This is a genomic window from Telluria sp. LT2P34, from assembly GCF_059685915.1.
Map to the genome: position 1 here is coordinate 1 of NZ_JCASIN010000001.1, position 57,671 is coordinate 57,671.

Annotated in this window: 45 protein-coding genes and 2 rRNA genes (1 of these 47 running past the window's edge); 19 read left to right on the plus strand and 28 right to left on the minus strand. The window is 66.1% G+C overall.

Annotation, left to right across the window (positions count from 1 at the left end; all coding sequences use genetic code 11):
* The 4 genes from AC56KZ_RS00005 to lldD all read left to right on the plus strand — a co-directional run.
* A 23S ribosomal RNA gene (locus AC56KZ_RS00005) occupies positions 1-1,152 on the plus strand; the annotation flags it as partial.
* A gap of 123 nt (positions 1,153-1,275) precedes the next feature.
* Positions 1,276-1,388, plus strand: a 5S ribosomal RNA gene (rrf, locus tag AC56KZ_RS00010).
* Between the two features lie 187 nt (positions 1,389-1,575).
* On the plus strand, positions 1,576-2,022 hold the full coding sequence (locus AC56KZ_RS00015; RefSeq protein ID WP_497160081.1) for an SRPBCC family protein: 447 nt from the start codon (positions 1,576-1,578) through the stop codon (positions 2,020-2,022).
* A 103-nt stretch (positions 2,023-2,125) separates the two neighbouring features.
* Positions 2,126-3,259 (plus strand): FMN-dependent L-lactate dehydrogenase LldD, encoded by a 1,134-nt coding sequence (gene lldD, locus AC56KZ_RS00020; RefSeq protein ID WP_497160082.1) that lies wholly within the window; start codon positions 2,126-2,128, stop codon positions 3,257-3,259.
* An 87-nt stretch (positions 3,260-3,346) separates the two neighbouring features.
* Here the strand turns inward: lldD and AC56KZ_RS00025 are convergent, their stop codons facing one another.
* From AC56KZ_RS00025 to AC56KZ_RS00040, 4 genes are all read right to left on the minus strand, one after another.
* The gene (locus AC56KZ_RS00025; protein ID WP_497160083.1) at positions 3,347-4,042 is read right to left on the minus strand and encodes a trimeric intracellular cation channel family protein; all 696 of its coding nucleotides are present in this window, start codon (positions 4,040-4,042) and stop codon (positions 3,347-3,349) included.
* Between the two features lie 96 nt (positions 4,043-4,138).
* Positions 4,139-5,644 carry a tripartite tricarboxylate transporter permease gene (locus AC56KZ_RS00030; RefSeq protein WP_497160084.1) on the minus strand — a complete coding sequence of 502 codons (1,506 nt, stop codon included), beginning with the start codon at positions 5,642-5,644 and terminating at the stop codon, positions 4,139-4,141.
* 6 nt (positions 5,645-5,650) lie between these two features.
* A complete protein-coding gene (locus AC56KZ_RS00035; RefSeq protein WP_497160085.1) occupies positions 5,651-6,115 on the minus strand; it encodes a tripartite tricarboxylate transporter TctB family protein in 465 nt (154 codons plus the stop codon).
* Positions 6,116-6,261: 146 nt separating this feature from the next.
* Entirely contained in the window at positions 6,262-7,236 is a 975-nt protein-coding gene (locus AC56KZ_RS00040) for a tripartite tricarboxylate transporter substrate binding protein BugD (RefSeq protein ID WP_497160086.1), read from the minus strand.
* A 216-nt stretch (positions 7,237-7,452) separates the two neighbouring features.
* Between AC56KZ_RS00040 and AC56KZ_RS00045 the strand changes: the two genes are divergently transcribed.
* A complete protein-coding gene (locus AC56KZ_RS00045) occupies positions 7,453-8,112 on the plus strand; it encodes a hypothetical protein (protein WP_497160087.1) in 660 nt (219 codons plus the stop codon).
* 18 nt (positions 8,113-8,130) lie between these two features.
* On the opposite strand, the gene AC56KZ_RS00050 is transcribed toward AC56KZ_RS00045, so the two are convergent.
* From AC56KZ_RS00050 to kdgD, 9 genes are all read right to left on the minus strand, one after another.
* Positions 8,131-8,859, minus strand: coding sequence for a hypothetical protein (locus AC56KZ_RS00050; protein ID WP_497160088.1), 729 nt, complete (start codon positions 8,857-8,859; stop codon positions 8,131-8,133).
* Complete coding sequence (locus AC56KZ_RS00055; protein ID WP_497160089.1) at positions 8,850-10,202, minus strand: MBL fold metallo-hydrolase; 1,353 nt, start codon at positions 10,200-10,202, stop codon at positions 8,850-8,852. The genes AC56KZ_RS00050 and AC56KZ_RS00055 overlap by 10 nt, the downstream gene beginning before the upstream one ends.
* A gap of 68 nt (positions 10,203-10,270) precedes the next feature.
* Positions 10,271-10,933 (minus strand): DUF2076 domain-containing protein, encoded by a 663-nt coding sequence (locus AC56KZ_RS00060; RefSeq protein WP_497160090.1) that lies wholly within the window; start codon positions 10,931-10,933, stop codon positions 10,271-10,273.
* A 52-nt stretch (positions 10,934-10,985) separates the two neighbouring features.
* Positions 10,986-14,234 carry an EAL domain-containing protein gene (locus AC56KZ_RS00065; RefSeq protein WP_497160091.1) on the minus strand — a complete coding sequence of 1,083 codons (3,249 nt, stop codon included), beginning with the start codon at positions 14,232-14,234 and terminating at the stop codon, positions 10,986-10,988.
* Between the two features lie 318 nt (positions 14,235-14,552).
* A complete protein-coding gene (locus tag AC56KZ_RS00070) occupies positions 14,553-15,143 on the minus strand; it encodes an SAM-dependent methyltransferase (RefSeq protein ID WP_497160092.1) in 591 nt (196 codons plus the stop codon).
* 47 nt (positions 15,144-15,190) lie between these two features.
* Positions 15,191-16,582 (minus strand): APC family permease, encoded by a 1,392-nt coding sequence (locus AC56KZ_RS00075; protein ID WP_497160093.1) that lies wholly within the window; start codon positions 16,580-16,582, stop codon positions 15,191-15,193.
* Between the two features lie 119 nt (positions 16,583-16,701).
* Complete coding sequence (locus AC56KZ_RS00080; protein WP_497160094.1) at positions 16,702-18,333, minus strand: glycoside hydrolase family 43 protein; 1,632 nt, start codon at positions 18,331-18,333, stop codon at positions 16,702-16,704.
* A 20-nt stretch (positions 18,334-18,353) separates the two neighbouring features.
* Positions 18,354-19,937, minus strand: coding sequence for an aldehyde dehydrogenase (NADP(+)) (locus AC56KZ_RS00085; RefSeq protein WP_497160095.1), 1,584 nt, complete (start codon positions 19,935-19,937; stop codon positions 18,354-18,356).
* Between the two features lie 15 nt (positions 19,938-19,952).
* Positions 19,953-20,867: a 5-dehydro-4-deoxyglucarate dehydratase gene (gene kdgD / locus AC56KZ_RS00090; RefSeq protein ID WP_497160096.1), complete on the minus strand. Its 915-nt coding sequence runs from the start codon at positions 20,865-20,867 to the stop codon at positions 19,953-19,955.
* Positions 20,868-21,014: 147 nt separating this feature from the next.
* On the opposite strand from kdgD, the gene AC56KZ_RS00095 reads away from it, so the two are divergent.
* On the plus strand, positions 21,015-21,956 hold the full coding sequence (locus AC56KZ_RS00095; protein WP_497160097.1) for a phosphate acetyltransferase: 942 nt from the start codon (positions 21,015-21,017) through the stop codon (positions 21,954-21,956).
* A gap of 3 nt (positions 21,957-21,959) precedes the next feature.
* Positions 21,960-23,150, plus strand: coding sequence for an acetate/propionate family kinase (locus AC56KZ_RS00100; protein WP_497160098.1), 1,191 nt, complete (start codon positions 21,960-21,962; stop codon positions 23,148-23,150).
* Between the two features lie 13 nt (positions 23,151-23,163).
* On the opposite strand, the gene AC56KZ_RS00105 is transcribed toward AC56KZ_RS00100, so the two are convergent.
* On the minus strand, positions 23,164-25,008 hold the full coding sequence (locus AC56KZ_RS00105; protein ID WP_497160099.1) for a glycoside hydrolase family 28 protein: 1,845 nt from the start codon (positions 25,006-25,008) through the stop codon (positions 23,164-23,166).
* Positions 25,009-25,298: 290 nt separating this feature from the next.
* Between AC56KZ_RS00105 and garD the strand changes: the two genes are divergently transcribed.
* From garD to AC56KZ_RS00120, 3 genes are all read left to right on the plus strand, one after another.
* Positions 25,299-26,816: a galactarate dehydratase gene (gene garD, locus AC56KZ_RS00110; protein WP_497161187.1), complete on the plus strand. Its 1,518-nt coding sequence runs from the start codon at positions 25,299-25,301 to the stop codon at positions 26,814-26,816.
* Between the two features lie 104 nt (positions 26,817-26,920).
* Entirely contained in the window at positions 26,921-28,351 is a 1,431-nt protein-coding gene (locus AC56KZ_RS00115) for an MFS transporter (RefSeq protein WP_497160100.1), read from the plus strand.
* Between the two features lie 2 nt (positions 28,352-28,353).
* The gene (locus tag AC56KZ_RS00120) at positions 28,354-29,238 is read left to right on the plus strand and encodes an SMP-30/gluconolactonase/LRE family protein (RefSeq protein ID WP_497160101.1); all 885 of its coding nucleotides are present in this window, start codon (positions 28,354-28,356) and stop codon (positions 29,236-29,238) included.
* 19 nt (positions 29,239-29,257) lie between these two features.
* Here the strand turns inward: AC56KZ_RS00120 and AC56KZ_RS00125 are convergent, their stop codons facing one another.
* Positions 29,258-29,485: a helix-turn-helix transcriptional regulator gene (locus AC56KZ_RS00125; RefSeq protein ID WP_497160102.1), complete on the minus strand. Its 228-nt coding sequence runs from the start codon at positions 29,483-29,485 to the stop codon at positions 29,258-29,260.
* On the minus strand, positions 29,482-30,081 hold the full coding sequence (locus AC56KZ_RS00130) for a hypothetical protein (protein ID WP_497160103.1): 600 nt from the start codon (positions 30,079-30,081) through the stop codon (positions 29,482-29,484). Before AC56KZ_RS00130 ends, AC56KZ_RS00125 begins: the two co-directional genes overlap by 4 nt.
* 184 nt (positions 30,082-30,265) lie before the next feature.
* Here AC56KZ_RS00130 and AC56KZ_RS00135 point away from each other — a divergent pair, with 184 nt between their 5' ends.
* Positions 30,266-30,973 (plus strand): GlcG/HbpS family heme-binding protein, encoded by a 708-nt coding sequence (locus AC56KZ_RS00135; RefSeq protein ID WP_497160104.1) that lies wholly within the window; start codon positions 30,266-30,268, stop codon positions 30,971-30,973.
* Positions 30,974-30,997: 24 nt separating this feature from the next.
* Here the strand turns inward: AC56KZ_RS00135 and AC56KZ_RS00140 are convergent, their stop codons facing one another.
* Both AC56KZ_RS00140 and AC56KZ_RS00145 read right to left on the minus strand, forming a co-directional pair.
* Complete coding sequence (locus tag AC56KZ_RS00140; RefSeq protein WP_497160105.1) at positions 30,998-32,212, minus strand: BT3233 family polysaccharide utilization protein; 1,215 nt, start codon at positions 32,210-32,212, stop codon at positions 30,998-31,000.
* 12 nt (positions 32,213-32,224) lie between these two features.
* The gene (locus AC56KZ_RS00145) at positions 32,225-33,643 is read right to left on the minus strand and encodes a glycoside hydrolase family 88/105 protein (RefSeq protein ID WP_497160106.1); all 1,419 of its coding nucleotides are present in this window, start codon (positions 33,641-33,643) and stop codon (positions 32,225-32,227) included.
* Between the two features lie 158 nt (positions 33,644-33,801).
* Between AC56KZ_RS00145 and AC56KZ_RS00150 the strand changes: the two genes are divergently transcribed.
* The 3 genes from AC56KZ_RS00150 to AC56KZ_RS00160 are packed head-to-tail and all read left to right on the plus strand — an operon-like array spanning position 33,802 to position 36,537.
* On the plus strand, positions 33,802-34,623 hold the full coding sequence (locus AC56KZ_RS00150) for an NAD-dependent epimerase/dehydratase family protein (RefSeq protein ID WP_497160107.1): 822 nt from the start codon (positions 33,802-33,804) through the stop codon (positions 34,621-34,623).
* Between the two features lie 8 nt (positions 34,624-34,631).
* Positions 34,632-35,516 carry an aldose 1-epimerase gene (locus AC56KZ_RS00155; RefSeq protein ID WP_497160108.1) on the plus strand — a complete coding sequence of 295 codons (885 nt, stop codon included), beginning with the start codon at positions 34,632-34,634 and terminating at the stop codon, positions 35,514-35,516.
* Between the two features lie 13 nt (positions 35,517-35,529).
* The gene (locus AC56KZ_RS00160; protein ID WP_497160109.1) at positions 35,530-36,537 is read left to right on the plus strand and encodes an alpha/beta hydrolase fold domain-containing protein; all 1,008 of its coding nucleotides are present in this window, start codon (positions 35,530-35,532) and stop codon (positions 36,535-36,537) included.
* On the opposite strand, the gene AC56KZ_RS00165 is transcribed toward AC56KZ_RS00160, so the two are convergent.
* The 7 genes from AC56KZ_RS00165 to AC56KZ_RS00195 all read right to left on the minus strand — a co-directional run bounded on the left by AC56KZ_RS00165 (position 36,494) and on the right by AC56KZ_RS00195 (position 48,419).
* The gene (locus AC56KZ_RS00165) at positions 36,494-40,009 is read right to left on the minus strand and encodes a pectinesterase family protein (protein ID WP_497160110.1); all 3,516 of its coding nucleotides are present in this window, start codon (positions 40,007-40,009) and stop codon (positions 36,494-36,496) included. The two genes, AC56KZ_RS00160 and AC56KZ_RS00165, sit on opposite strands and share 44 nt — an antisense overlap.
* Positions 40,006-40,785, minus strand: coding sequence for a rhamnogalacturonan acetylesterase (locus tag AC56KZ_RS00170; RefSeq protein ID WP_497160111.1), 780 nt, complete (start codon positions 40,783-40,785; stop codon positions 40,006-40,008). The genes AC56KZ_RS00165 and AC56KZ_RS00170 overlap by 4 nt, the downstream gene beginning before the upstream one ends.
* Positions 40,786-40,816: 31 nt before the next feature.
* On the minus strand, positions 40,817-43,657 hold the full coding sequence (locus tag AC56KZ_RS00175; RefSeq protein WP_497160112.1) for a TonB-dependent receptor plug domain-containing protein: 2,841 nt from the start codon (positions 43,655-43,657) through the stop codon (positions 40,817-40,819).
* A 331-nt stretch (positions 43,658-43,988) separates the two neighbouring features.
* Positions 43,989-44,408, minus strand: a complete 420-nt coding sequence (locus AC56KZ_RS00180) for a hypothetical protein (protein ID WP_497160113.1) — start codon at positions 44,406-44,408, stop codon at positions 43,989-43,991.
* Positions 44,409-44,566: 158 nt separating this feature from the next.
* Positions 44,567-45,265 (minus strand): FadR/GntR family transcriptional regulator, encoded by a 699-nt coding sequence (locus tag AC56KZ_RS00185; protein WP_497160114.1) that lies wholly within the window; start codon positions 45,263-45,265, stop codon positions 44,567-44,569.
* 104 nt (positions 45,266-45,369) lie between these two features.
* Positions 45,370-46,128 (minus strand): FadR/GntR family transcriptional regulator, encoded by a 759-nt coding sequence (locus AC56KZ_RS00190; RefSeq protein WP_497160115.1) that lies wholly within the window; start codon positions 46,126-46,128, stop codon positions 45,370-45,372.
* 77 nt (positions 46,129-46,205) lie between these two features.
* Complete coding sequence (locus AC56KZ_RS00195) at positions 46,206-48,419, minus strand: S8 family serine peptidase (RefSeq protein ID WP_497160116.1); 2,214 nt, start codon at positions 48,417-48,419, stop codon at positions 46,206-46,208.
* Between the two features lie 312 nt (positions 48,420-48,731).
* On the opposite strand from AC56KZ_RS00195, the gene AC56KZ_RS00200 reads away from it, so the two are divergent.
* The 5 genes from AC56KZ_RS00200 (at position 48,732) to AC56KZ_RS00220 (ending at position 55,669) form a co-directional block, all read left to right on the plus strand.
* Entirely contained in the window at positions 48,732-50,822 is a 2,091-nt protein-coding gene (locus AC56KZ_RS00200; protein ID WP_497160117.1) for a catalase, read from the plus strand.
* A 69-nt stretch (positions 50,823-50,891) separates the two neighbouring features.
* The gene (locus AC56KZ_RS00205) at positions 50,892-53,294 is read left to right on the plus strand and encodes a DNA polymerase II (protein WP_497160118.1); all 2,403 of its coding nucleotides are present in this window, start codon (positions 50,892-50,894) and stop codon (positions 53,292-53,294) included.
* Between the two features lie 55 nt (positions 53,295-53,349).
* Positions 53,350-54,201, plus strand: a complete 852-nt coding sequence (locus AC56KZ_RS00210) for a ferritin-like domain-containing protein (RefSeq protein WP_497160119.1) — start codon at positions 53,350-53,352, stop codon at positions 54,199-54,201.
* 36 nt (positions 54,202-54,237) lie between these two features.
* The gene (locus tag AC56KZ_RS00215; protein WP_497160120.1) at positions 54,238-54,825 is read left to right on the plus strand and encodes a flavin reductase family protein; all 588 of its coding nucleotides are present in this window, start codon (positions 54,238-54,240) and stop codon (positions 54,823-54,825) included.
* Between the two features lie 142 nt (positions 54,826-54,967).
* Positions 54,968-55,669: a pirin family protein gene (locus AC56KZ_RS00220; RefSeq protein ID WP_497160121.1), complete on the plus strand. Its 702-nt coding sequence runs from the start codon at positions 54,968-54,970 to the stop codon at positions 55,667-55,669.
* 10 nt (positions 55,670-55,679) lie between these two features.
* Here the strand turns inward: AC56KZ_RS00220 and AC56KZ_RS00225 are convergent, their stop codons facing one another.
* The 3 genes in view from AC56KZ_RS00225 to AC56KZ_RS00235 are tightly spaced (at most 16 nt apart) and all read right to left on the minus strand, a layout consistent with a single transcriptional unit that may run on beyond the window.
* Positions 55,680-56,597 (minus strand): LysR substrate-binding domain-containing protein, encoded by a 918-nt coding sequence (locus AC56KZ_RS00225; protein ID WP_497160122.1) that lies wholly within the window; start codon positions 56,595-56,597, stop codon positions 55,680-55,682.
* 16 nt (positions 56,598-56,613) lie between these two features.
* Complete coding sequence (locus tag AC56KZ_RS00230) at positions 56,614-57,222, minus strand: outer membrane beta-barrel protein (protein WP_497160123.1); 609 nt, start codon at positions 57,220-57,222, stop codon at positions 56,614-56,616.
* 2 nt (positions 57,223-57,224) lie between these two features.
* Positions 57,225-57,671, minus strand: the final stretch of a protein-coding gene (locus AC56KZ_RS00235; protein ID WP_497160124.1) for a branched-chain amino acid aminotransferase. Its footprint extends 651 nt past the window's final position; the window shows 447 of its 1,098 coding nt (coding positions 652-1,098); its start codon lies off the right edge, out of view — the gene reads right to left on this strand; the stop codon is at positions 57,225-57,227.

The window sequence follows — 57,671 nt, forward strand, 5'->3', positions numbered from 1 at the left end:
TGAACGGGTTGCAATAAACTGGTGGCTGCGACTGTTTAATAAAAACACAGCACTCTGCAAACACGAAAGTGGACGTATAGGGTGTGACGCCTGCCCGGTGCTGGAAGATTAAATGATGGGGTGCAAGCTCTTGATTGAAGTCCCAGTAAACGGCGGCCGTAACTATAACGGTCCTAAGGTAGCGAAATTCCTTGTCGGGTAAGTTCCGACCTGCACGAATGGCGTAACGATGGCCACACTGTCTCCTCCCGAGACTCAGCGAAGTTGAAATGTTTGTGATGATGCAATCTACCCGCGGCTAGACGGAAAGACCCCATGAACCTTTACTGTAGCTTTGCATTGGACTTTGAACCAATCTGTGTAGGATAGGTGGGAGGCTTTGAAGCGGACACGCCAGTGTTCGTGGAGCCATCCTTGAAATACCACCCTGGTTTGTTTGAGGTTCTAACCTTGGTCCGTTATCCGGATCGGGGACAGTGCATGGTAGGCAGTTTGACTGGGGCGGTCTCCTCCTAAAGCGTAACGGAGGAGTTCGAAGGTACGCTAATTACGGTCGGACATCGTGATGATAGTGCAATGGCATAAGCGTGCTTAACTGCGAGACCGACAAGTCGAGCAGGTACGAAAGTAGGACATAGTGATCCGGTGGTTCTGTATGGAAGGGCCATCGCTCAACGGATAAAAGGTACTCTGGGGATAACAGGCTGATTCCTCCCAAGAGTTCATATCGACGGGGGAGTTTGGCACCTCGATGTCGGCTCATCACATCCTGGGGCTGTAGCCGGTCCCAAGGGTATGGCTGTTCGCCATTTAAAGTGGTACGTGAGCTGGGTTTAAAACGTCGTGAGACAGTTTGGTCCCTATCTGCCGTGGGCGTTGGAAATTTGAAGGGGGCTGCTCCTAGTACGAGAGGACCGGAGTGGACGAACCTCTGGTGTACCGGTTGTCACGCCAGTGGCATTGCCGGGTAGCTAAGTTCGGAAGAGATAACCGCTGAAAGCATCTAAGCGGGAAACTTGCCTTGAGATGAGATTTCCCGGAGCCTTGAGCTCCTTGAAGGGTCGTTCGAGACCAGGACGTTGATAGGCTGGGTGTGGAAGTGCAGTAATGCATTAAGCTAACCAGTACTAATTGCCCGTACGGCTTGTCCCTATAACCTTAGCAGGTATGGTTCAAGATTACAGTGTGCTGTTTGTTGATCACACTACCCAAAAAACTTACTTCTTCCAGATTCTGAGCTGCTGTCCATGTGGACAGCAGCTCGTACAAGTCAAGCCTGATGACCATAGCAAGTCGGTCCCACCCCTTCCCATCCCGAACAGGACCGTGAAACGACTTTGCGCCGATGATAGTGCTGCAACCAGTGTGAAAGTAGGTTATCGTCAGGCTAGTTATACGTAGTAGGAAAGAACCCCCACCCGCGATCGTGCAGGTGGGGTTTTTTTTCGTCCGGTGGTTTTTAGCCGTGTCCTTCTGCCAGATGCGATAGTGGTTATGATGGTTCGGTCGCAGGAATCCGGCGCCGGTTCTCATCCCATTGTCGCGCACACCATTGTCGAAAAGGAGGAAATCATCATGTCGACCAACACCGTCGAGCTGCACCGCGTCCTGAAATCCACGCCCGAGCGCGTGTATCGCGCCTTCGTCACGCCTGCGGCCTGGGCGAAATGGCTGCCGCCGCATGGCTTCATCGGCACCGTCCACGAGATGGACGGCCGCGCCGGCGGGCGGTATCGCATGTCGTTCACCAATTTCACCACCGGCCATAACCAGTCCTTCAGCGGCGAATACCTGGAACTCGATCCAGGAAAGCGCCTGCGCTATACGGCCGAGTTCGATGCGCCTGGCTTGCCTGGCAGTATGCAGACCACGGTGACCCTGCGCGAGGTCTTTTGTGGCGTCGAAATCAATATCCGGCAAGAGGGCATTCCTTCACTCATTCCGGCTGAGGCCTGCTATCTAGGCTCGCAGGAATCGCTCGAGCTGCTGACAAAACTGGTCGAGGCGGAAATCGCTGGCTAGGCCCTTGCGCCAGTCTGCGGCGTGAAGATTTCCTTGTCGAGTGTTCACTTTCCGGTGCGTTGATGTCAACATGGGCCTGATCCATAAAAGGGCCCGCTACTCCATGATCATTTCGTCCGCCACAGACTTCCGCGAAGCCGCCCGGCGCAGGCTGCCGCCTTTCCTGTTCCACTATCTCGATGGCGGCGCCGGGGCCGAGCAGACGCTGCGCAGCAATGTCGACGACCTGCAGGCGGTCAAGCTGCGCCAGCGCGTGCTCCGCGGCGCCGAACAGCTCGACCTGGGGGTGGAGTTGTTCGGAGAGCGCTATGCGCTGCCGATCGCCCTGGCGCCGATCGGGCTAGCGGGCATGTATGCGCGCCGCGGCGAGGTGCAGGCCGTGCGCGCGGCTTGCCACCGCAACATTCCTTTTATCCAGTCCACCGTATCGGTCTGCCCGCTGGCGGAAGTGGCGGCCCAGGCTTCGCATCCGGTCTGGTTTCAGCTGTATGTGCTGAAAGACCGCGCCTTCATGCGCGACGTGATGCGGCGCGCCTGGGAACTGGGTTCGACCACGCTGGTGTTCACCGTCGACATGCCTGTGCCTGGAGCACGCTACCGCGATGCGCACGCCGGCATGAGCGGGCCGAACGCCCCGATGCGGCGGATGTTCCAGGCGTTGATGCACCCACGCTGGGCCTGGGACGTGGGCGTGCACGGACGGCCCCACGACCTGGGCAACATCTCGGCCTACCGCGGCGGCGCCACCGGGCTGGCCGATTACATGGGCTGGCTGGGCGAAAATTTCGACCCCGGCATCGCCTGGCCGGACCTGCAATGGATCCGCGACGAGTGGCGTGGAAAGCTGGTGATCAAGGGCATCCTCGACGCGGACGACGCGAGGGATGCGCTCGCCTTCGGGGCAGACGGCATCGTGGTCTCCAACCATGGCGGCCGCCAGCTCGACGGCGCGCTGTCGACGGCGCAGGCGCTGCCGTCGATCGCCGAGGCGGTCAAGGGAAAGATGACGATTTTTGCCGATGGCGGCGTGCGTACCGGTACCGACGTGTTTCGCATGCTGGCCCTCGGCGCCGACAGCGTGCTGATCGGGCGCGCCTTTGTGTATGCGCTGGCCACCTCGGGCCAGGCGGGCGTCGAGCGCTTGCTGGCGATCATGGAAAAGGATATCCGTACCAACATGGTCCTCACCGGCGTGCAGTCGGTGCGCGAGATCGGGCCGCATTTGCTGGCCAGGTGAATGGCCGCCTGACGCCGGCAGAGGCGCGGCGCTTGCCTGTCTCTTGCCCGGCGCCAGGCAGTGACCTGGCGCTTGTCCTGTGATCGCTCAGCGGTTATCGTCCCGTTCATCCGCCTCGCGCTGGCCGTCCCCATGCTCCGGCGTGCGTGCCCGCGGCAGGTGCCAGTCATAGCGCACGGCAGCCATGCGCAAGCCGAAGCACAGCGTCGCCCCGGCAAGGGCGCTGGCCGTGGTGGGCAATTGCAGGGCGTCGCCGGCCACCACCACCGAAGCGCCCGCGAGCGCCGCGATGGCGTAGATGTCGGAGCGAAATACTGCCGGCACGTTCGACAGCAGCACGTCGCGCGCGATGCCGCCGCCGATTCCGGTCAGCATGCCCAGCAGGGCGGCCATGGGCGGCTCCAGGCCGAACACCAGCGCCTTTTGCGCGCCGGCGACGCAAAACAGCGCCAGTCCCACGCTGTCGAAAAACAGCACCGGACTGGTCAGGCGGTTGATGGTCGGGTACCAGAAAAAGATCACGATGCCGGCCAGCAGCGACACTGCGAGGTAGCGCCAGTCGCTGATCGCGGCCGGCGGCGTAGCGCCGATCAGCAGGTCGCGCACGATGCCGCCGGAGTTGGCCGCGACGAAGGATAGCACCAGCACCCCGAAGATATCGAGGCGGCGGCGCGCGCCGGCAGTGGCGCCGCTCAGCGCGAAAACGAAGGTGCCGACCAGGTCGAGCGTGAGCACGAGGGTCTTCATGGCGGCCCCCATGTCGAGGGAGAGAACGGCAAACACGTGAGTACTTTCTGGAAATGGGGCCGAATGGCAGCCATATAAAAAAGAAAGCAGGCCACTGGCCTGCTTCCCGGTCTTGTAAGCCTCTTGAAGCGCTTAATCCTCTTCGTGGAAGGCTTCTTCGCGCTTCTTCCTCAGCGATGGCAGCAACACCACCACCATCGCCGCCACTGCCAGGCCCAGCATCGTGGCGCTGATCGGGCGCTCGATGAAGACCATCGGGTCGCTGCGCGAGAGCAGCAGGGCGCGGCGCAGGTATTCTTCCATCATCGGGCCGATTATGAAGCCCAGCAGCATCGGCGCCGGCTCCGCGCCCAGTTTCGCGCAGATGTAGCCGAACAGGCCGAACAGGGCCATCAGCCAGACGTCGAATTCGCTGTTGTTGAGGCTGAAGACGCCGATCGAGCAGAACATCAGGATCGCCGGATACAGGCGGTGGTAGGGCACCGAAATCATCTTGACCCAGAGGCCGATCATCGGCAGGTTCAGCAGCACCAGGAACAGGTTACCGAACCACATCGACACGATCAGTCCCCAGAACAGCGCCGGCTGCTCGGTCATCACTGCCGGGCCCGGCTGTATGCCCTGGATGATCATCGCGCCGATCATCAGCGCCATCACCGGGTTGGACGGAATGCCGAGCGTGAGCATCGGGATGAAGGAAGTCTGGGCGCCGGCGTTGTTGGCCGCCTCCGGTGCGGCCACGCCCTCGATGGCGCCCTTGCCGAAATTGGCCGAGTTCTTCGATACCTTTTTCTCGATCGAATACGACGCGAACGAGGCCAGCATGGCGCCGCCGCCCGGCAGGATGCCGAGGGCGGAACCGAGGGCGGTGCCGCGCAAGACCGGCGCGATGATGCGCTTGAAGTCTTCCTTGCTGAGCATCAGCCCGGACACTTTCTTCGTCAGCAGGTCGCGCGACTCGTCATGCTCGAGGTTGCGGATGATCTCGCCGATGCCGAACATGCCCATGGCGACGATGACGAAGTTGATGCCGTCGGCAATCTGCGGGAAGTCGAAGGTGTAGCGCGCCTGGCCGGAATTGACGTCGGTGCCGATCAGGCCGAGCAGCAGGCCCAGGATCACCATGCCGATCGCGTTGAGCAGCGAGCCGCTGGCCAGCACCACCGAGGCCACCAGGCCCAGCACCATCAGCGAGAAGTACTCGGCAGGGCCGAACTTGAGCGCCATTTCGGCGAGCGGCGGAGCGAACAGGGCCAGCAGGACGGTGGCGACGGTGCCGGCGAAGAAGGACGCGAGCGCGGCCGTGGCGAGCGCCTTGCCGGCCTGGCCGTTGCGGGCCATGATGTGGCCGTCGATGGCGGTCACCACCGAGGATGACTCTCCCGGCAGGTTGACCAGGATCGCCGTGGTCGAGCCCCCGTACTGGGCGCCGTAATAAATACCCGACAGCATGATCAGCGAAGCGACCGGCGGCAGGCCGAAGGTGGCCGGCAGCAGCATGGCGATGGTGGCGATCGGGCCCAGGCCCGGCAGCACGCCGACGGCGGTGCCGACGAACACGCCGATCAGGCAGTACATCAGGTTGGTGAGGGTAAAGGCCGTTTCCAGGCCCAATCCGAGGTTAGCGAAGATTTCCATGTTTTTTTACTCGACTCCGAACCAGGGACCGAAGATGGCGATCGGCAAGCCCAGCAGCTTGACGAAGAGCACCACGGCGAAGAGGGCCAGACCGACTGCCAGCAGCAGGGTGGCGCCCCAGGTGAATTTTGGACTGGCGTAGGCGCTCATGACGATCAGGACGATGGCGGCGGGCACCAGGCCGGCGCCACGCATCAGGAAGCCGAACAGCAGGACGGCGACGAGGATGAGCGCGAGATTCTTGAGGTGGAACTTGCCGATCGGCTCGCCGGGGCGCAGGAAGGAGCGCACCACGCCGATCAGCCCGACGATCGCGAGCAGCCCGCCGAGGACGCTCGGGAAGTAAGCCGGGCCCATGCGCCCGGCCGTGCCCATCGAATAGTCGAGGCCGACAATGACGGCGGAAAGTCCGAAAAACAGGAAGATGATGCCGATCCAAAAATCTTTTGGATTGCGGATGAATGAAGGCACAGCATGTCCCCTTTGCGGCGGATGTTCTTGTTCATTACGCGCGCCCGCAAACGAGCCGGGCGGCGGAAACTGTAGAGCGACAATAGCAAAGAACGGCGCGACAGCGCGCGCCGTTCGCTCAGGCACTAGTGCCGGTGAGGCACCACTTAGTCGGCGTAGACGCCGGCCTTGGTGATGATCGGCGCCCAGCGCGCGATTTCCGCATCGACGTGTGCCTTCAGCGCGGCCGGGTTGGCGCGGTTAGGCGCGACCGGCTCGGTGCCGAGGTCGGCGAAGCGCTGTACGACCGCCGGATCCTTGAGTGCCACCTGGAGGGCGGAGGCGAGCGTGTCGACCACGGCCTTCGGCGTGCCTTTCGGCGCGTACATGCCGTGCCAGACCGCCACTTCGAAGTTAGGCAGGCCCGATTCGGCCAGGGTCGGCAGGTTCGGCATCGACTTCAGGCGCGTCTTGGTGGTGACGGCATAGGCCTTGATCTTGCCGCCCTTGATCTGGCTGGTGGTGTTGGTGGTCTGGTCGCACATGAAGTCCACCTGGCCGCCGAGCAGGTCGTTCATGGCCGGGCCGGTGCCCTTGTACGGCACGGTGGTCAGGTCGGTGCCGATGGCGGTCATGAACAGCATGCCGCACAGGTGCGAAGCCGAACCGACGCCGGCATTGGCGTAGGTGACCTTGTCCTTGTTGGCTTTCACGTAGGCCAGCAGTTCCTTGACGTCCTTGGCCGGGAAATCGCCACGGGCGACGATGGTCATCGGCACGTCGGTGATCAGGCCGATCGGCTCGAAGGCCTCTTTCGCGTTGTAGGGGAGCTTGCGGTACAGCGAGGGCGCCGTGGCGTGGCCGATGTGGTGCAGGAACAGCGTGTAGCCGTCCGGCGCCGCTTTGGCGACGCGGGCCGCGCCGATGGTGCCGCCGGCGCCGCCGACGTTTTCGATGATGATCTGCTGCTTGAGCTTGGTGCCCATCGATTGCGCCACGAGGCGGGCGACGGTATCGGTCGGGCCGCCGGCGGCGAAAGGCACGATCATGGTGATCGTCTTGGTCGGGTACGACTGGGCGTGGGCGGTAGCGCTGCCGAACAAGGCGAGGCAGGCGGCTGCGCAGGTGAGGGTGAATTTCATGGGTGTCTCCTGTAGATTCTGGTTTTAGGTAGCAGCGGGGTCATGCGATCGGATGGCCGGCCGGCTGTATGCAGCCGGCTGTTCCTGATGCGTTATCCGATATGTACGCAAGAGCGGTTGTACCAGTAAATGGTATGATTTGCAACTAAGGGAAAACCACGATTGTCGGCACCTTGTTCCCGTGCTGTTCCGCTACTTCAGACTGCGTTGCGGCCTGTGAAGTTCGTCCCGAGGCGGCATTCAATCAACCAGAAGGAGGCCGGTATCAACGCCAGCACTCAGCTCATCAATCAACTGACCCACGGCGACATCGACGTCGGCATCAAACTGGCCGATGCCCTCGTGCGCCAGGCCGGCGTGCACCAGGGCGCCCCGATCGCCTATGCCGACCTGCTCACGCTGACGCGCCTGCTGCATCCGAAGGACGCGGCGGTCGACCGCGCGGTGCCGGTCGGGCTCGGCATGAAATTGCGCTTCATCCAGGACTTTTGCCGTGCCACCGGGTTTCCCAACCTGTCCTGCCTGGCGGTCAATCCGGCGAGCATGCGGCCTGGCAAACACTACGAGGGAGACCCTGATGCGGACTTGCGCGCCGTGGCGGCCTTCGACTGGGCCGGCGTCCAGGTCCGGGAGCGCATGGCGGCGTGGGCGCTGGACGCGCGCGCGGCGCTGCCGGCACGCTTCAAGCCGCGCAAGGAAAGGCCGGCCGACGTGACCTGGTATGCCTGGTTTACCGGGCACCGCGAGGCCTGCAAGAGCGTGACGGGCGAGGACAAGAAAGAGATCATCAACCTCCTGATGTCGGGCCTCGACCCGGAAAGCGCGCTGCGCCGCGTCCTGGCGGCGAAAGTCGAATTCGCCGGCACGGCCGTGTAGAACCTCGGCCTTGGCCAGCTATTTGCCCAGCAAACGCAGGCTCTGCTCCCACTTCTCGAGCCAGGGGGACAGGAAATCGTGCGCGCCGAAGGCCCTGGTCAGGCGCCCCAGCGGCACCCGGTAGACCTCGTTCAGACCGAGGGCCAGCGTCACCGGATTCCACAGCGCCTTGTTCTTCGACTGCCTGGCGCTGCCCTTGACCCTTGCGCCGTCGTCGCCAAAAATGCCGCCGCCGCCCGCCAGCGCCGCTTCCAGGTCGATTTTCGCCATGCCGGCAAAGGCGGCCAGGACCTGCTGGCGGTCGATGCCGTGTTTCGACTCGGCCGCGGGCGGTGGCGGCGGCGCAGGTTCGGCCGCGCGCGCCAGCTTTGCCGGCAGGCGCTCGACCTCTTTTTTCAGGAAGCGCAGCTCGTGCAGCGCGCGCCGGAAGCCCGGCGCCGGCAGCGTCGCCGGCAAGCGGTACACGTCTTTCGTGATCGTGATGAGGACGTCCTCGCTGCCGGCGGCAAGCCGCGCGATGTCGCCCTCAAAAAAGATCGGCGCCGCATAGCCGCCGTTGGCCTCGCCGAACAGGTCGGGGTGTGCCGCATCGTAATCGAGCCAGACATACGGGGTCAGGCCCGCTTCAAGCAGGCGCGCCAGCGTCCAGGGGGTGCCGGTTTGCGCCGCCAGCCAGGCGCAGGCCTGCTCGCTGGTGGCGCGGAATGGGAGCTCTGCGGGCGTAGCACCGCTGTTCGTCACTGACATGTCCGTTCTTTCAGCCGGCGCAGTTGCGCGGCCTGGTAAGCGCCAAAGGCATCGTTGAAGAGGCAGCGGATCAGGGGATCGTCGACCAGTTCGCTCGACGCCAGGTCGTGTTCGGTGTCGGGGTCGAAGCGCGTATCGTTGATGCGCATGTACATCGAGGTCAGCGACTCGCCCAGTTCGAGCGCCGCGTACAGTTTGGCCAGCGGCAGTTCGGTGGTCCAGGACAGCGGGCCCGCATCCAAGGCAAGCGCCTCGATGGTATCGCCTTCGATCCGATAGCGGTAGTGCTCGGCCGCGCCGGTGTGGTCGTACACCGTCAACTGCCAGGTGCGCGGCTGCTCGAAATAGCTGTCCTCGGGCAGCTCCATGGCGCGGTATTTCTCGAGCAGGCCGCTTGCGAGGTAGTCGCGTACGCGCGCCGCCTGCGCGCCGCCCAGGGATGGAAAGCGGCGCGCAATCTCGGCCGTCGCGGGCGGCACGGCCTGCGGGTCGTAGCAATAATCGACATCCTGCTCGCCAACCGGCAGCACCCAGGGCAGCGGCTCCCCGCGGCGCAGGCCGGCGCGCTCCAGCGCCACCGACACCCCGGGATTCATGCGTACCACCTCGACCCCCGGCAGCGCCGCCTCGACCTGGCGGCCGAACTGCGCGTAGCTGACCGGGAAAAAGGCCTGGTTGTACCACGACCACGGCTCCTGCAGGAACTGGCAGGAGCTGGGCACGACGTAGCGCGGCTGGAGGAGCGCCAGTTGTTCGATCCAGTCGGCGGGCAGTTCGCCTGGCGCGGGCGTGGCGCGCGAAGGCGAGAGCACCTCGATTTCGCGCATCGTCTGGAAGGGCCACAGCACCATGTCCCAGGGCGCGTGCCGGGCCAGCAGCTCGAGGCCTTCCGGGTCGATCCAGGAATCGACGACGTTGAGCACGTTCAGGCCCGCGGCCGCGACCTGGAACATCGAATCGACGTCAGCGTCGAGCGCCGCGCGCGGCGTGACCACGAACGGTCCTACGGCCACCGGCAGGCCGGTTGCCAGGGAATGGACGTTCACAAAACCGAGTTCGCGCACCATGGCGAACAGTTCCTCGAACAGGCAGTAGATGTGGATCGGCGTCTGCCGGTCGAGCAGGTCGAGGCTCTCGAGCGAGCAATGATCGTCGTGGAAATGCGAAATGAAGACGGCGTCGAAGCGCAACCGCCGGATCTGCGCGTGGTCGAAGCGCACCTCCGGGAAGGCGTGGCAATTGCAGCTGAACGGGTTTTCGAAGATCGGATCGAAGGCGATGCGCGCGTCGCCGCAGGCGAAGACGTAACCGGCGTGGAGGATCCGGGAAATGTGCAGGGTCATGTGTCGGGGGTCCAGTACAGGAGCGGATTATCCCATACTGTTCCCCTGTAGCCGGACTGCGCCAACACTCAGCCCAGCATGCTGTCGTCGCCGCCGCTGTCGAAGCCGTCCCCGCCCAGGCTGTCGCCGCCGCCGTCGCCCGAGAAATCGTGCTCGCTGGCGCTGCTGTCGGCCAGTCCGTTCGCCGTATCGGCTCCCGCATTGTCGCCGCCCAGATTGTCGAGCGGTTCGGTCAGCGAGGAAAAGGCGTTGTCGTTGCCGAGGAAGCCGTTGCCGTCCCGGTTGCCGCCCAACAGGTTGCCGAGGCCCTGGAACAGGAAGGCGCCCGCCGCCACCCCTGCCGCGGTCGAGGCGATGCTGCCTAGCGCACCGCCCATGCCGCCGCTGCGCCCGCCGAAGAAGCCGCTGCGGGCCGGCTGCGCCGGCGCGGACGGGTAGTGCCCCGACGGCTGGTAGCCGCTGCCATTTCCCCAGGCGTTCGGATCGAGAAATTGCGAGGCTGGCCGGCCGGCGCCGCGCATCTGCTGCTTCAAGGCGGCAATCTCGGCCTGGGCATTGTTCAGCGCCTGCTGTTGCAGCAGGGCGCGCTGCACCAGCAGGTAGGCGGCGTCTGGCTGCTGCGCCGCCGCCCTGGCGATCATCGCCTCGGCCTCGGGGTCTTTCGGCACATCGCGGGCCTGGACCAGCTGGTTCAGGAAATCCTGCAGAAGCATGGAATCTTGTGGGCTCATGAAAACCTCCGAATGCTGTTCAAAACAGCATTTTGCACCTTTTGCGGCGCGTTCAGTGCACCAGTTGGGCTTCGAGACGTTCTTCGAAGGCGGCGCGGGTGAGGGCGGGCGCGCAGTGGTAGCTCTGGATGTAGTCGCAGCCGAAAGAGGCCAGCATGTCGCGCTGGGCGGCGGTTTCGACGCCCTCGGCGATGGCCTCGATGCCGAGGCGGTGGGCCAGGTCGATGATGCCTTCGGTCAGCGCCTTGTCGCTGCCGTTGTCGGTCAGGTGGTTGATGAAGGACTTGTCGATCTTCAGGTAGTCGACGTCGAAGTCCTTCAGGTAGGACAGCGACGAGAAACCGGTGCCGAAGTCGTCGATCGAGACCCTGGCGCCGGCATTGTGCACGGCGTCGAGACAGCTCTTGACCTGCTCGGCATCGCTCACCAGCAGGCCTTCGGTGATTTCGATGGTCAGGCTGCCCGGCGGCAGGCCGGCGTTGACCAGTCGATCGAGCCAGGGCAGGGCCCCGCGCCTGTCGAACTGGAGCGGCGACACGTTCACGCTGAGCTCCACCACATAGCCGTAGGCACGGCGCCAGCGCTCGATGCTGGCGATGGCCTCCATCACCACCCACTCGCCGATCTCGTCGATCAGGCCCGCTTCCTCGGCCAGCGGAATGAAGCGCGCCGGGCTGATCATGCCGTGTTCAGGGTGGTCCCAGCGCAGCAGGGCTTCGGCCTTGCGGATCGGGCCTCCGAGCAGGTCGACGATCGGCTGGTAATGCACGTGCAGCTGGCCGCGCCGCAGGGCGGCGCGCAGGTCGTTGGTGAGCGTGAGCTTGCTGCGCGCGCGCGTTTGCAGCGCCGGCGTGAAATACTGGAAGCGCCCGCGCCCCTCGCTTTTCGCGAGATACACGGCGGCTTCGGCATTGCGCACCAGGTCGGCGGCGCTGGCGCCATCGTCCGGATGGACGCTGATGCCGACGCTGGCCGAGACATGGGCCGCGTCGCCCGCGCCGAGGGCGAGCGGGGCGCCGATCGCGCCGATCAGGGCTTCGGCCGTGGTGTCGAGAATGGTGCGCCCGTCGACTTCGGCGACGATCAGGGCGAACATGTTGCTGCCCAGGCGGCCGATGGTCGTGCCGTCGGGCGCGCATCTTTCGATGCGGCGCGCCAGTTCGACCAGCGCGGCGTCGCCTTTGGCGTGGCCAAAGCTGTCGTTGACTTCCTTGAAGCGGTCGAGGTCGAGCAGAAGCACGCCCAGGCCGCGGCCGCCCTCGGCGCCGTGCGCCTTCCTGAGCTCCTGTTCGAGCCGGTCGACGAACAGGCGGCGGTTCGGCAGGCCGGTGAGGGCGTCGAAATTCGTCTGGCGCCAGATCTGCTCGTCCTTGTCCTTTTGTTCGCTGATGTCCTGGAACTGGATGACGTGGCGGTAGATGCGCCGGTCGGGGTGCCGGATCGTGCGCATGTTGACGTACTTGGCGGTGAAGGAGGCGTCGCGGTTGCGGTCCAGGATCTCGCCCTCCCAGTGGTCGTTCGCCTGCAACTCCCGCCAGATGCGCTCGTAGAACCCGGCGTCGTGCATGCTCGACGCAAACAGCGCGGGCCGCGTGCCGAGCACGTCCGGCAGGGCATAACCGGTCTGGCTGGTGAAGGCAGGGTTGGCGTCGACGATCCGGTTGGCCTCGTCGGTGACGACGATCGCTTCCAGGCTGGTCTGGTAGATCAGGTTCGCCATGCGCATCGATTCCTCGAGGTCGCGGCGCTGCGTCACGTCCTGTACGGTGCCGCGCAGCTTGGCCACCTGGCCGCCGCCACTGATCATCTCGAGTTCGACGTCGAAGGCTTCGCCGCGCTGGCGGGCGGCGTCGAGGCTGCGCTGGATCAGGGCGATGTCGCCGGCGCCGTAGCAGCGGGTGCAGGCTTCGGGGGTGAGCGGCTGGCCCGGCGGGATGTCATAGATGCGCGCCAGCTCCGCCGTCCAGTGGAACACCCCTGTACCCAGGTCGATCTCCCAGGCGCCGATCTGGGCCAGCGTGCTCATTTCCGCAAGCAATCGTTCCTGTTCGCGGATGGTCTGCTCCTGCTGGCGCCGTTCGGTAATGTCGCGGGCGACGCCGAGCACGCCGATCACGGTGCCGTCGGCCTGGGTGAGCGGGGTCTTGATGGTTTCGAACACGTAGATGCCCGGGGCGCCGGGCATCTCCTCGGTTTCCTCGAAGGTGACCGCATGTTCGGCGCGCAGCGTGGCCGCGTCGTCGAGCCTGTAGCGCAGCGCCACGGTGGGATCGAACAGGTCTTCGTCGGTGCGCCCGATAACCTCGGACGGCGGCTTGCCGAACAGCGAGGCGGCGCGCGCGTTGCAGGCCAGGTAGACCCCTTGGCGGTCTTTCAGCCAGACCAGGTCAGGACTGTTTTCCAGCAGCGAATGCAGCTGGGCGCGCTCGCGTTCGAGTTCGACCGTGCGCGTGCGCGTGGCCCTCCTGACCGATACCAGCCAGGCGCCGAGCAGCAGCACCAGGCAGCCCAGCACCACCAGCGCCTGCACAAGATGCCGGGCATAGCGGGTAAACACCAGTGGACGCCCCATCCAGCGTTCCTGCAGCGCATCGAGCTCGGCCTGGGTGATCTGCGCCATGCCGCGTTCGACCAGGGTCAGCGTGCTTGCATTGCCCTTGCGCACGCCGCGGCGCAACTGGTCGCGCGCCACCTCGAAGGCTTTTACGTAGCTGCGTTGCAGGCCGAGGCGGTACAGGTGGAAATCGGCCGAGTATTCGTCCATACACAACAGCTTGACGCTCTGGCTGGCGGCGGCGGCAAGGAGGGCGGCGTGGCTGGGGAAAACGCGCACCTTGCCGACCCCCGCAAGCCGCAGTTGTTCGGCGCAGGCGTCGTCGGCCTGGACCGCGACCTCGAAGCCCTTCAGGCTGGCCATGTCGTGGATCGCGCCAAGCGAGGCGTCGGCATAGATGGCCGTGGTCACGCCGGCATACGGCTGCGAGAAATCGAGCCGTGCGGCGCGCTCGGCGGTGCGGAGAATCGGGTCGGCGACGTCGGCGTCGCCACGCTGCAGCACGGCCTGGACCGCGCCCGATTCGGCGCCGATCAGCTCGACCGGCAAGCCGGTCTTTTTCTCCCACAGGCGCCAGACGTCGACCGAATAGCCCTCGAGCTTGCCATCGGCATTGCGGTGTGCGAAGGGTGGATAGCTGGCGTCCATCACGACCCGCAGCGGCGTCGCCGGCGCGGCTGCGGACGGCAGGGACAACAGCAGGCCGGCCGTCAGCAGGCCCGCCGGCAGCAGCGCGGACTGAGCCAACTGAGCCAACTGAGCCAACTGAGCCAACTGAGCCAACTGAGCCAACTGAGCCAACCGCGGCGGCGTCAGCAATCGCCTCAGCCGCACTCGCACGACAATGAACCCCATCCATCATCCCCAATCGCCGGCGCAGGTCATAGGACGCGCGCAGCCAGCATGTTTCAGGAACGATACCATGAAGTCAGCATGCCTTCGCCTCCTGTCCAGGTCGATTGCATATGTATTTCTAAATTGCAACAATCATGCCCGGTGCGGTGCCAAGCGAGGTCTCGTGCGCAATGACGCATGTGCCGGCCAGGGATGCGCATGGCGCTCCGATCAGGCGCGAGCCGCTTTTTTCTGCGCCTGCGTAATCGTCCAGTAATAAATGGTGCGCCCGTCCACGGTTTCGGTCTTCTCGGGCGGCCATTCCGGTCCCATGTCGAAGGCATGCGAGACCACGCGCGAGCCGACTCTCAATTGCTGCCACAGGCGTGGTCGCAGTTTGGTGTTGATCGTCGGTAGCAGGTAGAGGGTCACCACCGAGGCCGAGGACAGGTCGGTCTCGAACAGGTTGGCCACGCGGAAGCTGACCTTGTCGGTCACGCCGGCCTTTTTCGCGTTCTCCTTCGCTTCGGCGATGCGTTCGGGGTCGATGTCGATGCCGGTGCAGCGTGCCCCGTGGGCCTTGGCGGCGGTGACGACGATGCGCCCGTCGCCGCAGCCGAGGTCGAACAGGATGTCGTTCTTGTTGACGCGGGCCAGTTGCAGCATGCGGTCGACCACGTCCTGGGGCGTGGGCACATACGGGACATCGAGGGCCGGTGCGGTGGCGGCGGGCTGGGCCAGCAGCCGCGCTGCCGGAAGCAGGGCCAGGCCGGTCGCGGCGACGCCGAGACCAAGCAGCGTACGGCGGGGTTGGGAAGTCATCGATATTCTCCTTCGGGTGGGTGGGAGGGCGAAAAGGATGATTCGGTCTAGCGGCCCGGTTCGGAGCGCAGCAGCGGCAGCAGCAGCAGGCCGGCGCCGAGCACGGCGACGCCGATCCAGGCGGCGTTCAGGCCGCCGAGCGACTGGCTGTAGACATAGGACAGGCTGGACCACAGCATCCAGCAGCAGGTGGCGCAAAAGACCAGCGGAAGCAGCGGGAACAGGGGCACCTTGAACGGACGCGGCTGGGTTGGCTCGCGCCAGCGCAATACGAACAGCGACAGCCCGGCGAGCAGGAAGAACAGCCAGAACACCGGGGCCGTGAACTCCACCATCGACTTGAAGCCGCTGCCGAAGGCCGCGCCCAGGGCGACCAGCACCAGTGCGGCGACGCCCTGCACCAGCATGGCCGGCGCGGGCGAACCACGCTTCCCGTCCCACTGGCCGAGCCGCCGCAGGCGCGGCCAGTCGCAGCCCATGGCATAGCCGGTGCGTGCGCCGACGATCATGGTGGCGTTGATGGAAGTGAGCGCGGAGACGGCGACGAGGAGCGAAATGACGGTTTCGCCCGGCCGGCCGAGGGTGGCGCGCATGACGTCGGCGACCAGCGCTTCCGAGCCCGCCATCCCGGCGAGCCCGAGGGTTTTCCAGCAGGCCCAGGTCACCAGCAGGTAGAGCGTGGTGATGAGCAGGATCGACAGGGTCAGCGCCTTCACCATGTTGCGGTGTCCATCGCGTACTTCGGCGCTGATGTAGGCCGCTTCGTTCCAGCCGCCATAGGTGAGCAGCACGAAGACCATGGCCATGCCGTAGGACGCCGGGCCGGCGCTGGCGGCGCCGGCGGCGGGGGGCGCGGGCGGCGTGCCCGCAAAGAAGATGGCCGCAGCCGCGATCAGGAGCAAGCCGCCGATTTCGAGCAGTGTCAGCCAGGTCTGGGTCAGGGCGCCGGCGCGGATGCCGCGCAGGTTGAGCAGGGTCAGCAAGACGACCACGCCAAAGGCGTACACGGTGGACCCTGCCGCGCCGGCCATGCCCGGCAGGGGCAGCACCTGCTGCATGTAGTCGCCGAAGACAAAGCCGAGCAGGGCGATGGAGCCGGTGGTAATCACCGCGAAGCGTGCCCAGCCGAACAGGAATGCGACCGCCCGGCCGTAGGCCCGGCGCAGGAAATGGTAGTCGCCGCCGGCGTGGGCGTAGGCCGTGCTCAGTTCGGCGTAGCAGAGGGCGCCGATCAGGGACACCGCGCCGCCGAGGATCCACAGCCCGAACATCGCGCTCGCGCTGCCGCTCAGCCCGGCCACGATCGAGGGCGCCTTGAAGATGCCGGCGCCGATGACGACGCCGACAATGACGGCAACCGCTTCGCGCAGGCCGAGGGTCGGCTGGGGTATCGATCCCGGGGATGAGGCTGCAATGCGTTCTGCTTCGGTAGCATCCATGATGGCCACGTTGAGATGAAGCGATTGCGTAACACGCCAGGTCCACCGGCTTGTTGCAGCATAGCGGGCAGAGCAGCGCGAATGAAAGCCTAGCATGGCCATGGGCCAATCGGCGTTCGTTACTGCGCCGAAACCCTGAAGTAGTCCACGTCCAGATTCGACGCTGCGGAGCCCGGATTGGTTCCCACGCTGAACAGGCCGATTTGCGCGCCGACCCAACGGCCCTTGCTGGCGCTGAAGGGCGCACCGACGGAAACGAAGTGCTTGTCGTCGAGGCTGTAGGCAAACTGCGCAAGGGCGCCCGGCGCCATCGTCATGCGCAGGCTGAGCAGGGCCGGGGCCGCCGGCAGCACGACCATGGCGTTTTCCTTGCACGGCCCCGCGCCTTGAATGCAGCCGCTGTAGACGAGCTCGAGGGCGCCCTTCGATTTGCGCAGGCCGAGCCAGGCATACTCGAGGCCGTTGAGGATCAGGCCGGCACGGTCGCCCTCGTGCGCATCGACAAGCTCGACGCGGGTGTCGACCGCGAAGCTGGGCGCCGGCAGCTTCTGGGCCAGGATCGACGGCGCCTGGCGGACCTTGTCCATGGCCATTGCCTGGGTATGCAGGCGCAGCTTGCCCGGCCGCGCGCTCAGCGAATACCAGCGCGGGCCTGGGTTGGCGTTCCACTGCCATTGCAGGCCCAGGCGTGCCGAGTCGAATTCGTCGGAGGTGGCGGGAACGCGGACCGGGGCGCCGGCCACCGGCTTGGAATGCGCCGGCACCGGCTGGCCGCTCCCGGCGCGCGGGCCGGGTTCGCCGATCAGGGGCCAATCGTCGAGCCAGCGCATCGGCTGCAAGTGCACCACGCGGCCATAGGCGCCCTTGTCCTGGAAATGCAGGAACCAGTCGCGCCCGTCCTGGCCGCGTATCCAGGCGCCCTGGTGGGGGCCATTGATGGCGGTCGCGCCCTGGTCCATGACGGTGCGCACTTCATACGGCCCGTCGATCGTGCGCGAACGAAACACGGCTTGCCAGCCGTGCTCGACGCCGCCGGCCGGGGCGAACACATAGTAAAAGCCATTGGCTTTGTAGAATTTCGGGCCTTCCAGGGTGCGGTAGCCCGCAATCCGGTTGCCGTCGATGAGGATGCGGCCTGTATCGTCGAGCATGCGGCTGGCGTCGGGCGCCATGCTGCGCAAGGTCAGCACGTTGTTGAAGCCGGCGCGGCTCCTGGCCCAGCCGTGCAGTAGCCAGGCCCGGCCGTCGTCGTCCCACAGCGGCGTCGGATCGATGATTCCCTTGCCGGGCAACAGCAGCCGCGGCGTGCTCCAGGGACCGCTGAATCGTTCGGCGGTGATGACATAGATGCCGTAGTCCGGGTCCGGATAGAAGATCCAGAACTTGCCCTGGTGGTAGCGCAGGCAGGGCGCCCAGACCCCCTCGCCATGGCGGGCGGTGGCGAAGCGATCGGCCGGCGCCAGGCTCGGGAGCGCGTGGCCGACCAGCTCCCAGTTGACCAGGTCGAGCGAACTGAGCAAGGGCAAGCCCGGGGCCGCGTTGAAACTTGAGGAGGTCATGTAATACCGGTCGCCGACGCGAATGGCGTCCGGGTCGGAATAGTCGGCGTGCAGGACCGGGTTGCGGTAGCGGCCATCGCCCAGGTCGGCGACCCAGGGCGCTGTGGAAGGCGCCCTGGAAGGCGCGGACTGGCAGCCCGCGAGGGCAAGCGCCAGCAGGCCGATCGCGGCCGGGCGGAGAAGGCGCGGCATGAGGCTCTCCGCCCTCACCATCAACCCTTGACCAGCTCGCCGTCGCGGATGCGATGCAGGCCCAGCGGATTGGCGTCCTGCAGCGCTTCCGGCAGCAGCCAGCCCGGTAAATCCTGGTAGCTGACCGGGCGCAGGAAACGGTCGATCGCGCCGGCGCCGACCGAGGTCGAGCGGCTGTCGGATGTCGCCGGGAAGGGGCCGCCGTGCACCATCGCATGCGACACTTCGACGCCGGTCGGGTAGGCGTTGATCAGCACGCGGCCGGCCTTGCGCTCGAGCGCCGGGAGCAGCGCCAGGGCGGCATCGCGGTCGCTTTCGTTCAGGAACATGGTCGCGGTCAGCTGGCCGTCGAGGTGCTCGGCGATGTCCCTGAACTGCGCCAGGCTGCTGCATCGCACGATGAGCGAGGCGGCGCCGAAGATCTCGTCTTCCAGCGCCGGGTTGGCGAGGAAATTGGCGGCGTCGGTCTCGAATAGCGCGGCCTGGCCGGCGCAGGCCGTGGCGCCGCTCCGGCCGCGCGCGACGGTCGTGACGCCGTTTTCGCGGCCGAGCTTTTCCACGCCGCTGTTGTAGGCCTGGTGGATGCCGGGCGTCAGCATGGTGCTGCCGACCTGGGCTTGCAGGGCGCTCGCGGCGGCGCTGCGGAAGGTGTCCAGGTCGGCGCCTTCGACGGCGACCACCAGGCCCGGATTGGTGCAGAACTGACCCGAGCCCATCACCAGCGACCCGATGAAGCCGGCGCCGATCTGTGCCGCGCGCTCGGCCATCGCGCCCGGCAACAGGAACAGCGGGTTGATGCTGCTCATTTCCGCGTAGACGGGAATGGGTTCCTCGCGGGCGGCGGCGGCGCGTACCAGTGCCAGGCCGCCCTGGCGCGAGCCGGTGAAGCCGACCGCCTTGATCGCCGGATGACCGACCAGCGCCTGGCCGATGGTGCGGCCGTCGCCATGCAGCAGCGAGAACACGCCCTCCGGCAGGCCACTGGCCGCAACAGCGGCCTGCACCGCCTTGCCGACCAGTTCCGAGGTGCCGGGATGTGCGCCGTGCGCCTTGACCACGACTGGGCAGCCGGCGGCCAGTGCCGCGGCGGTATCGCCGCCAGCGACCGAAAAGGCGAGCGGGAAGTTACTGGCGCCGAAGACGGCGACCGGTCCGAGGCCGATCTTGCGTAGGCGCAGGTCGGGACGCGGCGGCGTGCGCTCGGGCAGCGCCGAATCCAGCGCGGCAGAAAGGAAGCGGCCGTCGCGCACGACTTTCGCGAACAGGCGCAGCTGGTTCACGGTGCGGCCACGCTCGCCCTCCAGGCGCGCTTGCGGCAGGCCCGATTCCTGCATGGCGCGCTCGATCAGCTGCGGACCGAGGTCGACGATGTTCTGGGCGACCAGTTCGAGGAAGGCGGCGCGGCTTTCCAGGCTGGTGTTGCGGAAGCTGTCGAAGGCTTGCCAGGCGAGGGCGCAGGCGGCGTCGACGTCGTCCACGGTGCCGGCGCCGAAGCCCGGTTCGATCTGCTCGCCGCTGGCCGGATTGACCGCGCGAAAAGCGGCACCGCTGCCCTTGCTGGTGGCGCTGCCGATCAGCAGTTCGCCCTGGATGGTGATGGTCATGGTGGTCCTTTTCGCTTACTGTGGGCCGAGCTTGGCCATCAGGGCGGCAAGCTGCTCGACTTCCTGCGGCGCCAGGTCCACCAGCGGCGTGCGCACCGGGCCGGCGCTGTAGCCGGCGATGGTGGCGCCTGCCTTGACGATGCTGACCGCATAACCGGCCTTCTTGTTGCGGATGTCGAGGTAAGGCAGGAAGAAGTCGTCGATCAGGCGGCCCTGGGTCGTGAAGTCGTCGGTACGGACCGCTTCGTAGAATTCGATCGCGGTCTTCGGGATGAAGTTGAAGACGGCCGACGAATACACCGGCACGCCCAGCGCCTTGTAGGCCGCCGCATACACTTCCGCGGTCGGCAGGCCGCCGAGATAAGTAAAGCGGTCGCCGAGCTTGCGGCGGATGCTGACCATCGATTCGATTTCGCCGATACCGTCCTTGAAACCGATCAGGTTCGGGCAGCGGTCGGCCAGCTTCTGGAGCGATTCGGCATTGAGCTTGCAGCGGTCGCGGTTGTAGACGACGACGCCGAACTTCACCGACGCGCAGACGGCGGCGACGTGCTCGACCAGGCCATCCTGGCTCGCTTCGGTCAGGTAATGCGGCATCAGAAGGATGCCGTGGGCGCCCAGGCGCTCGGCTTCCTGCGCATACTTGATCGCCATGCGGGTCGGGCCGCCGGCGCCGGCCAGGATAGGCACCTTGCCGCGGCAGGTGTCGACCGCCACCTTCACCACCTGCGTATAGTCTTCCGGCGTCAGCGAAAAGAATTCGCCCGTGCCGCCGGCCACGAACAGCGCCGTCGCACCATAGGGCGCAAGCCATTCGAGACGACGCACATAGCCTCTCGGCTCGAAGTCGCCCTGGGCGTCGAAGTCGGTGATCGGAAAGGAGAGCAGGCCGGAAGAGAGGATCTGCTTGACGTCTTGTGGAGTGAACATGGTCGCTTGCCTTGAAGGTGGGGGGTGAAGGGGGAACTGTCCGCTAGTTATCAGTCATCGTACAACATAAGAAATGCACTGGCAAGTGGTCTGGCCAGTTTAAATTGGCGCAACTGGTATGCTTGGCATCTACCTTCCGGAGTTCCCATGACCACACCCCATCCGCAATTCGACCGATTGATCGACGCCGCCCGCCTGGTAGGCCCGGTCCGGGTCGCCGTCGCCCATCCCTGCGACCGTTCCTCGCTGGAAGCGGCGCTCGACGCCTTCAAGATCGGCCTGATCCTGCCGGTGCTGGTGGGACCGCGTTCGCGCATCCTGCGCGCCGCTGACGAGGCAAACCTCGACATCGCGATGTTTGAAATTGTCGACACGCCGCACAGCCATGCCTCCGCCGCCCGGGGAGTGGAACTGGTGCGGGCCGGACAGGCCGACGCGCTGATGAAGGGCAGCCTCCACACCGACGAACTGATGGGCGCCGTCGTCGACGCCGTCGCCGGCCTGCGCACCGCACGCCGCCTGAGCCACTGCTTCGTGATGGAGGTGCCCGGCCGCAGCGAACCCCTGATCATCACCGACGCGGCGGTAAACATCATCCCGACCCTGGCCGACAAGGTCGACATCGTCCAGAACGCGATCGACCTGGCCCATGTGCTGGGCTTCGAGGAAGTGCGGGTCGCGATCCTGGCGGCGGTGGAAACCGTCAATCCCAAAATGCCCGCCACCATCGATGCCGCGGCGCTGTGCAAGATGGCGGACCGGGGGCAGATCACCGGCGCCGTAATCGATGGCCCGCTGGCGATGGACAACGCCATCGACCCCGAGGCTGCCGCCATCAAGAACCTGGTGTCGCCGGTGGCCGGCCGCGCCAACGTGCTGGTCGCGCCCGACCTCGAGGCGGGCAACATGCTGGCGAAGAGCCTGAGCTTCATGGCCGGCGCCGGCGCGGCCGGGATCGTGCTGGGGGCGCGGGTGCCGATCATCCTCGCCAGCCGCGCCGATTCGGTGGCCACCCGGCTCGCCTCCTGTGCGGTGGCGGTGCTGGTCGCGCACCGCAAGCTGGCCGGCCAGCGCCTGCTCGGCGGCTGAACCATGGGCGCTCCCGACAAGGTGCTGGTCCTGAATACCGGCTCGTCGAGCATCAAGTTTTCGCTGTTCGGGGGCGATGCGCCGGATTTGATTCTCAAGGGGCGCATCGAGAACCTGTTCAGCGGCCCGACCCGCTTCCTGGTGCAGGACGGCGCGGGCCGCCCGGTGCACGAACAGGCCTGGCCGGACGCGCTCGATCATGCGGCGGGCATGCGCGCGCTGCTTGGCTTTCTTGATACCCGCGCCGAAGGCCAGGGCCTGCGCGCCGTCGGGCACCGCATCGTCCATGGCGGCGCCTTGTACAGCGGCCCCCAGCTGCTGGACGAAAGCGTGCTGGCGGCGCTCGATGAACTGGTGCCGCTGGCGCCGCTGCACCTGCCGCACAACCTGGCGGCAGTCCGCGCCGCCATCGAGATGGCGCCCGGAATCCCCCAGGTCGGCTGCTTCGATACGGCGTTCCACCGTGCCCAGCCGGAGCTTGCGCAGGCGTTCGCCTTGCCGCCCGAGATTACGGAACGCGGCGTCCGCCGCTACGGCTTCCATGGCCTTTCGTATGAATACATTGCCAGCCGCTTGCCGCAGCTTGACCCGGCGCTGGCCGGCGCCAGGGTCGTGGCGGCCCATCTCGGCAACGGCGCCAGCATGTGCGCGATGCATGGCGGGCGCAGTGTCGCCAGCACGATGGGATTCACGGCGGTGGACGGCTTGCCGATGGGGACGCGCAGCGGCGCGGTCGACCCCGGGGTGGTGCTCTACCTGATCGACCAGCTCGGGATGGACGTGGCGGCGGTCCAGGATCTGCTCTACCTGCGCTCCGGCTTGCTGGGCGTATCCGGAATCTCGTCGGACATGCGCGAACTGGAAGCGAGCGCATCGCCGCGGGCGCAGCTGGCGATCGACCTGATGGTCTACCGCATCGGGCGCGAACTCGGTTCGCTGGCGGCCGCTTTGAAAGGCATCGACGCGCTGGTGTTTTCGGGCGGGATCGGCGAAAACAGCGTGGCCCTGCGCGCCGCGGTCTGCCGCGACGCCGGCTGGCTCGGGGTGGAACTCGACCCGCAGGCCAACGCCGGGCCACCCGGCGGCGTGGTGCGCATCAGCACGCCCGCCAGCAGGGTCTCGGTGTGGGCGGTGCCGGCCAACGAAGAACTGATGATCGCGCGCCACACCCTGGACATCCTGAAGTCGGCTTGATGTTCCAGGCGCCTCAGGTCGACAGCAGCGTGTTCACCACCTTGCCGCCGATCGTCACATTGGTCAGCTTCACGTTTTTCACGTTGTAGGTGTACCAGGGCTGGGCCGCGTTCACCGGCGTGCCGAAATCGCAGTCGGTGATCGTCACGTCCCGGATCGGCAGGATGGTGGCCGGCTGCTCGCCGTTGTAGTCGTAGGCCACGGGCCCGAGCAGCAGCAGCGCCTGGAAGCAGGAGAAGGCGCCATCCTTCGTTTTCACGTTGCCGACCTTGACGTTCGAGATGTGGATGTTCTCGACGACCGGCGGGCGGGTGCGCACGTTGTCGGCGTTCGGGTCGTAGTCGCAGTCGATCGTGACCACCGCACCGGCCGACGAACCCACCGACTTTTGCGGAATCGGCGAGCCGGGCAGGGGTTTGTAGTAGCCGGGTTTGAGGTTGACGCCATTCGGGATCGAGACATTGCGCACGTAGAAGTGACGCAGGAAACCGCCGCGGTTCATGTTGGTCTTCATGCGGATAGCGGTGTTGAGCGGGTCGCTGGCCCAGTTCGCGTTGCGGAACTCGATGTTCTGCGCATACACGTACTGGATCCCGCCCGACATCTCGCTGCCCAGGGTCACGCCGCCGTGGCCGCTGTTCATGATGCAGTTCTGGATCACCACGTTCTGGGTCGGGCCGAACTGGATGTCCTTGTTCTTGCCGGCCTTGATCGCGATGCAGTCGTCGCCGCTATTGAAGGTGCAGCCGTCCACCAGCACGGTATTGCAGGCTTCCGGGTCGAAGCCGTCGCTGTTCGGACCCAGGCTGTCCAGGCGCACATTGCGGAACTCGACCTTCGTGCAGTTGACCGGGTGGTGCAGCCAGAAGGGCGCGTGGTTGATCTGGTAGCCCTGCATCAGCACATTCGTGCAGCCGATGAATTCGACCATGCAGGGGCGCAGGTAATGGCCGCGGCCGAACACACGCCTGGCCACGGGGACGCCCGCTTCCGACAGCGTCGGCAGGAAGACTTCATCGGTACGCCAGCGGTCGCTCGTGCCTTCCATCAGCGCGACCTGGGCGGCAGTCAAGCCTGGGACGATGGCCTTGATGGAAGTGGGCGTGCGCGGGTTGACGACAGTCTGCGCCTGGTTCTGGTTGGGGCCCGGTTTGCGCTTGCCCTTCCAGTCCCACCAGGTGTCGCCATTGGGCTGCGGGACGCCGCCCTGGCCGTCGAGGATACTGGTCCAGTCGTCGCCGGTGAGGGCGATGTTGGTCTGGTTGTAGGCATACACCATTGGCGAATAGTTCAGGCAGTCGTTGCTCTGCCAGCGCGACAGCACCAGTTTCCCGTTCGGGCCGCAATCGAAGTCGCCGTATCTGGCGAAATCGTCGGGATCGTTGCTGAAATAGACGTGGGCGCCCCTGGCCAGGTGCAGGTTGACGTTCGATTTCAGCACGATCGGGCCCTTCACCAGCCAGTTACCCGCCGGGATCAGCACGCGACCGCCGCCGGCCCCGCTGCAGGCGGCGATCGCATCGCGGATGGCGGCGTAGCAGTCCGCGGCGCCGGCGACGGGAGTGCTGACCTGGCCTTCCTCGTGGTGGGCGACATAGCCTTTCACCATTCGTGCCTGGCAGGCCGTGGCGCCGTAGGCGGTAATGACAAAGTCCTGCTTGCGAAAAACCAGCGGGCGGCTGAACTGCCTGACGATACCGTCGGCGCGGCCCCAGGCGTTGCCGCTTGGGCCGGCACCGGTCGAGGCGCAGCCGACGGCGCCGGCACCGACGCCGATGCCCGCCGCCGTCGCGGTTGCGGCGCGCAGCAGCGAGCGGCGTTTCGGGTTGATGTGCTTGACGATTTGCTTGACTGCCATGCTGTCTCCGTTGGATCGTGCTTATGTTGGAATGCCTGCGCCAGCGCCTCCATTTTTGGTCCGGCCATTCTAAATTGGTTTGACCAATTAAGCAATGCGGACTAGCCAGATGCATATTTTGGTGTCATACTCGATCCGACTCGACACGGTCGGTGCTCCTATCGCTTCCGGCCGCATTCCTTACTTTGGGCAGATTCACTATGCACAGCATCCACATCGTCCGCGCCGGCCAGGACGCCGCGGCGAGCGCCGGTCTCGATCATCCTTCGGCCACGCCGCGCTACATCCGCATGCACGCCAACGACAACGTCGCCATCGTCGTCAACGACGGCGGCCTGCAGGCTGGCGCGGTGTTCGAGGATGGCCTGGTCTTGCTGGGCGCGGTACCGCAGGGCCACAAGGTCGCGCTGCGCGACCTGGGGCAGGGCGAAGCCGTGACGCGCTATAACGTCACCATCGGTTACGCCGCCAGCGACATCGCGGCCGGCAGCTGGGTGTCGGAAGCGAACCTGCGCATGCCGGACGCGCTGGACCTGGGCGGCCTGCCGATCGCCAATCGCGCCGCGCCCGTCATGGCGCCGCTCGAGGGCTTTACCTTCGAAGGCTACCGGAACGCCGACGGCTCGGTCGGCACGCGCAATATCCTGGCTATCACCACCACCGTGCAATGCGTTTCGGGCGTGGTCGACCATGCCGTGCGCCGCATCAAGGACACCCTGCTGCCACTCTACCCGAACGTCGACGACGTGGTCGGTCTGGAGCACAGCTATGGCTGCGGCGTCGCCATCGACGCGCCCGGCGCCGACATCCCGATCCGCACCCTGCGCAACATCAGCCAGAACCCGAACTTCGGCGGCCAGGCCATGGTCGTCAGCCTGGGCTGCGAAAAGCTGCAGCCGGCGCGCCTGTTCCCGAAAGGCTCGATCCCGATCCTGAACGGACGCGACCCGGCCACGGTCTGCCTGCAGGACGCCGGCCACGTCGGCTTCATGTCGATGATCGACTCGATCGTCGCCACCGCCGACCAGCAACTGAAGGTATTGAATGCGCGCCGTCGCGAAACCTGTTCGGCGGCCGACCTGGTGGTCGGGGTGCAGTGCGGCGGCAGCGACGCCTTCTCCGGCGTCACCGCCAATCCCGTGGTCGGCTTTGCCACCGACCTGCTGGTGCGCGCCGGCGCCACCGTCATGTTCTCGGAAGTGACCGAAGTGCGCGACGGCATCGACCAGCTGACCGCGCGCGCCGCGGACCCGCAGGTGGCGGCCGCCATGATCCGCGAAATGGCATGGTACGACGCCTACCTGAAGCGGGGCGGGGTCGACCGCAGCGCAAACACCACGCCGGGTAACAAGGCCGGCGGCCTGTCGAATATCGTTGAAAAGGCCATGGGCTCGATCGTGAAATCCGGCTCCGCCGCCATTTCCGGCGTGCTGGCGCCGGGCGAGAAGCTGGGCGCCCGGCGCGGTTTGATTTACGCTGCGACCCCGGCTTCGGACTTCATCTGCGGCACCCTGCAGGTGGCGGCCGGCATGAACATCCATATCTTCACGACGGGCCGCGGCACGCCCTACGGGCTGGCGCCGGTCCCGGTGATCAAAGTCGCCACGCGCAACGACCTGGCGCGCCGCTGGCACGACCTGATGGACGTGAACGCGGGACGCATCGCCAGCGGCGAAGCGAGCATCGAAGACGTCGGCTGGGAGCTGTTTCGCCTGATGCTGGACGTGGCGAGTGGGCGCAAGACCTGGGCCGAGCACTGGAAGCTGCACAACGCGCTGACGCTGTTCAACCCGGCGCCCGTGACCTGAGCGCTTTGCCTGTTTTAAGATGAGCGAAGACTGTCTGGACGGAACCTAGAGTCCGCCGGCCAGCCGCAGTATCCAAGTAGTGCCCCATAACGAGACGAAACAACATGCGAACCGAGACCATCAAGCAAGCGGCTGCGCCCGGGCAGGCCACTCCGGCCAATTCCGCAACATCCTCCAGGATCGGCAGCTACCGCTGGACCATCTGCGCACTCCTGTTCTTCGCCACCACCGTCAATTACCTCGACCGCCAGGTCCTCTCCCTGCTGGCGCCGGACCTGACGAAAGAATTCGGCTGGTCGAACACCGACTACGCCAACATCACCGCCGCCTTCCAGTTCGTGTATGCGATCTCGATGCTGTTCGCGGGCCGTGTCGTCGACCGCCTCGGCACCAAGGCCGCGTTCGCACTGGCGATCATCGTCTGGTCGATCGGCGCCATCATGCATGCCGGCGCGATCGGCCTGGGGCAGGGCGCCAATTCGCTGCTCACGACGCTGGGCATGGCCGCGGTACCGGTCTCGGTGATCGGCTTCATGATCGCCCGCGCGGTGCTGGCGCTGGGCGAGGCCGGCAACTTCCCGGCCGCGATCAAGGCCACGGCCGAATACTTCCCGAAGAAGGACCGCGCTTTCGCGACCGGCATCTTCAATTCGGGCGCCAACGTCGGCGCCGTGCTGGCGCCGCTGACGGTGCCGCTGATTGCCGCCACCTGGGGCTGGCAGGCCGCTTTTGTGATCATCGGCGCGATCGGCTTCGTCTGGCTCGGCCTGTGGATGGTCTTTTACGAGAAGCCGACGCAGCAAAAGCGCATGACTGCCGCCGAACTGGCCTATATCACGCGCGACGACGCGCCCCTGGCCGCCGACGGCAGCGTGGCCGGGCGTCAGCTGTCCTGGTGGGCGCTGCTCGGCTACCGCCAGACCTGGGCCTTCGCCTTCGGTAAATTCATGACCGACGGCGTCTGGTGGTTCTTCCTGTTCTGGCTGCCGAAATACCTGGCCGCGCAGTACGGGATGACCAGCAGCGACATCCAGTGGCCGCTCGCCATCCTCTACAGCATGACCATGATCGGCAGTATCGGCGGCGGCTGGTTCCCGACCTATTTCATCAACAAGGGCGCCAGCCCCTATGACGGCCGCATGAAAGCCATGCTCCTGATCGCCCTGTGTCCGCTGGTGGTACTGCTGTCGCAACCCTTCGGCTACATCAGCTTCTGGGTCCCGGTGATCCTGGTCGGCATCGGCGCCGCGGCCCACCAGGCCTGGTCGGCGAACCTGTTCACCACCGTGTCGGACATGTTCCCGAAACGCTCGGTCGGCTCGGTGGTCGGCATCGGCGGCCTGGCCGGCGGCATAGGCGGCGTGCTGGTGACGAAAATCGGTGGCTGGCTGTTCGACCACTACGGCGCCCTGGGCCAGATCCAGACCGGCTACACCATCATGTTCACCTTCTGCGCCGTCGCCTACCTGATCGCCTGGACCGTGATGAAGACGCTGGTGCCGCGCTACGCCGAAATCCGCGAGCCGCAGGCATGAGGATGGACCTGCACCTGGAACGGGTCAGCCGCGAGCGCAGCCTGGTCGGCGAATGCCCGGTCTGGAATGCGCTGGAAGCGGCCTGGTACTGGGTCGATATCCCGGCCAGGACGATCTGGCGCCTGGACGCGCGCGGGGCACTGACCAGCTGGACGACGCAGGAAATGGTCGCCTGCATCGCCATGGCGCGCAATGGCAGCATCGTCGCCGGCATGGAGACCGGCATCTTCCGCCTGCGCCTGGACGCGGACGGGACGGTCGCGCAGGAGCGCCTGGCTACGCCTTTCGCACTAGGCGAGGGCATGCGCTTCAACGACGGCCGCTGCGACCGCCAGGGCCGCTTCTGGAGCGGCACCATGTTCATGGACATGGCGGCCGAACAGGCGATCGGCCAGCTGTATCGGTATTCAAGCGACGAAGGCCTGTCCGAACCCGTGGTCTCGAACCTGCTGACCCAGAACGGCCTGGCGTTTGCGCCGGACGGGCGCACGATGTACCTGTCGGATTCGCACCCAGGCAGCCAGCAGGTGTGGGCCTTCGATTACGACGTCGATTCCGGCACGCCCTCGAACCAGCGACTGTTCGTCGACATGCGTGCCCACCCGGGGCGCCCGGATGGTGCGGCGGTCGACGCCGACGGCTGCTACTGGACCTGCGGCAACGACGCAGCCTGCATCCTGCGCTTCACGCCCGAAGGAAAGCTGGATCGCAAGATCGACCTGCCGATGGCCAAACCCTCGATGTGCAGCTTTGGCGGACCGAATCTGGATACGCTGCTGGTGACCTCGATCAGCGCCGGCCAGGATCCGCTCGACCCCTGGGCCGGCGCGACCATCCTGCTGCGCCCGGGTGCGCAGGGCATCGCCGAGACGCCCTTCGGCGGATAAGCTTCGCTGGTCCGGCTGGTCACGTCTCCGGCGATTTCCTCCAGAAGAAGACTTCATCGACCGGGCGCGCGAACACGTCGGCGATTTTCATCGCCAGTTCGAGTGAAGGCGCGTAGCGCAGGCTTTCCAGGGCGATGATGGTCTGGCGCGTGATGCCGACGGCCCGCGCCAGCGCCTCCTGCGACATTTCTCCATGCTCGAAGCGGAGGCGCCGCAGTTGGTTATCGATAGGCGATTCCTTGTTCATGCGGTATTGCGGCCGGCAGCGCGCAAGGCCGAGTAGGCGTTGACGCAGAATAAGCCATAAAAGATGTGGGCCACCATCCAGCAGCCGATAACGAGGTGCACGAGCATGTCGATCGAGCGAAGAGGGCTACCTTCATCGAGCAGCAGGGCGAACCATACGACCAGCGCGGCCTGCAGGCATAGCAACAGGTAGCAGGAGACTGACAAGGCGCGCGCTGCGATACTGGAATCGAGCTCGTCGTGGGTGGCGTGCGGCGCCTGGACGATCCACTGCGCCGCGAAGGAAGCGGCAACGAGGATCCACAGTTCGTCGGCCATCTTTCGCGTCGCCGGTGCATGGATGTCGAGACCGGGTCCAAGCTGGTAGAGCATTGCAAGGAAATAGCCCAGGCAGACCAGCGTTCCAGCGATGGACAGCAGGCTGGAGCGCTCAGCGGCGTCCGGGGCGGATTCGTCCTGCTGCCAGCGGCCACGCAGGCGACTGGCGGCAAAGACCAGGATCGCCGCACCGACGAAGCCTGCCCTGACAGGCAGGAAGGACTGTGCCAGCAAGACGCCGAGCACCGAGCAAACGGTCAGAACGAGAGCGATTGGCATGGCAGTCCTCATGTAAGGTGTAGGTTACATCATGTAATGTATACCTTACATGTTAGCGCCGCTTAATACAATCAAAATCGCAGGGGTGTGGGGCTTGACCCGGAATAAGCACGAGCGGGCCCAGGGGCAGACAATCAGACTGAACACCCCTCGCTTTACGCGCACAAAATGGAAGGAGTCTGAAATGAAACCTGTGACCTCGAAAGCCTTGCTGGCCCTTGCCCTGGCCGGCATCTCGGGCACCGCACTTGCAAACGATGATCGCATTTTCGAAAGGAAACCCTGCGCCATCGCGTCCACGACGGTCGCCACCATCCAGGCCCAGCTCGCCCGCGTCGCGACGATGAACAACGGCGGCCTGTTCAGTCCCAGCAAGATGTGGTCGGCGGTCGTCGACCGCCAGGGCGTGCTGTGCTCGGTCATCAAACTGGGAGACGCCTGGCCCGGCAGCCGGGCGATTGCGATTGCCAAGGCCTACACGGCCAACGGTTTCAGCAACGACCAGTTGGCGCTCTCCACGGCCAACCTGTATGCGCCGACCCAGCCCGGCGGGCCGCTGTATGGGCTGAACAATTCGAATCCCTTCAACCCCGACTTCCTGCCCCAGGGCAGCGGCATCGGCCGCGTCGCCGGCGGCGTGATCACCTTCGGCGGCGGCGTGCCGCTCTACAGCTCGGGCAAGGTCATCGGCGGGCTGGGACTGAGCGGCGATACGGCCTGCGCGGACCATGCGATTGCCTACCGCATGCGCAGGATGGCCAACCTGGGGCTGGACCGGGTGCCTGCCGGCGTGGCGTCCGACGGCACCGACAACATCATCTACGCGCCAGCCGGGACTGCGCCGACGGGCTTCCAGCATCCGCACTGCGGCGCCAACGATGTGACGCCCTGAGCGGCTTGCATCGGGCTTGTCTTCTCAGCGCGCGCCGAAGCTCACCTTTACCGGATTCTTCGCGCGCGCCGCGGCTTGCGCCACATACGCCGTCCAAGCCTCCTGCGATACGATCTGCCCGGCCCGGTCCCAGGCCGCACCCGCGTAATAGCGCAGCGGCTTGCCCGACTCGACTTTCGCCAGGACCAGGTGGTTCAAGCCATCCTCGGCATACCCGCTGGCGCCCGGTAGCACCACCGCCGTGCCCATCGCGCCATTGCTGGCCTGCTGCACCCACTGCAGCAGCGAAGGATCGCGCTCGTTCTTCAGCACCGCGATGCTCGGGTCCTGGTTCTTGTCCGACGGCGACTTGTTCAGCCCGACCGCGACCGTTATCTGCCGGGGGCCGCTGAATGTAAAAGTGCTGTCGATCTGGTCGAGCTGGTGGCCGGCGTCGACCGTGAAGCGCTTGACTTCCGTGACCATGACGCCGCCCGCGTCCCAGCTGTCGTAGCTCAGTTCGAACACCGCGCGCACGGGGCCGTTGGCGAGCACCTTCCACGACTTGTAGTTGGTGCTGGTGAAGAGGGCACTGCCGTCCCAGACGCCGGTGCCGCCGCAACCGCGCGACTTGCCGACCTGGTACATGTCCATGCCTTCGCCTTCGTCCTTGTGATAATGGTCGTGACCCTTGTTGTACCAGCGGTCGACGATCGGATAATCGACGCGTTTGAACCAGACATCGAGGCCGCTGGTGACCAGCACTTCCTTTACGATGCCCGCTGCGGCCGGCGCGGCCAGGGCAGGGCCATAGGTGCGGTGCGCAACGCGGTCGTTTTCCCAGGCGAAGTCGTCGAGGCGCTCCTGCACGTAGCGCGCGGACACTTTGGCCGGGAACACCGGCGCGAGCGTCTCGCTCTTGTCGACCGTGAAGCTGGCTGACTGTTCGCCGGCCGCAAAACTGTGCTGGAAAATCAGCTCGCCATAGGCCGCGCCGATGTTCTTCGGATCTTTCGCCTGCGGCGCGACATTCGTGACCTGGTGCGGCAGCACCCGGCCCTTGCCGTCCTTGACGACGATGCGCTGGATCAGGGCGCCGGGCAGGGCGCGATTGACCTCGCTCCAGGCAATCGTGATCGTTTCCGATGGACGCGCGATCGGGAGATCGTGGCTGGCCGTGACGGTCAAGCGCTCGGCGGCGCAGGCAGTGGCCGGGACGATCAGCGCACAGAGGGTCAGACTCAGTAAGTTCGGATGCATGCGGTGCCTCGATCAGTGATGTTCGCGGTAGTTGGTCTGGCCGCCCTTGGGCACGAAGTGATAAGTGCGCACGCGGTGCTCGATGTTGAAGGCGGGGTTCTTGACCAGCTTGATGATCTCGGCGCCGGCCAGCAGCGCCGGGCCATAGCCGTGCAGGGCGGCGGTCGAGGTAGGGCGATGGTAGTAGTAGACCTGGTCGCTGGCGAAGGTGGTGCCGACGCAGGTGCCTTCGACCTGGCCCTTGTCGTTGATCCTGGTCGACAGCCCGGCCCAGCCGGCCAGCGCGATCGAACCAAAGGTGGTCGGGCTGACCCAGCCTTCGTTGACCGCGTGCGCGAATACATAGGTGAAGATGGCGCTGGCCGAGGTTTCCAGGTAGGAGTCGTTCCGGTCCAGCATCTGGTGCCACAGCCCTGTGCCCGACTGGTATTGCGCGATGCCCTTCAAGGAAGTGCGCAACTGCTGCAGCACCTTCGGGTAGCCCGGATGCTCTTTCGGCAGCACGTCGAGCAGGTCCGACATCGCCAGCACGGCCCAGCCGTTGGCGCGGCCCCAGTAGAACTGCGGCGCGTCCGGGTTGTTGGCGTTCCAGCCGTGCGTATAGAGCTTGTTCTGCGGGTTGAACATATAGCCCGACATCTGCAGCACGTTCTTCACGGCGTCGTCGTAGTAGGCGCGCTGGCCGGTCATGCGGCCCAGTTCGGCCAGGGCGGGCACGCCCATGTACATGTCGTCGGCCCACAGCGATACCGCCTGCGGACGCTCGCGCGCCAGGGTGCCATCCTTCAGGCGGAACTGCTGCTTTGCCACCCAGTTGCCGCACACCTGAATTTGCTGCGCCAGGTCGGGGCCGACTTTGGCGACGCGTGCACGCATCATGGCGGCGCACATCGAGCCGGCGTCGTCGAGCGAGCGCGGATCGAGAAAGCGCGAGAAGGGATTCGCGCGTTCGAGCTTGAAGCTTGCTTCCTGGGCGCGGAAATAGGGCAGCTTGTCGGCGAAGAACTGGAAGTGGCGCGCGGTCATGGCGGTGAAGCGCTTGTCGCCGGTAACTTCCGCCGCTTTCAGCATGCCGGCATGGACGACGCCCATCTCGTAGACCTGCAGGCCGAAGTCGGCATCGCCCTCCTGCATGACCGCGTCCTTCACTGGATTGGTAAAATCCGTGATCGGGGCGCGGGTCGACTTGTTCACGACAAGCGACGGTGTTTGCGCTTCCATATAGCCGCGGATGCGGTGCAGGGCGGCCGTGATTTCCGCTTCGACCGGCTTCTTGTAAGGTACCGGATAGGTGCCTTCCCCTGCGTCCTTCAGCGCATTCTTGTTGTCGGGATTGCGGTAAGGACCGTCGGCGAGGGCGTCGCCATGGAGCAGAACAAGGGAAAGGGCAGTGGCAACAAGGGTGGCAAGCAGCTTGGTCGGCAGGTTCACGGTTGTCTCGATAATTGTTGTTATGTTGATCGGTCGATCTGGTCAGGCCATTCTAATGTGGTCCGACCGCATGCGCAAGGCGGACTAGCCGGTTGAGGTTTTTTCATGGCATACTCGCGGCACAGGCTTTTTTATCCAATTCCACAGGAACGACCGGCATGAGCAACCTTGCACCCATCAAACCATTCAAGCGCATCCTCCTCACCGGCGCTGCGGGCGGCCTGGGCCGCATCCTGCGCGAACGCATCAAGCCCTGGGCCGAGATCGTGCGCCTGTCCGATGTCGCCGACATGGGCGAGCCCGGCGCAAACGAGGAGATCGTGCGCTGCGACCTGGCCGACAAGGCCGCCGTCCTGGCGCTGATGGAGGGCGTGGACGCGGTGCTGCACTTCGGCGGCATCTCGACCGAGGCGCCTTTCGAAGACATCATGCAGGCCAACATCCTGGGCGTCGCCAACCTGTACGAGGCGATCCAGAAAGAGGGCGTCAAGCGCGTGATCTTCGCCAGCTCGAACCATGCGGTCGGCTACTACAAGACCACCGACATGCTCGACGCCAGCATGCCCGCCCGCGCCGACAGCATGTACGGTATCAGCAAATGCTTCGGCGAGACCATGTCGCGCTATTACTACGACCGCTTCGGCGTCGAAACCGTCTGCATCCGCATCGGCTCGAGCTTCCCGGAGCCGGCCAACAAGCGCATGATGTCGACCTACTTCAGCTACGACGACCTGACGGAGATGCTGCGCTGTTCGCTCTTCGCGCCACGCGTCGGCCATACCATCGTCTTCGGCATGTCGGACAACCCGAGCGTCTGGTGGGACAACCGCTACGCGCGCCACCTTGGCTACAAGGCCAAGGACAGCTCCGAGCAATTCGCGGCCAAATTCCCGGATACCGCCGAGTTCCCGGAAAAGGACGACATCACCACCATCTTCCAGGGCGGGAAATTCCTGCTCGACGGCCCGATGTACCGCTAAGGCGCTGCGTGCAGGTCATCCATTTGCGTAGCGGCGCCCTGCATGCCGAGGTGCTGCCGGAGGCAGCAGGTGGCCTCGGTCGGCTCGACTGGCTGCGCGGCGGAGAAAGGCATGCTTTGCTGCGCCCGTATGTGCATGCGGCCGGCGCGCCGATGCCGGCCACCTCGCAGCTGGCCTGTTTTCCACTGGTGCCGTGGTCGAACCGGATCGCGCCGCAGGGCTTCGTGTTCGAAGGCCGCGCCGTCACGCCTGCGCCGAACCGGCCTGGCGAACCTTGCCCGATCCACGGCGATGGCTGGCAGCACCCATGGAACGTCCAGGCGCAGTCCGACTCCAGCGTCAGCCTGCTGCTGGACCGGCGCGCCGCCTCGCTGTTCTCCTACATTGCGCGCCTGCGCTATGCCCTGCTGGACACCGGATTGACCGTGACCCTCGAGGTCACCAACACCGGCACTGCGCCGCTGCCCTTCGGCCTCGGCCTGCATCCATGGATCGAGCGCCGCGAGGGCGTCATGCTGTGCGCACGCGCCACAGGCACCTGGTCCCCCGGCCCGCTCGGCTTGCCGCTCGAGCCGATCGCAATCCCGCCCGAGTGGGATTTCGCAAGGGCGCGCTCGCTGCCGCCAGGGCAGGTCGACCATGTCTTTCGCGGCTGGGACGGCGAGGCCGAGATCACCTGGCCGGATACGGGGCTCACGCTCGGCGTGCAGGCGGACATGGGCTACTTCATCCTGTACACGCCGGTTGGCGCCGGTTTCTTCTGCTTCGAGCCGGTCGACCATGCGATCAATGCGCATAACCTGCCTGGTGGGGCCGAGCAGAATGGATTGACCAGGCTTGCTCCGGGGCGCACGCTGGCGCGGCAAGTGGTTTTTCACGCGCGCCAAAAATAGCAGGGGGCTGCCGATGCGCTCACGCTGTTCGCTACTCTTCCTTGCCCTGCTGGCCGGCTCCGCCGTCGCCGCCGAGAGCTACACGGCCGACACCACCTACGCAAAACTGGCGCCCAAATACCCGTTCATCAAGATCGCGAGCACGGATGCGCCGGCATCGGTCCAGGCTTATCGGGACCTCACGTACACGAACATCGATGGACGCGCGCTGCAGCTCGACCTCTACCTTCCCGCGCAGCGCGGCAAGCAGCCCCTGCCCGGGATCGTGCTCGTGCACGGGGGCGGCTGGCGCAGCGGCGTGCGCGCGAATATGGCGCCAATGGCGGTCCGGATGGCGCAGCGCGGCTACGCGGCGGCCACCGTCAGTTACCGGCTCTCGCCCGAAGCCCGCTATCCTGCCGCGATCCACGACGTCAAGGCGGCGGTGCGCTGGATGCGCGCGAATGCGGCGCGCCATGGCATCGACCCCGGCCGGATCGCGGTCGGCGGAGGCTCGGCCGGCGGCCAGATCGCCAGCCTGGTCGGCGTCACCAAGCTCATCGGCGCCTTCGATCCCGGCCGCCTCGGGAGCGAGGTCTCGAGCGCCGTGCAGGCCATCGTCAACATCGACGGGCTCTCGGACTTCACCTCGCCCGAAGCCCGCAAGCACGAGGACGATCCCGCCAGGCAGCCGTCGGCGGCGGCTGCCTGGTTCGGTGGACGCTATGCCGACAAGGCCGCACACTGGATCGAGGCTTCGCCGACCTTTTACGTGGATCGGGACACACCGCCGATCCTGTTCATCGGCAGCGGCCAGGCGCGGTTTTCGGTCGGGCGCCAGGAAATGATCGCGAAGATGGATGCGGCCGGCGTGCCAAGCCGCGTCGTGCTGTTTCCCGACACGCCGCACAGCTTCTGGCTGTTCGATCCCTGGCTCGATCCGACGGCCGATGCGATGGCGCGCTTCCTGGACGAGCATATGGGACCCTCGACGACGATCAGGGCGCCGGATCCCAGCCCTGGCCGCCCCCGAAGCCGCTGAATATCACCGCGCGGCTGCCGAAGCGCTGCCGTGCTTCGTCGTCACTGAGCAGGTAGCCGCCGCTGCGCCGCGACAGGTCGAGGCGTTTGCCGGCCAGGTCCATCGTTCCATGCTCGCGCCAGCCGTGGGCGGCGCTGGCGATTAGCGGATTGGGCGCCGGTTCGCGCCCCACGCCAGGCCCGGCCCAGCCGGCGGGAGCCACGTGCTCGCCCATCCTGCACCCGATGAAGGCGACGTTATCCCAGGTCGCCATGGTGCCCGGACTGCGCGCCAGCCAGGTCGCCCCGGGCGGCACAGCGTTGCCCTTCGGTCCCGGCCCGTGCGTCAGGCGGCTGTTGAGGAATACGAAACCCGGATCGCCCTGCGCCACGGTACGCGCCTGCACCACATAGCCTCCGGACGCCGGATTGCCGCTGTCGCCGACCGAGCGCAGTTCGCTCTCTTCGAACAGCGCGGCGCGGTTGGCGCCCCAGACGAAGTCGACGTTCCCTGCGATCAGGGTCCGGTAAAACCAGGCATAGCCCTTTACCTGGATCGTGTCCTGCTCGCTGAAGAAGCTGGCGTTCTTCGCCACCAGGCGGCCGCCATCGACATTGAAATACACCGTTTCGGCCTGGCCGGAACGCGTGTGCGCGCGCAGGGTCGTGTTGCGCAGGGTCAGATTCTCCAGCACCAGCAGGTCGGCTTCCTCGACCATCAGCAGCGAGCGCCCGCCGGAAAACCCGGGCGAGCCGGCACCCTGGGTCAGGCCGGATCCGGGATTGAGACCGTCGTTGTTGGTTGCATGGATGACGACGCCGTCGCGGCTTTCGCCCTTCAGATGCAGATTGTCCTTGCCGAGCACCAGCAGCAGTTCCTGGTAGCGGCCATTGCGCACGTCGATGGTGACCGGCGTCGCCTTGTCGAAAGCGCGCATCGCATGGTCCAGGGCACCCTGCACGGTGCGGAAGTCGGCCGGGCCGTCGTCGTCGACGGTCAAGCTGGCGCTGGGTGCAGGTGCTGCAGCGGCGGTGCGAAAGGTCCAGCCGCCGGCCTTGCCGATGCCGCGAAAAGGCGATCCGCCAAGCGTAGCGCTGATCACGCCGTCGCCGACCACCACATAGTAGGCGGTATCGTAGGCCAGCCTGCCGCTGTGCGGACGGATCGACACCGTGTTGCCGTCGACCGTGACCGGCTGCATGCGCACGTGGCGCGCACGCGCCGCCCCAGGCGCGCCAATGGCGCGCACTTCCTCGCCGACGCGGATGACGTCGACCAGCGCATCGTCGGACTGGCGATGGATGCGCACCGAGCCGGCGGCCAGGGCCGGCGCCGCGTCAAAACGGATCGATAGGGGCGTGTCGGGCGGCACCGACTGGCCGCCTGGCGTGGGGGCCACGGCCTGGCCGAGCGCGACTGCTGCGGTGGGCGCCGCGAACGGCGCGCCTACCGTGGCCAATAGCGTGCTGCGCAGGGCCGGATCGTCGCTGGCGGCAAGCAGGATGCGCGCCGTGCCCGCCGATTTCGGCGTGATCGTGATGCCTTGCGGGTCGACGCTGACGCTGGCCACCTGCGGGTTGCTGGAACGGGCCGTGAAGCCGAGCCGGCTCACGCCATCGGCGGCGACGGCGCTGATGGCAATGCGCTGCGGCGGGTCGCCGGCCTGCGCCGTAAAGTCCGGCGCGGCGAGGGAAGGGGCCAGGCTCGGCGGCTGCACGCCGGGAACGCCGGCGCGCAGGTCGTCAAGCTCGAAAGCGCCGCCCTGGCTGTAGAGGCCGATGCGCGCGGCGCCCGCCGGTGCTTCGGCGGTGCTTGCCGGGACCGGGGCGGTCGTGATCTTTTCGCCGTCGAGGTAGACGGCAAGCTGGCCCTGGCTCGTCTGGAAACGCAGCATGGCGAATTCGCCCTGCGCCAGGCGTGCGCGCGGCACGTTTTTCAAGGGCGTCAGCACGCCTTCCTGCATCCTGACCAGCTGGACGTGCATGGTGTCGCCCGCTGCCGGGAAGTGCAGCCCCGCGCCGATCCAGTTGCGCGCGTCGGTATGGCGGCCTACCAGGTAGAGCTGGCGGCCCGCCGGGGCGCCCGGCCCGGCCCGCAGGCGGGCCTCGACGAAGGCGTTGGCGGGGCCGAGCGCGGTCAAGCGCGGGTCGCGCGACAAGGCCAGAACGGGGTCGGCGGCGCTGAAGCGCAGCACGCGGTTGCGCCGGCCGCGCGCTTCCGGGCGCACTGTGGGCGCTGTTGATGCCGGTCCCAGGACTTCCCAGACGCCGCCGGCTATTGCTGCGCCCTCGAACCCTTCGCACATGATGATGCCGGACGTCGGGCAGCCCGCGACGGCGGCGCGGGCGACGATGCGGCCGGCGCCCGCGCTGGCCATGACATGCTCGCGCACCGCCTCGGCCGCGCGCGGCGCAAACGCGTACGGCAGGGTGAAAGCGGGAGTCGGCGCCACGCCGCACGGGGCCAGCGTGCGCCCGTTCAGGAGCGAGCCGCTGTCGGTGAACACGCCGGCATCGTCGCTGCCGAAGGCACGCACCGCGTCCTGGCAGCTGCGCGCGCCGGCGATGTCGAATGCATTCGCGTGCGAGACGATGCGGGCGGCTTTCGCTACCCCGACGCCATATTCATATCGATAAGTGCGGTGCTTGCGGTCGCCAAGGTGGTAGTTGTTAAACAGGTGCACCTGGCCGAAGCGCACGCGCGGCGAGCGGCTGGCGATGTGCTCGAACAGGTTGTTGCTGATGGTGACGCGCAGGTGGCCGGCGTCACCCGTGGCCTTGTCGCTGGCGCCGATCAGCATGTTTTTCTGGTGCAGGGAAAAACGGTTATAGGACACGGTCACGAAGTCGGCGGCCTCGCGGATATCGAGGGCGCCGTCGTGGCATTGCCTGGGCTTGCCATTTTCGACCGGCAGCGTGTCGTCGGTGTCCGGCGCATCGGTGAAGCTGTTGTGGTCGACCCAGACATGGCTTGCGCCGACGATCGAGATGGCGTCGAATTCGGCGTTCCAGTTGCCCTCGGCGCCGTCGTTCGGATCCCAGCGCGGCGCCACGTCGCAGGGATTGCGCAAGTTCAGGTTGCGGATGATGACTTGCGAGACCTTCGCCACCATCAGGTTGGCGTTGATGAAGCCGGCCTTCGGGCCCAGCCCGACCAGGGTGGTGCGGCTGCGCAGGCGCACCGTGCCGCGCCTGGCCTGGTCGGCGGCGTCGGTGAAAGGCCTGCCTTCGCTCATGTCGATGACGCCGTCCACCTGGATGATGCGGCTCGACGCGTGGGCAAGGGCGCTGCGCAGTTGTTGCGCGCTGCTGACCGTGATCACGTTCGCGCTATCGGCATCGGCGCCGCCGCGCGTGCCTGCGCCATACGCGGCCCAGCCATCGAGCGGCGCTTCCTGGCGCGCAAACTCCGCCGCCGCTGCTGCATGGCCGCGGGCGCCCGGCAACAAGGCCAGGGCGGCGGCCAAGGCAATCAGCAGGGACGCCTGCCTCATGGCTGCGCCGCCGCCATGCTGCTCTTCAATGCGGGGAACAGGCGCGCCAGCTCGCTCGCCACCATGTTCGAGAACAGCTGCGCGCCCTTGTCGCCAAGGTGGGTGCGGTCGAAAGCGCTTTTCGGTGCGCCCAGGGGTTCGATGGCGCCGGGCGTGGCCGGCGCACCGTAATCGGCCGGCTTTGGCGCCTGGGCCAGCGTGTCGGCCTCGTCCTGTCCCAGCTTTTGCACGTGCGCCGCGCTGGCGGCATTCAGGTCGATCATGGCCGCGCCCTGTTCTGCGGCGACGCGGCGGGTAACGGCGGCCCAGGGCGCCAGGTCGTCCTTCAGGTAGGCGCCCTTGAAGCTGCGCCGGGTCAGCGGCGTGACGAGTACCGGCACGCCGCCAAGGGCGCGCGTTTCAAGCACATAGCGCTCGATATTGCGGGGAAATTCGTGCACCAGGTCGGTCGAGCGCCCGGGTTTGCCCGGCTGGTCGTTGTGGCCGAACTGCACCAGTACATACGTCGCCGAAAAGGCCGCGCCATCCTTCAGCAGCGCCTGCACTTCGTCCCAGCGGCCCTCGGCGCGAAAGCTGCCGGAACTGCGCCCGCCGCGCGCCAGGTTGATGCAGCGCGAGCCCGCCCTGAAGCGGGCGCAGAGCGCGTCGCCATAGCCGCTGCGGGTGGCCATGGTCGAGTCGCCGACGAGGATGATGCGCACGGGTTTCACGGCATCGGCGGCGCAGGACGGGGCGGCGATGAGAGACAGCGCGAGAATGGTGGCGGCGTGCTTCATGGAGGCCTCGAAGGAAGACAAGGTGCGGCGCTTAGAAGGTGTAGTCCGCGCGCACCGTAAAGGCACGGCCGATCGGCTTGGCGATGTTACGCGCAAACACGACGCGCGAGGACAGGCGCTGGTTCGACAGCGGCGGCTCGTGGTCGAACAGGTTGTTCACGCCGGCGCCGATCTTGAACTTCGGCGTGACCTTGTACGTCGTCGACAGGTTGTAGACGCGGTAGGGGTCGATCACGTTGAAGAAGGGCTGGCCCGGCTTCTGGGTGGCCAGGGCATTCGTGTCTTCGTAGCTGGACGAATACTGCTGCGTCAGCTGGGCGAAGAAGGGACCATAGTTCCAGTTCACGCGCGCCGTGTGCTTCCACTTGAAGACATAGGTATTCGACGAGGTCGAACCGGTAGCCAGGGCCCCGACGCGGCCGACGAAGTCGATCCATTCGCTGCCCACTTCGTTCTGGCCTTCGTAGGCGTCGGTGTAGGTGCCGTCCAGCGAAGCGCCGAAGCGGCCCCAGTTCGAGGTCGGGAACTGGTAGGCCAGGCCGATGTCGACGCCCTGGGTCTTCAGGCCGCCCATGTTCAGGCGCGTCTTGGTGATGTACTGGAGCGAACCATCGGGATTGCGCACGAACAGGTCTTCGTACTTGGCGATGTCCCTGAAGATGGTCGCTTCGTCGATCTGGGCGATCGTGCCCTTCATGTCGATCTTCCAGACGTCGACCGTGGCCAGGAAGTTCTTGAACGGCTCGACCGCGATACCGACGGTATAGGTCTTCGCTTTTTCCGGCTGCAGGTCGGGATTGGCGCCGGTCAGGGTCGTCAGGCGCGTATTGCAGACGCGCGAGGCGTCGGCGGCGGCGGCCGCATGGCGCGGATCGGTCGTCTGGCGGCCGGTATTCGGCACGTTCGACACGCCGCCCGGGCACAGCAGCGGATCGTCCCAGACCGACGTGGATGGCGTGAGCGTGCGCGGGGTGCCGTACAGTTCCGGCAGGGTCGGTGCGCGGAAGCCGGTGCTGACCGTACCGCGCAGCATCAGGGATTTCAAGGGTTGGTAACGGAAGCTCGCCTTCGGGTTGAAGGTCGAGCCGAAGTCGGAAAAATGGTCGCCGCGGACGGCGAAGTTCAGGTTCAGCGCTTTCGTGACCGGCGCGTCGACTTCGACATACATGCCGGCGACCTTGCGCTGGCCGCTCGGGTTGCGCCCCGGCGTGCCCGAGCCGTTGTACACGACTTCGTTGCCGAGCATGCTGGAGTTTTCCTCGTAGGTCTCGCGGTGCCAGTCGCCGCCGACCGCCACGCCCAGGGCGCCGCCGCCAAGTTCCATGAAGGTGCGCGAGAGGTTGAAGTCGCCGCCGTAGTAGCGCACGTCGGCATAGCGATAGGCCTGGCCGTCGACCGAGATGCTGTCGAGGTAGTCGCGCCCGGCCTGGTCCTGCGGGCCGAAGGGGTTCAGGGTGCCGTCAGCGACGCCGGCATAGACGCCCGGCGTCTTGAGATAGCCGCTTTTGTAGCCGACATCGCGGTGGCTGTAGGCGTAGGAGGCGCCGATGCGGTAATCCCAGCCCTGGAATTCGCCTTCGTCGGCGATGACCGCGCGGTGATTCGTTTGCACGTCGTGGCCGATGGCGGCGCCCAGTTCGTCCAGGCTCCAGTTCAGCGACAGGTCGTTGTTGTTCAGGCCGGCCACGGCCGGCACGCCGCCGCTGTTACCCGGATACCATTTGCTGGCCCTGGTGATCAGGAGCGGACGGCGCGCGCCCGAGCGGTCGTAGTCGACGTTCGCACCAAAAGGCTGGGGCGCGTCGCCGGCGTCGATATAGGTGCGCGCCAGTTGCAGTTCGACGGTGAGCAGCTTGCCGTCGCCGTGGGCCAGGCTGCCCTTGGTGAACAGGGTGGTCTGGCCCGCTTCCGGCAGCAGTTCCGGATACAGGGTCGGATCGGTGATGCAGACCCGGCTGCCGGCGCCCGAAGCGCGGGTCGACGGGATCGTGGTCTGGACCGCGAACGGGCTGGCGCAGCCGGCTGCGAAATACGGATTGCCGGTGATGGTATTGGCCGCCGACTGCGGCGCGCGGCCACCCGGATACACGGTGAAGTTGGCGGGCGAGGCGGCGCCGACACTCGAGGAATTCGGCACGAAGGCGGTGCCGCCGAGGGCCACGATGGTGGCCGGGTCGGTGATGTTCGGGCGGTCTTTCTGCAGCAGCCTGGTGCGCTTCTGGGTGTCGAAGGCAGTATAGATGTTCCAGCCATCGGCCCCCAGGTCGCCCTTGCCGGCGACGAAACCGAAGCGGCGCTGCTCGCCGCCGCCGGATTGTTCCGGCTGCACGGCGCTGGCGCTGAGCGAGATGTCCTGGATCGATTTCTTGGTGATGAAGTTGACTACGCCGGCAATCGCGTCGGTGCCGTACAGGCTCGAGGCGCCGTCGCGCAGCACTTCGACGCGCTCGATCGCGGCCATCGGAATCACATCGACGTTGACCGAGCTGTCGCCCACGGCCTCGTTGGCGAGGCGGCGGCCGTTGAGCAGGACCAGGGTGCGGTTGGTGTTCAGGCCGCGCATGTTGATCATGGTGCCGCCGCCACCGCCGCCGACCGGCTCGTTGGTCGAGGCGACGGTGAGGGCGGTTGCCACCTCCGACATCGTGGTCAGGCCACGGTTGATCAATTCGTCGGCCTTGATGGTGGTGAGGGGCAGGGCGTTTTCGGTGGCGAGGCGCTTGATCGACGAACCGGTGACTTCGACCCGCTGCATCGGCGCTTCCTGGGCGGCGGCGTGTGCGGCCAGGGTGAGCACGGCGACGGCGACGGCCGAAAGATGGAAGCGTGGTTGGGTCATGCGTGGCCCGGTAATGCTGCTCTGGTGTTTCACTGCGTGTCTCCTGCGTAGGTCGTCAATCGCGTCCGGTTGTGTCCCCGGATCGCTCGAATGGATTGCTTGCGATTGCCTGCGGTAAGCGACGCGGCAGGCGGATCGGCACCAAACGATTGTACTTTGGTCTGGCCAGTTCCGCAATCTGGACATGCCAGTTAATTCACTGGCCTGATCGGATCAGCGAGGCAGAGAACAGGGAGCGGGGACGTGATGCAGGAAGTTCGAGGAATCTGGCAGGAGGGGGCAGTGCGCGCCGCGCCCCTGTGCAGGGCGCGGCGGTATTGCCGAAACCCCGAGCGGCGGGGTTTCGTGACACGGTGACGATCGATCAGCGGCGGCAATTCATGCGCAAGGTTTCGCCCTCGCGCGCGACAACCCGCATCGCCTCGTCGCCGCCGCAGCGGTAGACCACGCTCAGGCGCTTCTGGACTTGTGGCGCTGGGTCGCCGCACAGGTGGTTGCCGGCCTGGATGACGCCGCCACTACGGTCGACCTCACGGCGCACTGCCTGGCGCGCATCGCACATGGCACCGCGTGCGCCGTATTCGGCCGATTCGATGCGGATGGCGTTGCGGCCCTGGCCACGGCCACGGTCATCGCGGTAATCGCCGCCGGCGCGCTGGGCGGCGGCGAAGCCGTCGTCGTAGCCACGGCGATACTCGGCGCTTTGTGCAAAGGCGGATGTCGACGCAACAGCCAGGGCCAGGACGGCGGCGGTGCGGACGATGGTCTGGTTAACAAATCGCATTTTTCTTCTCCTGATTGAATGATGGATGGATGCTATCGCGCAGGATGAGTCCGGTCTGTACGCTTAACCACAGTGTCTCAGGGAATGCGGTAAAAAGTTGTCAATCGCGCTGTAAGAGAAGTTTCAATGTGTAAGCGGCAGGGGCCTTGCCGCCCGCATCAGCCGCGCGAGAAGGTGCGCGTCACGCGGTCGAGGTGGGCCCGCATCGCGGTGCGCGCGCCGGCCTGGTCGTGGGCGGCGATCGCGGCGAAGATGTTGCGGTGGTCGATCAGCGTCTGCTGGCGCAGCTCTTCGGTCTGGAAGTGCTCCTTGAGCTTGTGCCAGAGCGAGCCGCGCTGGCTCCACAGGTATTCGATGACGCCGACCATGGCGCTGTTGCCGGTCGCGCGCGCGATCGCGAGGTGGAAGTTGCGGTCGGCCTGCTCGTTGCCGCTGCGCTCTTCGTGGTGCTGCTCCATCTCGAGCACCGCCACGAGGATGGCGTCGATCTGCGAATCGCTCGCGTGCTTGGCCGCCAGCCCCGCCATTTCGACTTCGATCAGGCGGCGTGCCGCCAGCACCTCGAACGGACCCGGACCGGCCGCGGGCACCTCGGCCACCGGTGTGGCCTGCTCGCTGACATACACGCCCGAGCCGCCGCGCACCTCGATCGTCCCGCCGAGCTCGAGGGCGATGAGCGCCTCGCGCAGGGAGGTGCGGCTCACGCCCAGCTTCAGGGCGAGGTCGCGTTCGGACGGCAGGCGCTCGCCCGGCTGAATATGTTCATCCCGGATCAATTCCTCGATCTTGCCGGAGACCACGCGGTACAGGCGCGGCTCGCTGGCGCCGGCTTCGCTGGGCGCGGTAGTCTTCTTCATGATTGCGTGTGTCCTGATCAGGTGGTGGCGATGCCAAAACTAGCGAATCTTAGTTTGGTCGGCCCGATGTTGCAAGAGACTCAAGAAAATAATCGGCAGAATAGTCACGCGGCGGGCGGCGATCCGGCGCCTTCGCCCATGGCCTGCGCGCGCTGCAGGCGCTCGCGGCTGTTGCCGAGGTGGGTGCGCATCGCCGCCCGCGCCGCGTCCGGATCGCGGCGCTCGATCGCGCCGAAAATGTCCTCGTGCTCCTGGATCACGCGCTCCAGGTAATGGGCCGGATCGTCCTGCGCCAGGTGCGCGGAATTCAGGCGCGCGCGCGGGATGATGTTGGTGCCTAGGTGGCGCAGGATGTCGTGAAAATAGCGGTTGCCCGCGCTCTGCGCGACCAGCAAGTGGAACTGCATGTCCGCTTCCACCGTTTCGACGCCATTCCTGGCGCACTGCTCGAAGCTGTCCAGCGCCGCGCGCAGCTGCACCAGCTGGTGCTCGCTGCGGCGCTCGGCCGCCAGCCCGGCAGCCTCCGTCTCCAGGCTGATGCGCAGCTCCAGCAGGGCCAGCACGTCGCGCATGGTGACCACGGTGGCCGGATCGAGCCCGAGCGCCGGCGGCGGCGGCGCCAGCACGAAGGTGCCGATGCCGTGCCGCGTTTCGACCAGGTTGGCCGCCTGCAGGTGCGAGATCGCCTCGCGCACGACGGTGCGGCTGACGCCGAAGAGGCGCATGATTTCGGACTCGGTCGGCAGCTTGTCGCCCGGCGTCAAGCTGCCGCCGCGGATGCTGTCCCCGAGGTGGGCGATGACGCCCTGGGCCAGGTTACGGTGTTTTTTCAGGGGCGCCTGGACTTGCAGGGGTGGGTTCATGGTCGGGGAAAAGGGTCGCGGGCCGCAGCTGCGGACTCCGCGATTATACGCACTGCTTTTCCCCTTGCCGCACTCCCTTACTTGCGGCCGATGGTCGCCTGCTTGACCGCCTGCTGAGCCCCGTCATCGACCGCCCGCACCTCGACCGTCCACGGCCCCTTGCCCGACAGGACCACCGGCTTCGAGAACACCAGGGTGTCGCCCTGCTGCGCGAACGCGGATTTGTCGAAGCTGTGCAAGACCTTGCCGGCGGCGGTCACGACCTGCACGCGCGCTTCCTTGATGCTGTCCACGCCATTGGCGTCCTTGACCCTGGCGCTGATCGTCACCGGCTGGCCGCTGGCTACTTTCGTTGCGCTGGTGCTCAGTTCCGCCGTTGGCGGCACGTTGTCCGGCACCGTCACCTCGTACTTGCCGGTGTAATCGGTCGACACCAGGTTGACGCGGCCGTCGACCCGCACATGCCACTCGCCCGCCTGCGGGAACTTGACTTCGACCGAACGGTATTTCTGGACCGTCGTCAGGCCCGCCGACTGGGCGGCGAAGTTGACGCCCGCCGCCGGGTCGATGCCGGGCGCAAACAGGGTGATGTAGAGGTTGTTCGCTTCGAGGGCCCAGGAGGCGTCGGCAAACAGCTTTACCGCTCCCGGCTCGACCGTGACCTTGTGCAGGCCATAGCCGGTGTTGGTCTGGAAGGAGTTGATCGCCGCCGCGCCGGCATAGGCGCCGCCGCTCACGCGCATCGGGCCCGGATTGAAGCGCACCAGGTCGTCTTGGGTGACGACGCGCGGGATGGCGCCGGCGTTCACCGCATCGACGGCCTTGCGGGTGTCGACGAAGCCGGCGCCGGCGTCGAAGGTATCGTAGCCGTTCATCACCGTCTTGTTGGCGCTGACTTCGAGCAGGCGGATGATGTCGAGCGGCGCCAGTCGTGCACCGCCGCGCTTGTCCTGCGCCTGGTGCACCAGGGCCGCGATGCCGCTGACGTGCGGCGTGGCCATCGAGGTGCCCGACGCGGCGCCGTAGTTGGTGCCGCTGGCCGTCATCGGGTGCGCCGGGTTCTGGGCCGAGACGATGTTTTCGCCGGGCGCGACGATGGCGGGCCGGTCGATGCCGAGCGGGCGCGCGGCGTGGTCCCATACCGCCTGTTCCTCGCCGCTGGCGGCCAGGAACAGCTGCAGGTTGGCCAGCGCCAGCTCGCGGTCGTAGTTGCCGTCCGGACGGCCGCGCGACGAGAAGCCGGTCACGCCATAGGCCTTGTTGGTGGCGCCGATACCCAGGCCGTAAGGGGAATTCGAATACGGGTTCATCGTGTTCGGGCCCGGTCCGTCGTTACCGGCCGCGAAGATCGACAGGATGCCCTGTTCGAACGCGAGGCGCGAGGCGACGTTGGTTGCCTGGTTCGGGTTGAAAGGTCCATAGGTGGAGCTGCCCCAGGAATTGCTCAGTACGCGGATGTCGGCTTCGCCGTCGCGCACGCTGGCAATCACGTGGTCGTAGGCTTCCAGCGTGAAGGGCAGGTTGATGCCCGTGCTGGCGCCATAGCTGATGATGTTGGCCTTGGGCGCCATGCCGCGCTGGTGACCCTCGGAATCGAGACCGGTGCCGGCGATGGTGCCGATGCAATGCGTGCCATGTCCGTATTCGTCGGTGTTCCAATGGGTGCCCAGCGTCGTGTGGCGCTCGACGATCGCCGTTTCGACGTCGATCCCGTTCGGGGTCAGCGACACGTAGACCTGGCTGGGGTCGTTGCCCAGCGCGCCCACCGCTTCGTAGTTCTTCCTGACGTTGCCGAGATCCGGATGCAGGGCGTCGGCTCCGGTATCGATGATCGCGACCGTCACCCCGGCGCCGTCCAGGCCGAGCACCTTCTGCACTTCCTCGGCGCGGGTCAGGACCCGGCCTTCGGCGTTGAACAGGCGCTGCTTGCGGCTGGGCTCGATGAACCGGGTCTCGGGCCAGCCGGCGACCTGCCTGATCTGGTCCCTGGTCAGCAGTACGCGCGCCATCGGCAGTACCCGGTAGGTCTTGACCTTCTGTACCAGGGTGGACAGGCGCGATGCGCTTTCCTTCTTGTCGAAGACGACGATGACGTCGTAATACACGTTCGACAGCTGCTTGTTGAGTTCTTCGGCGAAGAGGGAATCGATCCTGGCGGCGGCGACGGTTCCGGACACCGTGGCGGTGCCGGGCAGGATGCCGGTGATGGCGGCATTGGCCAACGGGCCCTGGGCGCCGAGTGCCATGACGAGTGCTGCAACGAGGGTAAAACGACGGCGGTTTGTACTCACGACGATGCTCCTTGATAGCTATTGTTATCGGATGCTCTTGGTGAAAAACGGCATTTCCGTGTGCCGCCTGATGAGTATTTCGTTGACATGAAGACAGGTCAAACGTGCATACATGTGTCACAAGTTTATTTTACGAATTTGCAAAAAATTGTTGTCTTTTTGCCAGTGCACAATTGTGCGCAAGAAGATTTATGCTAAGCCGTCCCGCATAATTCACGCTCCATGCTCGTCCTGTGTGACGCACCGTACAGAAGCATGTGCCCGCTTGGCCGACCCTGTACTTTCACCCAGGAAAAAACAGAGGAAGCACACATGAGCGACAAGAATTCGAAGCGTCCGCAGGCAGCGGCAACCCCGGCCGAGCGCGGGACGGGGGGCGAACTGCATCAGCACGCCGGGGGCGAGCACCCGGCGCTGACCACCAATCAGGGTTTGCGGATCTCCGATAACCAGAATTCGCTGCGGCCGGCGAAGCGCGGACCGACCTTGCTGGAAGACTTCGTGTTGCGCGAAAAGATGATGCACTTCGATCATGAGCGCATCCCGGAGCGCATTGTCCACGCCCGCGGTTCGGCCGCGCATGGCTATTTCGAACTGACCGAATCGCTCGCCCAGTACACGCAGGCGCGCGTGCTGAGCGAGGTGGGCGTGCGTACGCCGCTGTTCACGCGTTTTTCGACCGTGGCCGGCGGCGCCGGTTCGCCCGACACCCCGCGCGACGTGCGCGGTTTCTCGGTCAAGCTGTATACGGTCGAAGGCAACTGGGACCTGGTCGGGAATAACATCCCCGTGTTCTTCATCCAGGACGCCATCAAGTTCCCGGACCTGGCCCATGCGGTCAAGCAGGAGCCGGACCGCGGCTACCCGCAGGCCGCTTCCGCCCACGACACCTTCTGGGACTTCATCTCGCTCACGCCCGAGTCGATGCACATGATCATGTGGGCCATGTCCGACCGCACCCTGCCGCGCTCGCTGCGCATGATGGAGGGCTTCGGCGTGCACAGCTTCCGGCTCCTGAATGCTGAAGGCGAATCCACCTTCGTGAAATTCCACTGGCGCCCGAAGCTGGGCCTGCAATCGACCATCTGGGACGAAACCGTCAAGATCGCCGGCGCCGACCAGGACTATCACCGGCGCGATCTGTACGAATCGATCGATGCCGGGGACTTCCCGGAGTGGGAACTGGCGGTCCAGCTGTTCACCCAGGAAGAGGCCGACGGCTTCCCGTTCGACCATCTGGATCCGACCAAGCTGATCCCCGAGGAACTGGTGCCCTTGAAGGTCGTCGGCCGCATGGTGCTGGACCGGAACGCCGATAACTTCTTCGCCGAGACCGAGCAGGTGGCCTTCTGCCCGTCGAACGTCGTGCCGGGCATCGACTTCAGCAACGATCCGCTGCTGCAGGGCCGCCTGTTCTCGTATCTCGACACGCAACTGTCGCGCCTCGGTTCGCCCAACTTCCACCAGCTGCCGATCAATGCGCCGAAATGCCCGTTCGCCAACCACCAGCGCGATGGCCACATGCAGATGCAGGTGCCGAAGGGCCGGGTCGCCTACGAACCCAACTCGCTTGACCGCAGCTCGCCGCGCGAAGACCCGGTGCAGGGCTTCCGCAGCCATGCCACGCCGGCCGATGCCGGCGAAAAAGGACGCGTACGTCCGGAGAGTTTCGCCGACCATTACAGCCAGGCGCGCCAGTTCTTCATCAGCCAGACCCCGCTGGAGCAGGCCCACATGGCGTCGGCGCTGGTGTTCGAGCTGTCCAAGGTAGACACCGTGTACATCCGCGAGGCCATGGTCGGCCACATGCGCCACATCGACGCCGGACTGGCCGAGCGCATGGCCGATGGACTCGGCATGGACACGCTGCCGCCGGCGCCGCCGCTGGCAGCGCCCGTGCAGGACCTGCCGCCGTCGCCGGCCTTGCAGATCGTCGGCAAGATGAAGAACACGCCCGAAGGCCGCAAGATCGGCATCCTGTTTGCCGACGGCTCCGATGGCGCCGTGATCGAAGCGCTGCGCAAGTCGGCCAAGGCGGCCGGCGCGTCGGTCAAGCTGATCTCGCCCAAGGTCGGCGGGGCGCGCCTGGCCGACGGCAGCATGCTGGCGGCAGACGGTCAGCTTGCCGGCACGCCGTCGGTGCTGTGCGACGCGGTGGCGCTGGTGCTGTCGAGCGAGGGTGGCGCCAAGCTGGCCAGGGAAGCGGCGGCGGTCGACTTCGTGCGCGACGCTTTTGGCCACCTGAAGGCGATTGCGCATACCGAGGGCGCGGCCGCGCTGCTGCAAAAGGCGGGCGTCGAGAAAGACGACTTCATCATGGCTGCGTCCGACGCCGACAAGCTGGTGGCCTGCGCCGGTACCCGTCAATGGGAACGCGAGCCATCGGTGCGTACGCTGGCCTGAACCTGGAGGCAGGTGTGATGCGATAAACTGAGGCCTTTTTCGCTTTTTCGCCGATCGATCGCGTCACACATGAGTCATACCAGGCAGGGCTTCCTGCTGACACGCCACTGGCGCGACGTCAGCACCAACGGCGTCGACGGCGTCGAGGTCGAGCTCTGGCTCGCCACCGACGACGGCCCTGTGTGCTTGCGGCTGCCGCTGGCCGAGGCGGTCGCCTTCATTCCTGCGGAGCAGGAAGGCGCCGCGCGCGCCGTGCTGCAGCGCGAGCGCGGCGTCGAGCTGCGCCCGCTGGCGCTGTGCGACTTTCGCCAGCGCCCGGTGCTCGGCATGTATTGCAGCCATTACCGTCAGCTGCTGCGCCTGGAAAAACGCCTGCGCGAGCATGGCGTGGACGTCTACGAGGCCGACATCCGACCGCCCGAGCGCTTCCTGATGGAGCGCTTCATCACGGCGCCGGTGACGTTTACCGGTACGCCGGCGGACGGCGACCCGAGCCTGCTGCTGGACGCGCAACTGAAACCATCGCCCGATTACCGCCCCAGGCTTCGCACCGTATCGCTCGACATCGAGACGACCATGCACGCCGAACTGCGCTCGATCGGCCTGGAGGGTTGCGGCGAGCGCGTGGTCTACATGCTGGGGCCGCCGAACGGCGACGCCGGCGCCCTCGACTTCGACCTCGAATACGTCGACACCCGCCTCGCCCTGTTGGAAAAACTCGAAGAATGGATGATCCGCCACGACCCCGACGCCATCATCGGCTGGAGCGTGATCGGCTTCGACCTGCGCGTATTGCACGAGCACGCCGAGCGCCTGGGCCATCCCTTGCGCATCGGCCGCGGCGGGACGTCGATGGAATGGCGTACCAACGCCAAGGGACCGAAAGCGGAAGGGGAGCGACAGGGGCATTATTTTGGTGGCCTGCCGGGGCGCCTGTGCATCGACGGCGTCGAGGCGCTGCGCTCGGCCACCTGGAGTTTTCCTTCGTTCAGCCTGGAGAACGTGTCGCAAAGCCTGCTCGGCGAGGGCAAGGACATCGACAAACCCTACGACCGCATGGCCTCGATCGACCGCATGTTCGCGCAGGACAAGCCGGCGCTTGCGCGCTACAACCTGAAGGATTGCGTACTGGTCACGCGCATCTTCGACAAAACCAATCTGATGACCTTCCTGCTCGAACGCGCCAGCGTCACCGGCCTGGCCGCCGACCGCAGCGGCGGGTCGGTTGCCGCCTTCGAGCACGCCTACATTCCGCTGATGCACCGCCTCGGCCGGGTAGCGCCCAACATCGGCGACGTGCCCGGGGCCGACAGCCCGGGCGGCTTCGTCATGGATTCGCGATCAGGCCTCTACGACTCGGTGCTGGTGCTGGACTATAAAAGCCTGTACCCGTCGATCATCCGTTCCTTCCTGATCGATCCGGTGGGGCTGGTGGCCGGGCTCGAGGAGCCGGAAGAAGACACGGTGCCGGGCTTTCGCGGCGCGCGTTTCTCGCGCACGAAACACTGCCTGCCCGGCATCGTGACCCGCGTCTGGCAGGGCAGGGAGGCCGCCAAGCGCGCCGCCAACGCGCCGCTGTCGCAGGCCCTGAAAATCATCATGAATGCCATGTACGGCGTGCTCGGCACCACCGGCTGCCGCTTTTTCGACGCACGCCTGGCCTCCTCGATCACGATGCGCGGCCACGAGATCATGCACCGCACGCGCGCGCTGATCGAGGCGCGCGGCTACCAGGTGATCTATGGCGACACCGATTCCACCTTCGTCTGGCTGGGCGGCGCCCACACCGACCAGGACGCGCTGCGCATCGGCGATGAACTGGCCGAGATGGTGAACGCATGGTGGCGCACGCACCTGCGCGAGGAGTACGGCCTCGAGAGCGCGCTCGAACTCGAGGTGGATACGCATTTCCGGCGTTTCCTGATGCCGACCGTGCGCGGCTCCGACGAAGGCAGCAAGAAGCGCTATGCGGGCCTGGCCAGTCTCCCCGCGGGCGGCGAGGAGATCGTCTACAAGGGCCTGGAAACGGTGCGCACCGACTGGACGCCACTCGCGCAGCAGTTCCAGCAGGGGCTGTACGGCCGCATCTTCCGGCGCGAGCCGTATGAAGACTACGTGCGCGCGTATGTGGCGAGCACGCTGAGCGGGGACTTCGACGCGCTGCTGGTTTACCGCAAGCGCCTGCGCCGGCCGCTGGCGGAATACGAACGCAATGTGCCCCCGCACGTGCGCGCCGCCCGCATCGCCGACGAATGGCATATCGCCCAGGGCCGCGGCGCCCAATACCGCAACGGCGGCTGGATCAGCTACCTGATGACCAGCGCCGGGCCCGAGCCCTTGGAGGCCATCCGGTCTCCGCTCGACTACGCGCACTACCTGGAAAAGCAGCTCGAACCGGTTGCCGACGGCATCCTGCCGTTTGTCGGCGACAGCTTCGCGCGGCTGACCAGTCCGCAGGGGGCATTATTCTGAACGGGTATGCGCGCCGGTTTGCTACACTGCGGCCTTTATACCGATAGACAGCATCATGCCGCACCCGACGCACCTCATTGAACTCCGCGAGCAGGCCTTGCAAGCGCTGCTCGAGCCCGACCCGCAGGCCAAGGCTGGCGCCGTCGCCGCGCTGGCGCGCGCGCAGGCCGAAGGTGAGACCGTGCTCGACACGCGGGCGCTGCTGGAGACTTCGGGCGCCATTCCCGGCCGCCCCGCGCGTCCCGAGCTGGTGCACCCGCGCCTGGTGGGACGCCGTTCGATGGCGACGATCGAAGGCCGCGCGATGCTGGTGCATGCGCTGGCGCACATCGAATTCAATGCCGTCAACCTGGCGCTCGACGCGCTGTGGCGTTTCCCGGGCATGCCGGACGCGTACTATCTCGACTGGCTGCAGGTGGCCAAAGAAGAGGCCCATCATTTTTCGATGCTGGCCGACCACCTGCGCGTGCTGGGTTATGCCTACGGCGACTTCACCGGCCACGACAGCCTGTGGGAGATGGTCGAGCGGACGAGCGGCGACATCGTCGCCCGCATGGCCCTGGTGCCGCGTACGCTCGAGGCGCGGGGGCTTGACGCCATTCCGCCGCTGCGCGCGAAGATCGCCCAGGCCGGCGACGCGCAAGCGGCGGCCATCCTCGACGTCATCCTGCGCGACGAAGTCGGGCACGTCGAGATCGGCAACCGCTGGTACCAATACCTATGCGCCTTGCATGGACTGGAGCCCTATGCCACCTACGACGCACTGGTCGTACGCCATCGGGCGCCGGTCCTGAAAGGGCCGTTCAACCTCGAGGCGCGCCGCCGGGCGGGCTTCAGCGAGGCCGAACTGGCGCGCCTCGGGCAGCAAGAGCATCAGCAAGAACAGCAGGAAAAGCGCGCCGGCTGATTCGAGGCCGGCGCTACGATTATTTTGGAGACATGCATGCACGAACACATTCAACCGGTCGCGCTCGAGAAAGCCTACCGCCTGCTGAACCACGGGCCGACCGTGCTGGTATCGAGTCACCACGATGGCGTGGACAATGTCATGTCCGCGGCCTGGGTCTGCGCGCTGGATTTTTCGCCGCCCAAGCTCACCGTGGTGCTCGACAAGGCGACCAAAACGCGCGAGCTGGTCGAAAAGAGCGGCCGCTTCGTGGTCCAGGTGCCGACCGTGAAACTGCTGCGCCTGACGCACGAACTGGGCACGCGCAGCCTCTCCGAGGAACCGAACAAGCTGCGCGACACCGGTACCGAACTGATGCACCTGGCCGGCGATACGCTGCCGTTTGTCGTCGGTTGCTCGGGCTGGCTGGAATGCCGGCTAATCCCCGAGCCGCACAACCAGGACAGCTACGACCTGTTCATCGGCGAGGTGGTCGGCGCCTGGGCCGACGACCGGGTCTTCTACGACGGTCACTGGCATTTCGAAACGGCGGCGCGCGAGTGGAAAAGCATTCACCACATCGCCGGCGGCCACTTCTATGCCATTGGCGAGCAGATGAGCGCGCGTCCGAAGCGCGGCGGCTGACCGGAATCGATGTTCGAATTTTTCGACGATAGCCCCGAAAACTACTCGCTTTTTGTGGCAGGACGCTTGCCGCATAATGCAAGGCATGCAGGGAGCGAACATCGTCGAACCCTTCGAACCAATCACACCCGAGGAGCGCATCATGTTGACACTACGTAAAGCCGAAGACCGCGGCATCGCCAATTTTGGCTGGCTGGACTCGAAGCATACTTTCTCCTTCGGCCATTACCAGGACCCGGCGCACATGGGCGTCGGCCCGCTGCGCGTGATCAACGAGGACCGGGTGGCGGCGGGACGCGGCTTCGATGCGCACGGCCACCGCGACATGGAGATCATCAGCTATGTGCTGGACGGCGCGCTCGAGCATAAGGACAGCATGGGCAACGGCTCGGTGCTGCGCCACGGGGACGTGCAGCGCATGAGCGCGGGCAGGGGCGTGCAGCACAGCGAATTCAATGGATCGAAGACCGATCCGGTGCACTTCCTGCAAATCTGGATCCAGCCCAACCAGATCGGCGGCCCGGCCGGCTACGAGGAAAAGCATTTCGATGCGGCCTCGAAGACCGGGCAGCTGCGGCTGGTGGCGTCCAGCGATGGCCGCGAAGGCTCGGTGACGATCCGCCAGGATGCGGCGATTTATGCCGGCATCCTGAACGGGGACGATGCGGTCGACTTCGCGCTGCAGCCGGGCCGCATCGGCTATGTCCACGTGGCGCTCGGCAGCGTGATGGTGAACGGGATGGCCTTGCGGGCCGGCGACGCGCTGCGCATCGACGACGAGGCAAGCGTCACCCTGGACCACGCGATCGACGCCGAAGTGCTGCTGTTCGACCTGCCGCGCTAAGCCCGCTGCGCTAGAGTTGAAACGGCGCCGCCATGCGGGCAAAGGCGGCGCCATCCCCCATGCGCTCGCGCCACCAGGCGAGCGCCGCGCCTTCTTCGCCGCTGCGCCAGGCCAGGTACAGGGTTTCGTCGGGTTTCGGTTCCTCCACCGCCTTGGCGATGAAGCGGCCCGCTGCGAGGTCGGCGCGCACCCACGTTTCGGGTAGGAAGCCGAAGCCCAGGCCGGCGCGCTGGAACGCATACTTGGTCTGCATGTCGGGGACGCTCAGGGTGTCCTGGCCGAACAGCAGGCCGACGGTGCGCGCCGCCAGCTGGCGCGCCGAGTCCGACACCGATACCGCGCGCCACAGCGCCAGGTCGGCTTTCGATAGCGGCTGGGTGGCTGCCGCCAGCGGATGCTCCGGCGCCACCACGAACACAAACGAGACGACGCCGAAGGGCGCGGTGCTGTAGCCGCCGCCCGCGGGCCCGGCGCCGGCCGCACCCACGAGCAGGTCGGCGCGGCGCTCCAGCAAGGCTTCCCAGGTGCCGGACAAGGCTTCCTTCACCAGGCGCAGGCGCGTCTGGTCGGCCACCCGGTAAAAGGCCTCGATGTCCGCCATCAGGCCGGCCGGCGAGAGCATCGAATCGAAGGCGATGGTGAATTCGGTCTCCCAGCCCGAGGCGACACGGCGGACGCGCCGTTCCAGGTCGCCCGCCGCTTTCAGCAGGTAGCGACCTTCCTTCAGCAGTTCGGTGCCGGCGCTGGTGAGCACCACGCGCGGGCCGAAGCGCTCGAACAGCTGGACGCCGAGGTCTTCCTCGAGCTTGGCCACGGTATAGGAAATCGTCGACGGCACCCGGAACAGCTCTTTCGCCGCCGCGGCGAACGAGCCGCGGCGGGCGATGGTGTCGACCGTGAGCAGGGCGTCCAGGCTGAGTTTGAGCATGGACCCGCTGCCTGTATCAGAAGTAGAAGTTCGCCAGCAGGCCGAGGTGTTCGCCCTTGGCGCGGTAGCGGGACGCCTTTTCCTTGAACGCGTCGTTCACGTAGCGCAGCTTGAAGCCCACGCGCGGCGAGTACAGGTATTCCATCTCCGCGACGGCGCTGGTGGTGTCGTCGAACTCGTCGTCGCCGAAGCCGCAGCTGCCGCTGCAGCGCAGCGCCGGCTTGGTGACGAAACGCAGCCCGCCGCCGGCGCGCACCTTGTCGTTGACGTGGTAGTAGCCGAGCAGCTCGACCGGCACACGCTCGAAACGCAGGTCGCCGTTCCAGGCGCTGGCGCTCTCGACGTGGTAGCCGATGGTGCCCTGCACCGACAGCAGCGGGCTGACGCGGTAGTCCAGGCCCACCTGCATGACGATGCCGCCGCCGGCGTCGATGTCGATCTCGGCGCCGCTGTCATACACGGCGGTGGCCAGCTTGTCGCCGCCGAAGGTGACGCCGGCGCCGAACAGGAAGCGCAGCGCACGCGCTTCGATCGGCGGGACGACTTCATAGGCCTGGGCCTGGGCCGCGCCATGGGCCGCAGCCAGCGTGGCGGCCAGCAAAACTGCAGATACGCGTTTTTTCATGATTAAAACACCCGCTGCAGCCAGCCGTGCGTGTCTTCGGCGCGGCCGTTCTGGATATCGAGCAGGGCGGTTTTCAGGCGGGTGGTGACGGGACCGGCTTCGCCCGTGCCGATGACGGCATCGAAACCCTTGCCGCGGACCTTGCCGATCGGGGTGACGACGGCCGCGGTGCCGCAGGCAAAGGCCTCGGTCAGGCGGCCGCTGGCGGCGTCCGCCTTCCACTGCTCGATCGAATACGGCTCTTCGCGCACCGTCAAGCCCATGTCGCGTCCCAGTACGATCAGCGAATCGCGCGTGATGCCCGGCAGGATGGTGCCGGTCAGCGGCGGGGTCTGGACCGAGCCGTCCTCGAACACGAAGAAGATGTTCATGCCGCCCAGTTCTTCCACCCATTTGCGCTCGACGGCGTCGAGGAAGACAACCTGGTCGCAGCCTTCGCGGGTCGCTTC

Bases quoted from the DNA above. Each gene is read 5' to 3' on its own strand.
- AC56KZ_RS00015 (WP_497160081.1), top strand. From the start codon at position 1,576: ATGTCGACCAACACCGTCGAGCTGCACCGCGTCCTGAAATCCACGCCC.
- lldD (WP_497160082.1), top strand. From the start codon at position 2,126: ATGATCATTTCGTCCGCCACAGACTTCCGCGAAGCCGCCCGGCGCAGG.
- AC56KZ_RS00030 (WP_497160084.1), bottom strand. From the start codon at position 5,644: ATGGAAATCTTCGCTAACCTCGGATTGGGCCTGGAAACGGCCTTTACC.
- AC56KZ_RS00040 (WP_497160086.1), bottom strand. From the start codon at position 7,236: ATGAAATTCACCCTCACCTGCGCAGCCGCCTGCCTCGCCTTGTTCGGC.
- AC56KZ_RS00050 (WP_497160088.1), bottom strand. From the start codon at position 8,859: ATGTCAGTGACGAACAGCGGTGCTACGCCCGCAGAGCTCCCATTCCGC.
- AC56KZ_RS00055 (WP_497160089.1), bottom strand. From the start codon at position 10,202: ATGACCCTGCACATTTCCCGGATCCTCCACGCCGGTTACGTCTTCGCC.
- AC56KZ_RS00060 (WP_497160090.1), bottom strand. From the start codon at position 10,933: ATGAGCCCACAAGATTCCATGCTTCTGCAGGATTTCCTGAACCAGCTG.
- AC56KZ_RS00070 (WP_497160092.1), bottom strand. From the start codon at position 15,143: ATGACTTCCCAACCCCGCCGTACGCTGCTTGGTCTCGGCGTCGCCGCG.
- AC56KZ_RS00075 (WP_497160093.1), bottom strand. From the start codon at position 16,582: ATGGATGCTACCGAAGCAGAACGCATTGCAGCCTCATCCCCGGGATCG.
- AC56KZ_RS00080 (WP_497160094.1), bottom strand. From the start codon at position 18,333: ATGCCGCGCCTTCTCCGCCCGGCCGCGATCGGCCTGCTGGCGCTTGCC.
- AC56KZ_RS00085 (WP_497160095.1), bottom strand. From the start codon at position 19,937: ATGACCATCACCATCCAGGGCGAACTGCTGATCGGCAGCGCCACCAGC.
- kdgD (WP_497160096.1), bottom strand. From the start codon at position 20,867: ATGTTCACTCCACAAGACGTCAAGCAGATCCTCTCTTCCGGCCTGCTC.
- AC56KZ_RS00095 (WP_497160097.1), top strand. From the start codon at position 21,015: ATGACCACACCCCATCCGCAATTCGACCGATTGATCGACGCCGCCCGC.
- AC56KZ_RS00100 (WP_497160098.1), top strand. From the start codon at position 21,960: ATGGGCGCTCCCGACAAGGTGCTGGTCCTGAATACCGGCTCGTCGAGC.
- AC56KZ_RS00105 (WP_497160099.1), bottom strand. From the start codon at position 25,008: ATGGCAGTCAAGCAAATCGTCAAGCACATCAACCCGAAACGCCGCTCG.
- garD (WP_497161187.1), top strand. From the start codon at position 25,299: ATGCACGCCAACGACAACGTCGCCATCGTCGTCAACGACGGCGGCCTG.
- AC56KZ_RS00115 (WP_497160100.1), top strand. From the start codon at position 26,921: ATGCGAACCGAGACCATCAAGCAAGCGGCTGCGCCCGGGCAGGCCACT.
- AC56KZ_RS00120 (WP_497160101.1), top strand. From the start codon at position 28,354: ATGGACCTGCACCTGGAACGGGTCAGCCGCGAGCGCAGCCTGGTCGGC.
- AC56KZ_RS00125 (WP_497160102.1), bottom strand. From the start codon at position 29,485: ATGAACAAGGAATCGCCTATCGATAACCAACTGCGGCGCCTCCGCTTC.
- AC56KZ_RS00130 (WP_497160103.1), bottom strand. From the start codon at position 30,081: ATGCCAATCGCTCTCGTTCTGACCGTTTGCTCGGTGCTCGGCGTCTTG.
- AC56KZ_RS00135 (WP_497160104.1), top strand. From the start codon at position 30,266: ATGAAACCTGTGACCTCGAAAGCCTTGCTGGCCCTTGCCCTGGCCGGC.
- AC56KZ_RS00140 (WP_497160105.1), bottom strand. From the start codon at position 32,212: ATGCATCCGAACTTACTGAGTCTGACCCTCTGTGCGCTGATCGTCCCG.
- AC56KZ_RS00150 (WP_497160107.1), top strand. From the start codon at position 33,802: ATGAGCAACCTTGCACCCATCAAACCATTCAAGCGCATCCTCCTCACC.
- AC56KZ_RS00160 (WP_497160109.1), top strand. From the start codon at position 35,530: ATGCGCTCACGCTGTTCGCTACTCTTCCTTGCCCTGCTGGCCGGCTCC.
- AC56KZ_RS00165 (WP_497160110.1), bottom strand. From the start codon at position 40,009: ATGAGGCAGGCGTCCCTGCTGATTGCCTTGGCCGCCGCCCTGGCCTTG.
- AC56KZ_RS00170 (WP_497160111.1), bottom strand. From the start codon at position 40,785: ATGAAGCACGCCGCCACCATTCTCGCGCTGTCTCTCATCGCCGCCCCG.
- AC56KZ_RS00180 (WP_497160113.1), bottom strand. From the start codon at position 44,408: ATGCGATTTGTTAACCAGACCATCGTCCGCACCGCCGCCGTCCTGGCC.
- AC56KZ_RS00185 (WP_497160114.1), bottom strand. From the start codon at position 45,265: ATGAAGAAGACTACCGCGCCCAGCGAAGCCGGCGCCAGCGAGCCGCGC.
- AC56KZ_RS00190 (WP_497160115.1), bottom strand. From the start codon at position 46,128: ATGAACCCACCCCTGCAAGTCCAGGCGCCCCTGAAAAAACACCGTAAC.
- AC56KZ_RS00200 (WP_497160117.1), top strand. From the start codon at position 48,732: ATGAGCGACAAGAATTCGAAGCGTCCGCAGGCAGCGGCAACCCCGGCC.
- AC56KZ_RS00205 (WP_497160118.1), top strand. From the start codon at position 50,892: ATGAGTCATACCAGGCAGGGCTTCCTGCTGACACGCCACTGGCGCGAC.
- AC56KZ_RS00210 (WP_497160119.1), top strand. From the start codon at position 53,350: ATGCCGCACCCGACGCACCTCATTGAACTCCGCGAGCAGGCCTTGCAA.
- AC56KZ_RS00215 (WP_497160120.1), top strand. From the start codon at position 54,238: ATGCACGAACACATTCAACCGGTCGCGCTCGAGAAAGCCTACCGCCTG.
- AC56KZ_RS00220 (WP_497160121.1), top strand. From the start codon at position 54,968: ATGTTGACACTACGTAAAGCCGAAGACCGCGGCATCGCCAATTTTGGC.
- AC56KZ_RS00225 (WP_497160122.1), bottom strand. From the start codon at position 56,597: ATGCTCAAACTCAGCCTGGACGCCCTGCTCACGGTCGACACCATCGCC.
- AC56KZ_RS00230 (WP_497160123.1), bottom strand. From the start codon at position 57,222: ATGAAAAAACGCGTATCTGCAGTTTTGCTGGCCGCCACGCTGGCTGCG.